Origin of the sequence: Herpetosiphon sp. (genome assembly GCF_003512625.1) — a bacterium.
Classification (GTDB): Bacteria; Chloroflexota; Chloroflexia; order Chloroflexales; family Herpetosiphonaceae; genus Herpetosiphon; species Herpetosiphon aurantiacus.
This window is the reverse complement of record NZ_DOPT01000029.1, coordinates 2,869-60,539: the sequence shown is the minus strand read 5'-3', so window position 1 is coordinate 60,539 and position 57,671 is coordinate 2,869. Positions and strand designations below refer to the sequence as shown.

45 protein-coding genes (1 of these 45 running past the window's edge) are annotated in these 57,671 nt (G+C 50.5%); 27 read left to right on the top strand and 18 right to left on the bottom strand.

The genetic code is table 11. From position 1 onward, the window contains the following. On the top strand, positions 1 to 967 hold the 3' portion of the coding sequence (gene dnaA / locus DEF47_RS06840; protein WP_012187561.1) for a chromosomal replication initiator protein DnaA. Its footprint begins 452 nt before the window's first position; only the last 967 of its 1,419 coding nucleotides appear in the window; its start codon lies beyond the left edge, outside the window; it ends in the stop codon at positions 965 to 967. 48 nt (positions 968 to 1,015) lie between these two features. Here dnaA and DEF47_RS06835 read toward each other — a convergent pair whose 3' ends face one another. From DEF47_RS06835 to DEF47_RS06825, 3 genes are all read right to left on the bottom strand, one after another. Beyond that, complete coding sequence (locus DEF47_RS06835) at positions 1,016 to 2,884, bottom strand: APC family permease (protein ID WP_012187562.1); 1,869 nt, start codon at positions 2,882 to 2,884, stop codon at positions 1,016 to 1,018. Positions 2,885 to 3,076: 192 nt separating this feature from the next. Next, entirely contained in the window at positions 3,077 to 4,036 is a 960-nt protein-coding gene (locus DEF47_RS06830) for a M28 family peptidase (RefSeq protein ID WP_012187563.1), read from the bottom strand. Continuing rightward, on the bottom strand, positions 4,033 to 5,232 hold the full coding sequence (locus DEF47_RS06825) for a M20 metallopeptidase family protein (protein ID WP_012187564.1): 1,200 nt from the start codon (positions 5,230 to 5,232) through the stop codon (positions 4,033 to 4,035). The genes DEF47_RS06830 and DEF47_RS06825 overlap by 4 nt, the downstream gene beginning before the upstream one ends. A 235-nt stretch (positions 5,233 to 5,467) precedes the next feature. On the opposite strand from DEF47_RS06825, the gene DEF47_RS06820 reads away from it, so the two are divergent. Next, entirely contained in the window at positions 5,468 to 6,916 is a 1,449-nt protein-coding gene (locus DEF47_RS06820) for a tetratricopeptide repeat protein (RefSeq protein WP_012187565.1), read from the top strand. A 135-nt stretch (positions 6,917 to 7,051) separates the two neighbouring features. Then, positions 7,052 to 7,741, top strand: coding sequence for a CvpA family protein (locus DEF47_RS06815; RefSeq protein ID WP_012187566.1), 690 nt, complete (start codon positions 7,052 to 7,054; stop codon positions 7,739 to 7,741). A gap of 51 nt (positions 7,742 to 7,792) precedes the next feature. On the opposite strand, the gene DEF47_RS06810 is transcribed toward DEF47_RS06815, so the two are convergent. The 6 genes from DEF47_RS06810 to DEF47_RS06785 form a co-directional block, all read right to left on the bottom strand. Then, the gene (locus DEF47_RS06810; RefSeq protein ID WP_012187567.1) at positions 7,793 to 9,232 is read right to left on the bottom strand and encodes a hypothetical protein; all 1,440 of its coding nucleotides are present in this window, start codon (positions 9,230 to 9,232) and stop codon (positions 7,793 to 7,795) included. Between the two features lie 146 nt (positions 9,233 to 9,378). Beyond that, positions 9,379 to 10,008 carry a macro domain-containing protein gene (locus DEF47_RS06805; RefSeq protein ID WP_012187568.1) on the bottom strand — a complete coding sequence of 210 codons (630 nt, stop codon included), beginning with the start codon at positions 10,006 to 10,008 and terminating at the stop codon, positions 9,379 to 9,381. 3 nt (positions 10,009 to 10,011) lie between these two features. After that, positions 10,012 to 10,497: a PaaI family thioesterase gene (locus DEF47_RS06800; protein WP_012187569.1), complete on the bottom strand. Its 486-nt coding sequence runs from the start codon at positions 10,495 to 10,497 to the stop codon at positions 10,012 to 10,014. Between the two features lie 86 nt (positions 10,498 to 10,583). After that, complete coding sequence (locus tag DEF47_RS06795) at positions 10,584 to 11,249, bottom strand: pyrimidine 5'-nucleotidase (protein ID WP_012187570.1); 666 nt, start codon at positions 11,247 to 11,249, stop codon at positions 10,584 to 10,586. Positions 11,250 to 11,462: 213 nt separating this feature from the next. Further along, a complete protein-coding gene (locus tag DEF47_RS06790) occupies positions 11,463 to 11,759 on the bottom strand; it encodes a hypothetical protein (protein WP_041303760.1) in 297 nt (98 codons plus the stop codon). A 416-nt stretch (positions 11,760 to 12,175) separates the two neighbouring features. Beyond that, positions 12,176 to 14,038: a beta-propeller domain-containing protein gene (locus tag DEF47_RS06785; RefSeq protein ID WP_012187572.1), complete on the bottom strand. Its 1,863-nt coding sequence runs from the start codon at positions 14,036 to 14,038 to the stop codon at positions 12,176 to 12,178. A gap of 178 nt (positions 14,039 to 14,216) precedes the next feature. Here DEF47_RS06785 and lysA point away from each other — a divergent pair, with 178 nt between their 5' ends. From lysA to DEF47_RS06765, 4 genes are all read left to right on the top strand, one after another. Next, positions 14,217 to 15,548, top strand: a complete 1,332-nt coding sequence (gene lysA / locus DEF47_RS06780) for a diaminopimelate decarboxylase (RefSeq protein ID WP_012187573.1) — start codon at positions 14,217 to 14,219, stop codon at positions 15,546 to 15,548. 136 nt (positions 15,549 to 15,684) lie between these two features. After that, positions 15,685 to 17,622, top strand: a complete 1,938-nt coding sequence (gene dnaG, locus DEF47_RS06775) for a DNA primase (protein WP_012187574.1) — start codon at positions 15,685 to 15,687, stop codon at positions 17,620 to 17,622. 15 nt (positions 17,623 to 17,637) lie between these two features. Further along, the gene (gene rpoD, locus DEF47_RS06770) at positions 17,638 to 18,840 is read left to right on the top strand and encodes an RNA polymerase sigma factor RpoD (protein ID WP_012187575.1); all 1,203 of its coding nucleotides are present in this window, start codon (positions 17,638 to 17,640) and stop codon (positions 18,838 to 18,840) included. Positions 18,841 to 19,277: 437 nt separating this feature from the next. Continuing rightward, entirely contained in the window at positions 19,278 to 20,264 is a 987-nt protein-coding gene (locus tag DEF47_RS06765; protein ID WP_012187576.1) for a TerC family protein, read from the top strand. 54 nt (positions 20,265 to 20,318) lie between these two features. Here DEF47_RS06765 and DEF47_RS06760 read toward each other — a convergent pair whose 3' ends face one another. Together DEF47_RS06760 and DEF47_RS06755 are read right to left on the bottom strand one after the other, a co-directional pair. Continuing rightward, on the bottom strand, positions 20,319 to 21,443 hold the full coding sequence (locus tag DEF47_RS06760; RefSeq protein ID WP_012187577.1) for a DUF418 domain-containing protein: 1,125 nt from the start codon (positions 21,441 to 21,443) through the stop codon (positions 20,319 to 20,321). 32 nt (positions 21,444 to 21,475) lie between these two features. After that, positions 21,476 to 22,066: a TetR/AcrR family transcriptional regulator gene (locus DEF47_RS06755; protein WP_012187578.1), complete on the bottom strand. Its 591-nt coding sequence runs from the start codon at positions 22,064 to 22,066 to the stop codon at positions 21,476 to 21,478. Between the two features lie 387 nt (positions 22,067 to 22,453). Between DEF47_RS06755 and DEF47_RS06750 the strand changes: the two genes are divergently transcribed. Continuing rightward, positions 22,454 to 23,779: an alpha-L-fucosidase gene (locus DEF47_RS06750; protein WP_012187579.1), complete on the top strand. Its 1,326-nt coding sequence runs from the start codon at positions 22,454 to 22,456 to the stop codon at positions 23,777 to 23,779. 182 nt (positions 23,780 to 23,961) lie between these two features. Here DEF47_RS06750 and xseB read toward each other — a convergent pair whose 3' ends face one another. After that, entirely contained in the window at positions 23,962 to 24,168 is a 207-nt protein-coding gene (xseB, locus tag DEF47_RS06745; RefSeq protein ID WP_012187580.1) for an exodeoxyribonuclease VII small subunit, read from the bottom strand. Positions 24,169 to 24,179: 11 nt separating this feature from the next. Then, entirely contained in the window at positions 24,180 to 25,244 is a 1,065-nt protein-coding gene (locus DEF47_RS06740) for a type III polyketide synthase (protein WP_012187581.1), read from the bottom strand. Between the two features lie 390 nt (positions 25,245 to 25,634). Here DEF47_RS06740 and DEF47_RS06735 point away from each other — a divergent pair, with 390 nt between their 5' ends. From DEF47_RS06735 to DEF47_RS06710, 6 genes are all read left to right on the top strand, one after another. Beyond that, positions 25,635 to 28,034, top strand: coding sequence for a hypothetical protein (locus DEF47_RS06735; protein WP_012187582.1), 2,400 nt, complete (start codon positions 25,635 to 25,637; stop codon positions 28,032 to 28,034). 387 nt (positions 28,035 to 28,421) lie between these two features. Then, a complete protein-coding gene (locus DEF47_RS06730) occupies positions 28,422 to 30,662 on the top strand; it encodes a protein kinase domain-containing protein (RefSeq protein ID WP_012187583.1) in 2,241 nt (746 codons plus the stop codon). A 61-nt stretch (positions 30,663 to 30,723) separates the two neighbouring features. Further along, a complete protein-coding gene (locus tag DEF47_RS06725) occupies positions 30,724 to 31,623 on the top strand; it encodes an amidohydrolase family protein (RefSeq protein WP_012187584.1) in 900 nt (299 codons plus the stop codon). 234 nt (positions 31,624 to 31,857) lie between these two features. Further along, a complete protein-coding gene (gene trxA / locus DEF47_RS06720; RefSeq protein ID WP_012187585.1) occupies positions 31,858 to 32,574 on the top strand; it encodes a thioredoxin in 717 nt (238 codons plus the stop codon). 159 nt (positions 32,575 to 32,733) lie between these two features. Beyond that, a complete protein-coding gene (locus DEF47_RS06715) occupies positions 32,734 to 32,961 on the top strand; it encodes an MbtH family protein (protein ID WP_012187586.1) in 228 nt (75 codons plus the stop codon). 80 nt (positions 32,962 to 33,041) lie between these two features. After that, entirely contained in the window at positions 33,042 to 33,896 is an 855-nt protein-coding gene (locus DEF47_RS06710; protein WP_012187587.1) for a hypothetical protein, read from the top strand. A gap of 54 nt (positions 33,897 to 33,950) precedes the next feature. On the opposite strand, the gene DEF47_RS06705 is transcribed toward DEF47_RS06710, so the two are convergent. Together DEF47_RS06705 and DEF47_RS06700 are read right to left on the bottom strand one after the other, a co-directional pair. Beyond that, on the bottom strand, positions 33,951 to 36,419 hold the full coding sequence (locus DEF47_RS06705) for an ATP-dependent Clp protease ATP-binding subunit (RefSeq protein WP_012187588.1): 2,469 nt from the start codon (positions 36,417 to 36,419) through the stop codon (positions 33,951 to 33,953). Positions 36,420 to 36,498: 79 nt separating this feature from the next. Continuing rightward, positions 36,499 to 37,503: a DnaJ C-terminal domain-containing protein gene (locus DEF47_RS06700; RefSeq protein WP_012187589.1), complete on the bottom strand. Its 1,005-nt coding sequence runs from the start codon at positions 37,501 to 37,503 to the stop codon at positions 36,499 to 36,501. 305 nt (positions 37,504 to 37,808) lie between these two features. Between DEF47_RS06700 and DEF47_RS06695 the strand changes: the two genes are divergently transcribed. After that, complete coding sequence (locus DEF47_RS06695) at positions 37,809 to 38,270, top strand: ABA4-like family protein (RefSeq protein ID WP_012187590.1); 462 nt, start codon at positions 37,809 to 37,811, stop codon at positions 38,268 to 38,270. A 10-nt stretch (positions 38,271 to 38,280) separates the two neighbouring features. Beyond that, positions 38,281 to 39,285, top strand: coding sequence for a hypothetical protein (locus DEF47_RS06690; protein WP_012187591.1), 1,005 nt, complete (start codon positions 38,281 to 38,283; stop codon positions 39,283 to 39,285). A gap of 405 nt (positions 39,286 to 39,690) precedes the next feature. On the opposite strand, the gene DEF47_RS06685 is transcribed toward DEF47_RS06690, so the two are convergent. Further along, complete coding sequence (locus tag DEF47_RS06685) at positions 39,691 to 41,148, bottom strand: catalase (protein ID WP_012187592.1); 1,458 nt, start codon at positions 41,146 to 41,148, stop codon at positions 39,691 to 39,693. A gap of 180 nt (positions 41,149 to 41,328) precedes the next feature. On the opposite strand from DEF47_RS06685, the gene DEF47_RS06680 reads away from it, so the two are divergent. The 9 genes from DEF47_RS06680 to DEF47_RS06640 all read left to right on the top strand — a co-directional run bounded on the left by DEF47_RS06680 (position 41,329) and on the right by DEF47_RS06640 (position 51,092). Beyond that, positions 41,329 to 42,237, top strand: a complete 909-nt coding sequence (locus tag DEF47_RS06680) for a LysR family transcriptional regulator (RefSeq protein WP_012187593.1) — start codon at positions 41,329 to 41,331, stop codon at positions 42,235 to 42,237. Between the two features lie 193 nt (positions 42,238 to 42,430). Then, complete coding sequence (locus DEF47_RS06675) at positions 42,431 to 43,096, top strand: SIMPL domain-containing protein (RefSeq protein WP_012187594.1); 666 nt, start codon at positions 42,431 to 42,433, stop codon at positions 43,094 to 43,096. A gap of 101 nt (positions 43,097 to 43,197) precedes the next feature. Beyond that, on the top strand, positions 43,198 to 43,614 hold the full coding sequence (locus DEF47_RS06670) for a CBS domain-containing protein (RefSeq protein WP_012187595.1): 417 nt from the start codon (positions 43,198 to 43,200) through the stop codon (positions 43,612 to 43,614). 259 nt (positions 43,615 to 43,873) lie between these two features. After that, a complete protein-coding gene (locus DEF47_RS06665) occupies positions 43,874 to 44,437 on the top strand; it encodes a Uma2 family endonuclease (RefSeq protein WP_041303764.1) in 564 nt (187 codons plus the stop codon). A 706-nt stretch (positions 44,438 to 45,143) separates the two neighbouring features. After that, positions 45,144 to 46,979, top strand: coding sequence for a 2-oxoacid:acceptor oxidoreductase subunit alpha (locus DEF47_RS06660; RefSeq protein ID WP_012187597.1), 1,836 nt, complete (start codon positions 45,144 to 45,146; stop codon positions 46,977 to 46,979). A 3-nt stretch (positions 46,980 to 46,982) separates the two neighbouring features. Beyond that, positions 46,983 to 48,029 (top strand): 2-oxoacid:ferredoxin oxidoreductase subunit beta, encoded by a 1,047-nt coding sequence (locus DEF47_RS06655; RefSeq protein WP_012187598.1) that lies wholly within the window; start codon positions 46,983 to 46,985, stop codon positions 48,027 to 48,029. 474 nt (positions 48,030 to 48,503) lie between these two features. Beyond that, positions 48,504 to 49,028 carry a VTT domain-containing protein gene (locus tag DEF47_RS06650; RefSeq protein ID WP_287045036.1) on the top strand — a complete coding sequence of 175 codons (525 nt, stop codon included), beginning with the start codon at positions 48,504 to 48,506 and terminating at the stop codon, positions 49,026 to 49,028. Positions 49,029 to 49,061: 33 nt separating this feature from the next. Beyond that, on the top strand, positions 49,062 to 50,477 hold the full coding sequence (locus DEF47_RS06645) for a hypothetical protein (protein WP_012187600.1): 1,416 nt from the start codon (positions 49,062 to 49,064) through the stop codon (positions 50,475 to 50,477). A 21-nt stretch (positions 50,478 to 50,498) separates the two neighbouring features. Beyond that, positions 50,499 to 51,092, top strand: coding sequence for a histidine phosphatase family protein (locus DEF47_RS06640; RefSeq protein WP_012187601.1), 594 nt, complete (start codon positions 50,499 to 50,501; stop codon positions 51,090 to 51,092). Here the strand turns inward: DEF47_RS06640 and DEF47_RS06635 are convergent. Next, entirely contained in the window at positions 51,078 to 52,178 is a 1,101-nt protein-coding gene (locus DEF47_RS06635) for a glycosyltransferase family 4 protein (protein WP_012187602.1), read from the bottom strand. The two genes, DEF47_RS06640 and DEF47_RS06635, sit on opposite strands and share 15 nt — an antisense overlap. Next, positions 52,175 to 53,023, bottom strand: coding sequence for a glycosyltransferase family 2 protein (locus DEF47_RS06630; protein ID WP_012187603.1), 849 nt, complete (start codon positions 53,021 to 53,023; stop codon positions 52,175 to 52,177). Before DEF47_RS06630 ends, DEF47_RS06635 begins: the two co-directional genes overlap by 4 nt. 150 nt (positions 53,024 to 53,173) lie before the next feature. Here DEF47_RS06630 and DEF47_RS06625 point away from each other — a divergent pair, with 150 nt between their 5' ends. Both DEF47_RS06625 and DEF47_RS06620 read left to right on the top strand, forming a co-directional pair. Continuing rightward, a complete protein-coding gene (locus DEF47_RS06625) occupies positions 53,174 to 57,256 on the top strand; it encodes a tetratricopeptide repeat protein (protein ID WP_012187604.1) in 4,083 nt (1,360 codons plus the stop codon). A gap of 26 nt (positions 57,257 to 57,282) precedes the next feature. Then, positions 57,283 to 57,671: hypothetical protein (locus DEF47_RS06620; RefSeq protein ID WP_287045035.1), on the top strand; the 389-nt coding region annotated here is incomplete at its 3' end.

Genomic DNA, 57,671 nt, shown 5'->3' with positions numbered 1-57,671 from the left:
TGCTGCCTGTATGGCAGTAGCCGAACACCCTGCCCAAGCCTATAATCCGCTCTTTTTATATGGTGGAGTGGGGCTGGGCAAAACCCACTTGTTGCAGGCGATTGGCAACTATGCGCTTGATCGAAATCCTGAAGTGAATGTGCTCTATGTGTCGTCGGAGAAATTCACCAACGATTTGATCAACGCCATCCGTCGCCAACAAACCGAAGAATTTCGCATTCGCTACCGCAATATTGATATTTTGCTGATCGACGATATTCAGTTTATCGCGGGCAAAGAAGGTACGCAGGAAGAATTTTTCCATACCTTCAATACCTTGCATGGCGCGGGCAAACAAATTGTGCTCAGCTCAGATCGCCCGCCAAAAGCGATTTTGACCCTTGAGGAGCGTTTACGTTCACGCTTTGAATGGGGCTTGATTGTCGATGTGCAAAACCCAGATCTCGAAACCCGCACGGCGATTTTGCGAGCCAAAGGCGAGACCTTACAAGTGCCTGTTTCCTCAGAGGTGATCGACTTCTTGGCTCAACGAATTCAAAGCAATATTCGCGAACTTGAGGGCTGTTTGAATCGGGTGATCGCTTATGCTAATCTCAATCGCACGCCAGTTACGGTTGAAGTTGCTTCGGCAGCCTTGGCCGATTTGCTCGATACCAGTCGGCGCAAACGGGTAACGGCTGATGATATTTTTCGCGAAGTTTCACAACATTATGGCATCGATCAACGGGCAATTCGGGGGCGAGGCCGTTCGCGCAATGTGGTGTTGCCGCGCCAAGTGGTGATGTATTTGCTGCGCGAAGAGACCGATGCCTCGCTGGTTGAAATTGGCGAGTTGCTTGGTGGCCGCGACCATACCACCGTCATGCATGGTTACAACAAAATTACCGATGACCTCACCAGCGATGCCCGTTTGCGCAACGATATTACCTCGCTGCGCCAACGGCTCTACGGCGAAAACGCCCGTTGAGCTTATAACGGCCTCGCTTTACAACTATGGGCTAGGCCGTTATTGTGATTAATGTTCCAAATACCAAGGAACATTAATCACAATAATTTGGGCATTACCGCCAAAAAACAAACGGGCTTTTAAAACCATTCCCCGTTGTTTATGCAGTAAATAGTAATACCAGCGATTTTCAGCTAGTTCTGAGATAATTACAGCAATTTGGCGGTTAGGGTTGGCCTCACGTAAATCAAGAATAAAGCGCATTAATGGCCCGAACAACTGCCGATATGGCGATTCGATTAATTCAAAATGTGGTTGAGCCAACCCTGCCTCCTGAATTGGCTTAAGTACAATTTGTTCCCATTGTTCTCGTTTCGTTGCTGCTTCTTCAGCAGTACTTATCTGAACAGCATAGATATCAGGTGATATTTTTAATGCAAAGCGTAGTGCCTTATGGGCCATTTTATTCCAACCACCAAACGGAATAACCACAATCGGGGCGGTTAAATTGCTGGTATCTAAGGCAATATTCAGCTGTACTTGTTGGGCTACTTGCTGATAGTGTCGTCGTACCGCGAGAAATAAACCAACTAATGCTGGCAAGATGACTAAGGTAATCCATGCACCAGTCGCAAATTTTGCGACTAAAATAACGATCAAGGTTATGCCGGTTGAGACTGCACCGACTCCATTAATCAACATATTGCGTCGGGCGTTGAGGCCACCATGCTTAAACCAGTGCAGCACCATTCCGGTTTGGGAAAGCGTGAATGCTAAAAAGGCTCCCACCGCAAATAATGGAATCAAATGGTCAGTAATCCCCCCAAAGATGATCAAGATAATCCCAGCAAAACTCGCTAGGACTATAATCCCGATGCTATAAACTAAACGTCGTCCGCGTGAGGCAAAAGCATGGGGTAGAAAATGATCGTGGGCAAGAATCCGACAGAGCCGTGGGAAATCGGCAAACCCTGTATTGGCTGACAAAGCGAGGACTGCTAAAGTAGAGCCAATTGTTAGAGTATAGAGGATGCCTTGCCCGCTCACGGCAGCGACAAGTTGCGATAAAACGCTCTGATAGCCAGCCTTGCCTGGTTCGGTCGCCCCAATTTGATACGATTTAGCCAGCCAAGCAATGCCTGCAAGCATCACCATCAATGTTCCAATGATAATTGTTAAGGTGCGGCGAGCATAATGGGTCGCTGGTTGACGGAAGGCACTTACCCCATTACTTACCGCTTCAACCCCGGTCATGGCAGTACAACCACTAGCAAAGGCTTGAATTAGGAGCCACCAGCTCAAGGTTGTCATGGTTGATGGTTGTGGCGCAGGAGCAATTTTAGCGATTGGCTTACCGCCACTCATGATTACAAAATAAGCTCCCATGGCTAAGATAATCAACATACAAGCAATGAATAGATAGGTAGGGATCACAAATGCTAGCCCTGATTCACGAACACCTCGCAGGTTGACAATCGTTATTAACCCTAAAATTAATAAACAGAGTGGGAGCATATAGGGTTGTAGTTTTGGAATTGCCGAAACGAGTGCACCTACGCCAGCCGAAATACCAACTGCTACAACAAGAATATAATCGAGTAAAAGCGCGGCGGCGGCGATGAGGCCAGGAATAACTCCTAAATTTTCATGGGCAACCGTATAGGAGCCGCCACCATTTGGATAGGCTGTGATTGTTTGGCGATAGGATAGAAAAACGATTCCCAGTAATACGATGATAATTGCAACGAGCGGCGTTATGGCATTAATGCCCAGCAAACCCAATGGTAGTAAGATCGTTAAAGCTGCCTCAGGGCCATAGGCTGCCGAGGCTAGCGCATCTAACCCTAACATGGGAATCCCTGCTACAACACCAACTCGTTGATGTTCCTCATCCTCATTTGCCAGTGGCCGCCCAAAAAGTAGATCCAAAACGCTCATAGTAAGAACCCTTATATTGAAATGAGTTATAGCCAATTTGAAACTCGTCTGTTAGCTTAGCATAGGTATCTATAAGCGTAGATCAAGAAAACATCAAGATTAATCGAGGAGTTGCAGCGATGCGTGTTATGAGGTTAGGGAAGGTTTACGTGTCAGCACCGATCATTCATTGATGCTGACACGCGAGATGGTTTACTGCTTGGTGAGCCACTCTTCGAGCGTGCGACCGACTGCTTCTAGTGCCGAGGCACTGAGCTTATCGATCGTATCGCTGGTGGTGTGCCAATGCGGGTAATCGAAGTCGATTAGGTCGGCGGCGCTAAAGCCGCGTTGCAAGAAGGCGGTATGATCATCAAGAATATGGTGTTTGGTTTCCGAAATGAAGGTGGTATAACCCAAATCGGCGGCTTGTTGCCAAATTTCGGCCCGTAAAGCCGGCGTTGAGCTTTGCTCCAGGTAGACCTGTTGATCAGCATCGCCAATCATATCGACGATCACCACAGCTTTGGGCGTGGTTTCGAGCTTGGGAGCTAGGTCGATTGAGCCAAGCGTCCAGTTCCATGTGCCAATCCCACCATTATCCTCGGCATCGAAAAACACCAACCAAACTTCCTCGTTGAGCCGTTCGGGCTTGAGTACCCGCGCCAATTCCAGCAGCACCGCAACGCCGCTGGCTCCATCGTTGGCAGCTGGTACGGGCTGCATCCGCTTGGTTGGGTCGGGATCATTATCTGCGTAACGGCGAGCATCGTAGTGCGCCCCAAGCAAGACCAATGGTCCAGTGCCACGGCGGGCGATAATATTGCGGCCTTTTTTATTTTCGGGCACGTTGAAAAATTGTTCTTCAACATCCCAGCCATATTCCAACAAAGTCTGTACAATCCAATCGCCGTTAGCTTGCCAGCCTGGTGTGCCCGTATCGCGCGGAATCCATTGCATTTGAACTTTGGCAAATTCCATGGCGTTGGCCCCGTTGAATTGGGGGCTTTCGGTTAGGCTAGGCTTGGGCAAGGGCACAATCGTCGGCGCACTCGTGGCGGCAACTGTTTGAACTGGATTGGCAACAGGTGTTCCAGTCGTTGCACCACAGCCAGTTAGGCTGATGATCAGGCCAAGTTGCAGCAAGCGTTGGAACCAAAGGCGTTGGATCATTCGTTGCTCCCGTTGAGATAGCGGGTTGCGGCTTCACATAAAATGGCAACGCCCAAGGGCAATACGCCTTCATCGAAGCTAAATGCTGGGTGATGATGCGGATGTGCGCCCAACTCGCGCTCAAGGGTTTGCCCGCCCAAGAAGAAATAGCAGCCAGGCACTTCATTCAACAGCACCGACATATCTTCTGAACCCATGGTGCGCACGCTGTCATCGACGTTCTCCGCGCCCAAAATCGCTTCAGCTGCACCACGTACCAAGGCGGTTGCCGCAGGGTCGCAGATGGTTGCTGGGCACATTTCATCGTATTTGAGGGTAGCGGTTGCGCCAAAGGTTGCCGCCACGCCTTGCACTACTTCATGCACTCGTTGTTTCAAGCGCTCGCGAGCTTCGGGGTCATAGCTGCGAATTGTGCCAGTTAGAGTGGCGTTGTGGGCGATGATATTATGAGCTGTGCCAGCTTGTACCGAACCAACCGAAAGCACTGCGGGCTGTTCAGGGTGAACGTTGCGGCTAACGATTGAATGCAACGCAACGACCATATGTGAAGCCACCAAAACCGAATCGACGGTAGTTTCAGGCTGAGCGCCGTGGCCACCTTTGCCAGTAATTTCCACGATAAAGGTATCGGCAGAAGCCATAATTGGCCCTGAACGCACATTGGCTTTACCCAAGGGCATGGGTGCCCAAATATGCAAACCAAGCGAAATATCAGGCCGTGGATTTTGCATCGCGCCTGCTTCGACCATCTTTTGAGCGCCGCCGCCGCCTTCTTCGGCAGGCTGGAATAGCAATTTAATCCCACCTGTGCCAAGCGCTTCGCGATTTTGCATCAGGGCTGCGGCCACGCCTAAGCCGATCGCAACATGGCCATCATGGCCACAAGCATGCATTTTGCCGTCGATGGTTGAGCGGTAATCGACATCGTTTTGCTCGTGGATTGGCAAGGCATCCATGTCGAAGCGCAACATGGCAACTTTGCCGCCTGGCTGAGCCGGAATATGGCCTAAAACGCCGGTGGTGGCAACCCCCTCGGTAACCTCGTAGCCTAACTCACGCAAACGATCAGCCACAATTTTGGCGGTACGAAACTCCTCGAAGCCAAGTTCAGGATGCTGGTGTAAATCGCGGCGATCAGTGATCAATTGCTCGACCAACGTGTGAGCAACATACCGAAAATCTGGACGACTAGCCATAGACAACTCCTTTAATTGTGAGCTTGCGCCGAAAAGACCACTACTGTCATGCTACACAGATTTTGATCTTTGACAAAAGCTGAGATTGGCAAAAAATCACCCCTAACTCTTAACAATAGGCTTTGCCCGCATCTAAGGCGTGTGATACAATAACGCCCAATACCGTTGTATCCCTCTCTTATGGCACAAATTGTGCGCTAGTGCCTGGAACAATACGTGCAGGCAAGGAGACCGCATGGCAGACAAAGAGAGCATCCTGCAGCTCGGTATCGAAGCTGCGCGTGCGGGTGACAAAGAAGAGGCGCGGAAGCTTTTCCGTTTGCTGACCCGCGAAACACCCTACGACCCTCAAGCATGGTTGTGGTTGGCTGGTGTTGCCGAGGATCGCGAAGAAAAGCGTGCTGCGCTGGAGAAAGTCACCGAACTTGATCCGTCGAATGAATTGGCTCGTCAAGGTTTAGATGCGTTGGGTGGTCCTGCGGCTAAGTCTGCTGCTCCAACCCCACCGCCTGCTCCAGAACCTGCACCAGTTTTTGTGGAGCCAGCAACCACTACCGCATTTGATGATTTTGATGTCGATTGGGGTCAACCAAGCCCCCGCAACGTTGAGCCAACTCCTGCGCCTGCTGCCAAAAAAGCGGAGCCTGCGCGTACCCGCGAACTAACGCCAGACGAAGAATTTGCCATGTCGTTGGATTCACTGGGTAGCTATTCTAATGCGATGAGTGATCGCCAAAAGAGTAGCGGCGGCGATTCATCGGTCGATTTCGATATTCCCGATTTTGGCGATGACTTGGATCTCGATGCTTACATGAATCGTGAACGCGTCGATATTTCGACTATCGAAGTTAAGCCCGAAGAAGCCAAAAAACCAGTGCGCCGCTCGCCAACCTTGTCGGCAGCAACCGCTGAAAGCAATAATGTTACGCCCAAAGGTGGCAAGCGCAAGACGACCGAAGGTTCGGCTACCTTGAAACGCGCCTTGATTGGGATCTTCATTATGGTGGTGTTTGTCTTTATTTTGTGGCAAGTCTTTGGCTCGAAAGGCGATCAAGGTCCAGTTGCGGGGCGTAGTACCGCCGAGCCAACCGTTATAGGTGGCCCAACTAGCCCGATCTCGCCAACAGTTGATTTGGCGTTGGCAACCCCGATTGTCGAGCCAACCATCGACCCGAATGCACCACCACCAATCGAGGTTGTGCCAACGGTTGATCCAAATGCCTTCCCAGTTGATCAACAATTGGGTAGTGCTCAACCAGCCTTCTTGCCTTCGGATGGTACGATTCCTTTGAATATTGATGGCTGGTTCTTCAACTATGCTGGTGGTAATTTGATTGCCGATGGCAATGCGATTAATCTCCAGCCTCAAGGGCGCTGGGTGGCAGTACGCTTGTTGATGGCCGATACCTTCGGCGGTCGCACGATTCCTGCCGATTTGGTGGTCTTGAAGGATGCCCAAGGGCGGGTTTATCGCGCCAATCTTGATGCTTCCGAAGCGGTTACCAATGTCTATCCCGATTTTGTCAACCGTGGTTTCCCCTACATCAACCAAAAACAAACCGCACCTGGTGGCAACTTCACCATTGCCTTGGTGTTTGATGTAGCACCTGATGCCACCGATTTGGTGTTGTTTAGCCCGCAATACCTCGACCAAGGCTACTACGTTCGCGGCAACTCACAATAACCAAATATCCAATCAAATTGGTTGTTTGCAAGCGATCTTTCGAGTTTCGAAAGGTCGCTTGTTAGTTGTGCGGATCAAGCAAGGGCTGTGCTATCATAGCTCGTAGCAAAACCATCAGCACAAAGGAAGGTTGTTGTGGGTCTAGTCTTCAATGTATTGTTGCTGGGTATCCCGCTGGGCTTAACTGTTTTGGGCGCGAGCCGTGGAATTCAGCGCGAGGCCATGACATTAATTGGCATTTTGTTGGGAGCCTTGTTGGCCGAATTGTGGGGGCCAATTTGGGGGCCGAATAATGCAACCCGCTTTAATCAAGATATTGCCAATACTACCGCTTGGATTTCGATTATTCTCTTGCTGGTTTGTACGATTTTCATTGGCTATGGCGGAGCATTGCTGCTGCCTTCGCGCAAGCAACTGGCCCAAGGCCGCTCACGCTGGTTTGGTGCTGGTGCTGGCTTGTTCAATGGGGTCTTGCTGCTCAGCCTGATTTTGCGCTATGGCAATGTTTACAACAATGACCTTCGGATTAGTGACTGGGTTGCGAGTAGCCGTGTAGCCATGCTGTTTATTGAGCGCTTCCCAACGATGTTGCTGATTGGGATTGTGACGATTGCCTTGCTGGTAAATCTGCGTTTATTGCAGCGCTTAATCTATAAAATTCATGGTAAGGATACTAAACCAGAAGAAAAGAAGAAGGCCGAGGAAAAACCTGCTGCCCCACCCCCACCACCAGAGCCAAAGCCCCCAGCTCCCGATACGGTCAACAACCCGATTTTGCGCGATTTGATTTTGGCTGAGATTAAAAAAGATAAACCACCAGCCTAAAAAGACAACAATGGCCGAAGTAACTTCGGCCATTATTGGTTAACCTGAAAGTTAGTAGTTGTTCATAGCGGCTGGCAAGAAGACCTGTTGGGTGTAGAGGAAGTCGATCTTCGCACCACACAAGGCATATTCACTGCTTGCCGACGACGCATCCCACACCAAGGCAAAGCCTTTTTCGGCGTTTTCAATTGGATAATTGATGTTGACGGCGTTCTGAGTACCCGTTCCCATCACTGGTACACTGGTGATTGACGTAAAATCGCCGCTGCCAACAAAGCTGTAGAGGTTGAGGGTTGGGCCTGCCGCAGCATTCTTGTAGTAGAAGGTGACGCGGGCAGCCTTGGCTCCTTCGGGCGCAGTTACATTGGTGGTCAAATCTTCAACTTCGTTGCTTACATTGACACAACCATTGGCATCGCTCGTGTAGCTGACATTCGAGCGGCGGGGCACGAAGGTGCTCCCAGTGATGAAGCGGCTATCTTGGGTTGGCTTAGCGCTGGGGTTGGTATATTGGAAACGCACCCCACACAAGCGAATTTGGTTGCTCAACACCCCACCAAAATCGGCCAAAACGCTCAACGATTCGCTGCTTTCGTTAACCGTGTAATTCAACGATTGATCAGCATTCACCACCGCTGTATTCGACACCGGGCTGGTGAGGGTGGCCAGAGTATTGGTCACGCCTTGGCCATTTGAGGCAATTAATTTGACCGTGAGATCAGCGTTATTGACATCGCGGAAATAGCTGCGTACCGCCGTTAGTTGGCTGCCTTGAGGCAAATCCACATCGGCATTGAGCGTGCGCCCGTTGATTTTGACAAAGGTACAGCCAGCCCCAGCATAGCCGTGTTCGGTGCTAGAGTTGGTGTTGACCAAGGTGCTGCCAACGATAAACAGATAATCAGTCGATGGACGTGGTTCGGCTGGCGCGGTGTAGGCGATCCGCACACCACATAATTGCATGGCCGCATTGGTTACGCGGGGAAACCACTCTAAGAACAAGCCACGGGTTTGCATATTGACCACATACGGGGCATAGAGTGCACCCATTGGGGCGTAGGTGTTGGTCAGGCCTACCGAGCTTGAAATTTCGACCGTGATCAATTCGCGGGGAGTAACCATATCGCTGTCGTTGAGGGTCAACTCAGCTTTGGTTTGCGTCGTGCTGGTATCATAGAGATAGTAATCCAAGCCCAAGATCGTTGCGCCATTGGGCACGGCAACTGGGGCGGTAAACTCGCCACTGCTGGTGGCATAAATACAACCAGTTGGTTGATTATTAACGTTACGAGTGGTTTCAAACGCCGTGGTTGAGTCGCGGGTTTGAAACGAACTGCCGGCAATCCATAGATACTGAGTATCGTTGGGAGTGGCAGGAGCTTGGGTTTGGGCTGGGCTAACGTGTGCCCGAGCTACAAAAACGGGGCCAACGAGGAACAACATTGCCAATAGAACAATGGCGAGACGGAATGAAGCGCGGATTCGCGACATTGCTACTTCCTTTCCAAGAACTACGAATAGCGGTCGTAAAGATTAGCCCTATGCTAGCATAAAGAGATTAAAAAAGAAAACTTTTGAGGGAACCCGCATGGGTGTTTTTTCGGGTGATTTGCGCTCATCCTTGGTGAGGATTCAGCTTATTCTGCGCGTTGTAAATCGCGTGGATCAGCCCCATACAGCCATTGATGCTGGGCTTGGGCTTCCCACCAACTGCTCGGAAATGTTGAGTTTGTCCCATTAACGGCTTCAATCGCGGCGCGAATTTGGCGGGCACAAATTGCTGGCTCAACCCGCCCAACTCCAGTGCCCAAGCCTGGAATCGCCACGGTTTTAACCACATCAGCAATTGCTTGGCCATCAGCTAAACGTCCATGCTTGATCAGCAGCAAAACTGCACGGCAGGCCAAATAGGGATTGACTGTGCCACGCAAAATCATGGGCACACGCATGGTTGGGGCGGCAATCACATAGGGAATTTTGGCATGATCGGTTGGCACAAGCGCTGCATTGCCAATCAACAACTCACCAAAATGGGCTTGTTGAATAATTGTTTGCAAACGTTCTTGCACATGCCAGCCAAAAAAACGACTATAGAGCATATCGATGCCGCCATCCATAAAACCAAAACTGTTGGCGGGGCTAACCACGGCATCAGTCGCGCAATCGAGAATTGAGCCATGCTGAATGCTGACATTCGGCAAATCGCCACAAATGTGCTGCCATGCGGCGACCATGGCTGGTTGAACATCGGCCAGAATGATCTGCATTGCTCACTCCTTGGGATAATTGATAATCGCAAATGTGCCTTGACCTAAAGCCAATAATTCGCCAGCTTCGTTGACCACCCGCCCGGTCAAAATGCCAAACCGCGTGGTGCGTTCGACCAATTCGGCGGTAGCGATGATTGTGCCAGCAACGATTGGCCGCAAGTAGTTAATTTTCAATTCGAGCGTGGCGCAACCCAACGGGCGTTCGAGCGCAGTCCAAAATGCGCCACCCATGGCGGTATCTAGTAGGCTATAGGCTACGCCGCCGTGAGCGATACCAGCCGGATTGTAATGGCCTGGGTCGATCTGCAATGAGCAACGCGAGAAGCCAGGCTGAACATCCTCATACACCACGCCTAAACTCCAAGTAAAGCCGGCTCCATGGGCTTGGTGCTTGCCGATGCGCTTGATTAACGTCAGGGCCAATTGCTGTTCGCGCTCGTCCATGCGGGCCAAAAGTTGTTGGGTTTGCTCCAAAAGTGTGGTCATGGCAACACCTTAAAAAAAGCCTATGGCAAATCCATAGGCTTATGATTGAAGGACATTTGTTGATTAATGTAGCACAGAATAATGCGTTAGGCCGCCAAATCCAGCGGCACACCACAGCGTTCATGGATGGCCAAGGTGCCAGCCAGGACATTCGGCACAATAATATCAGCAAAGGGATGTTGGGTGTCAGCGGGTGCAATCAGCACTGTGGTCATACCCAAGCTCTTAGCGGGAGCCAAATTGGCCATGGTATCTTCAAATAACACACATTCATGGCCTTGAGCGTTCAGCGCAGTCAAAACCGTGTGGTAAGCACTAAAATCGGGCTTGGCCAAAAATTCAAAGGCCCGAATATCAAAAATTTGGGCAAAATGGTCGTGCAAGCCCAGCCGATTGAGCACGCGCACCGCATGTTCACGCGGCGAGTTGGTGAAAATCACTTTTTGTAAGGGCAAGGCTTGGAGCGCAACATGCAACGTGCCATCATCAGGCAACAGCACATCAAGGGTTAATTGATGAATAAATGCCAAATATTCTTCAGTTTCGACAACGCCATGGTGTTTTTGTAAGCCCGCCAAGGTTGTGCCATATTGCTCATAATAATGTTGGCGCAAGCGTTGGGCTTCCTCGCCGGCTAAATGTAAATGCTCTTGAAAAAACAACCCAATCCGATCATTAATCTGTTCCATCAGCCCCGATGAGTCAGCGTAAAGGGTGTTATCTAAATCGTACAAAGCAAAACGAAGCGTCATTGGAGCCTCCTTCGACAACATCAGTGCTGGTTGCAATACCTCAACAAATCAAGCGATCAGCCAAAACCTCAAATTGAGGGTTTTTCTAGTCTATCACGCAGATCAAGAGGCCTGTGTAAATGGCATGTTAAGAAATGGGCTTAGTTTGGCTAAACCTTTAGCTGTTGCGAGGAGTTGCGCCGTTGCACATTGGACTTTCTCGATAACGCTAGATTAGGCGATACAGTCTCGTTCGCCAAATAAATCGTGGAGTGATTGAGGGTCGTTGGCGCAGGGATGAGGGTGTTTGGCAAGATAACAATCGGGCATCAGCCATGGTGGCAACAATTGCGGTGGCGCTAATTCGGCGTTCCAGCCTGCCGTATAGAGCGCATCGAGGGTTTCGTGATAGGCTTCGACCAACATTGGGCGACGAGCCGTGTTGGCAAAGCGCCACCAGTTCGCTAGCTCGGCCAAATGCTCAAGCAGCTCGTGTTGGCGTTGATAGCTTAAATCGTATTCTTGCATCATGGGGTTGCTCCTTTGTGCTGGCCTCTCGCAACGAGAGGGGCTAGCGGTCAGGCTGAAAATCAAGCCACCGCCGATCATCAAATATCTACCTCCGCATGGTTGAGGGTGAACTATGGGGTGCAAACAAGGGTTGTATTGGGTATAGTACCCTACTTTTTAGCCAAACGACAACCTGATCAAAGCTGAATTCTTGGTTCACTCTCTGCTCCGATCGCTGATTGTCCCTACCAATTCCCCAACTTCGTGCTCTTCGTATTCTTCGCGGTTGCCATTCGTTTGTCGCCTGACCTCTCTACTCGATAGCAAGTGCTATTCCGCCAGCGGTTTTCCAGGGTTCTGCGCATGCGTCGGCAGTAATCTAAAAAGCCCCACGTCTAGGCAACTAGACGTGGGGCTGAGGAGTGGGAGTTTTGAGCTTATTGGCCCCAAACATTCCAGCGATCATCAGCGCTGTTGTTGGTCAATTGTGCTTGACCAGTGCCATCGGTGTTCATCACATACACATTCCAGTTGCCATCGCGGTTGCTATCGAAAGCGATTTTGGTCCCGTCGAGTTTCCACGAAGGAGCACCATCTTCGGCGCTGCTGTTGGTCAAACGGGTTTGGTTCGTGCCATCAGCATTCATCAAATAGACTTCGCTGTTGCCATCACGGTTTGAAGTAAAGACGATTTTGGTGCCGTCGGGCGAAACCCGTGGGAAGCCATTATCGCTGGTTGTGCTGTTGGTCAAATTGACCTTGTTGCGCAATTCCAATGAAAGATATGGATAGTCATTACTTGGTTGATCAGCCAACCAGTTCAGTTCGGCGCGATAAATATTGTATTTGGCGTTCGTGCCACAGTTCGAGGCCCAGTAGAGATAGCGACCATCAGCACTCCAGCTGGGGGTTTGATGGTCACAATCATCAAGCGTTACTTGAGTTTGGCTGGCCCCGTTGGTATAGCTCACAAAGATTTGCGGCTTACCCGAACGATCTGAGACAAAGGCCATTTTGCTGCCGTCGGGCGAAACTGAAGCATTGAAATCGTTCGATGGAGTGCCAACATAGCCTTGGTAAGGCACACCTGGAGGGGTGGGCGTACCGTCGGTGTAGGTCACACGGGTCATCGTACCATCAGCGCCGACCGTCCAAATTTGGCGATTGCTGCCATTGCCACGGCGCGAATCGACGAACAATTTAACTTTGCTTGGGTCCCACGAACGTACCCATGAGTATGGCACGGTTTCTTTGCTATCGTTGCTAGCATACAACAATTGGCTGCTGCCATCGCCGTTCATGGCGTAGGTATCCCATTCGGCTCCACCATCGCGCTTTGAACCAAAAGCAATTGGCAAGCTCGGTTCTGAGCTATTCCATGGTGTTCCCAAATGGCCGTAGCGCCATTGGAAGTAGTGCTGACCGACGTTGCCCATTTCGACTTGATAGGCGGCATCGTTGGTTGGGGTATAGGTCAAAATCCGTCGTTCAAACAATTGCACCAACAGATCTTTTTGCACGCCGCCAACTGTGGCTTTGACCCAGTAGGGATCACTAATTGGCAAGCCCATGGCGCTGGTCCAATCGACGATTGAGCCATTGGTGCGCTGACCATTGACGATAATTGGGCCAGTGCGATTCAAGAAATCCCAAAATACTTGCGGAATATTATGGCCAGTTGTCGCGTTGTAAACGACAATTTTGGTTTGATCTTTGTAGGCATCGCGTAAATCGTTGCGGGTTGATTTATTGCCCGATTTATCGATCGCATCGGCAATTGATTGATCGCGGCGATCTGGATCACGGTAGCCGTTGTTGTTGTAGGTTGAAACCGCTGCGAACGAGGCATAGGTTGGCGAATTGCTGTTAGTTTGATAGCCATCGCCAGCAACTGGCACACGGTCGGCAGCAGGGCGAATAGCGTTATCATAGGCGTTATCACCAGTTTTCAATTGGCCTGATACTAATTCAACCACCAACAAACCATTGGTTACATCGGTGTTACCGTTGATTCCATTGATTTCCATGCGAGCTTTATCGAAGTATTGCACGCGGCGTAGGCCATTTGGCGATTCACGGTAATATTCGTTATAATCAAACCACGGCCCAAAACCCCAATACAACGAGCGCCCATCACGAACCCGTGGATCATCCGACCGTCGCCAGACTTCTTCGAACTTGGGTGAGACAAAGGCTGAACGATTGGCCCATGGAGCAGCGTTGGCATGGCCATTGAACAACGTACCAACCATAACTAAAGCGCTAAGTAGACCAGTTAAGCGAACCTTCAATCGAGACATTGCGACTTCCTCCTAAGCAAAAGAACCAGTTTCTCGATCCGTCATCTACGGCATCTGGGTCTTACTATACAATGGTCATGGTGCAAACCATATTGTACAGATCTGAGATATCTGTCATAAAAGCTTGTTAAACCTGATAAACCTATTTTTCATCTAGCCAAGCCACGAGGATGAGCCAATGGAACACGCCGAAGTTCGTCGCATGCCTAATGCCCATGTTTGGCCAATCAGTGCCAGTGTTGTTCATGAGCGCTTGCAGATTGCTAGTTGCGATCTGGCGGCGCTAGCGGCTGAATATGGAACCCCGCTCTATCTGCTGGATGCTGAGACGATTCGCACGATTGCAATGCGCTATAGTGCCGCATTACGCCATGCCTATGGCAGCAATGTCAGCATTCACTATGCCAGCAAAGCCTTGTTAAATGTAGGCGTGGCGCGATTAGTGCATTCCTTGGGCTTGGGGTTGGATGTGGTGTCAGGTGGCGAATTGGCAATTGCCCAACGTGCTGGAATGCCGCTCGACCATGTTCATTTGCACGGCAATGGTACACCACCAGCCGAATTAGCTCAAGCGGTCGAGGCGGGAATTGGCCGAATTGTGGTCGATAATCTTGATCAGCTTAAATGGTTGGCCGATTATTGCGCCAAACGCCCAACACCCCAAACGATTCTCTTGCGCATCGCTCCCGATGTAACGGCGGGAGCACACGCCCATATTCGCACTGGAGCCGCCAGCGCTAAGTTTGGCATGCCGCTTGATGATGGCACTGCTGCCGAGGCTGTGCGCTTAGCATTACAAGCACCAGGCTTGAATTTGGTTGGTTTACACGCCCATATTGGCTCGCAAATGCGCGATTGGGCCGCCCTGCGCGAGATGATTGGGCGTTTGTTGGCCTTTGCCGATCAGCAACGCCGTGAGCGAAGTTGGCTTTTAACTGAATTCAGCCCGGGTGGTGGTTTGGCGGTGGCTTACATGCCCAACGAGCAAGCTGGCGATATCGAAACCTACGCCAATACGATTGCCAATGCTGTGCGTTTAGGCTGCGAACGCTACCAAATTCCGCTGCCACGCTTGATTATTGAGCCTGGCCGATCATTGGTGGCGCGGGCTGGCGTGGCTCTGTATAGCGTAACTGGGCACAAAACGGTGGTCGGTGGTAGCGATTATTTGCATATTGATGGTGGAATGGGCGATAATTTGCGGCCTTCGTTGTACAATGCTCAGTATACCGCTGCGTTAGTTGCTCGTCCCTGTGCTCCGCCGATTGCGCCCGTTCAATTGGCCGGAAGGTTTTGTGAGTCAGGCGATGTCTTAATTCGTGAAGTAGCGTTGCCTGCTGCCGAAGTTGGTGAGCTTGTGGCAGTGCCTGTCGCGGGAGCCTATACACTCAGTATGGCCAGCGCGTATAATGGCGTGCCACGCCCAGCCTTGGTTCTGTTAGATCGAGGTCAGGCGATGCTCATTCAACGCCGCGAAACCTACGCCGATTTGATGGCGCGGGATATTTAGCGTAAAGGGATCAGGGGCTAGGGGTCAGGGATCAGGGACTAGCTTTAAATGCTGGTTTTGTGCTCTTCGTGGTTAAAAAAGGAGCCAATGATAGGTATAGCGCCGAACATACCTATGTTCTATGCTCTAAACAATTATGAACTCAGTTATCGACGATATTAAAGAACGCATTGACATTGTGTCGTTCATTAGCGATTATGTGCCGCTGCGTAAGGCGGGGCGCAATTGGGTGGGCTTTTGCCCATTCCATTCGAATACCCGCACGCCAGCTTTTACGGTGTTTGCCGATAGTAATAGCTACCACTGTTTTGGCTGCAAAGCCAGCGGCACAATTTTTGATTTTCTGATGCAGCGCGAGGGCATCGACTTCCCTGAGGCACTGAATCAACTTGCGGCCCGCGCAGGAGTGCAATTACGCCAGCGTACCGCCCAAGATGACCAAGAAGATGTGCTGCGTTCGCGCATGCTGGAGTTGAACGCCGCCGCTGCCCGTTTTTGGAGTCATCAATTATTACAATCGCCCAAAGCGGCTCATGTGCGTAGCTACATCGAGCAACGTGGGCTTACCCCGCAAACTGTTGAGCAATTTCAGTTGGGCTATGCTAGCGAAGATTGGTCAAGTTTGCTGGGTTACTTGCACGACCGCCACGGAGCCAATCCGAGTGAAGTGGCCGAGGTTGGCTTAGCCTTGGAACGTGAACAGGGCGGCTATTATGATCGCTTTCGTGGGCGTTTGATGTTTCCAATTCATAATGCCAAGGGCCAGATTGTAGGCTTTGGTGGGCGGATTTTGGGCGATGGCCACCCCAAATATATCAACTCGCCGCAAACCTTGCTGTTTGATAAAAGTAGCCTGTTGTATGGGCTATTTCAAGCCCGCGAGACGATTCGCAGCACTGATAGCGTGGTGGTGGTTGAGGGCTATGTTGATGTGATTATGGCCCATCAAGCGGGCTTTCGCAATGTGCTAGCGCCGATGGGCACAGCCTTGACCGATGTGCATGCCGGCCAACTCAACAAAATGACCAAGCGCATCACATTGGCAATGGATGGCGATGCTGCTGGCCAGTCGGCGGCCTTGCGTGGCTTGGAAACCTTGCGTGAAACGCTCGATACTCATGTGCGGCCTGTGCCAACTGCTTCGGGCATGTTGCGCTGGGAGCGCGAGCTTGATGCCACCATCAAGATTGCCCTGCTGCCTGATGGGCGTGACCCTGATGATATTGTGCGCAACAACCCTGAGGAATGGCGCTCGCTGATTGCCAATGCTCAGCCGTTGATGGATTTTTATCTGGCAACTTTGACGAGAGGCTTGGATTTGAATAGTGCCAAAGGCAAATCGACAGCAGTCGAGCGCCTTACGCCTTTGCTCAATCAAATTGCCGATCCAGTTGAAAAAGCCCATTATATTCAGCGGCTTGCCAACCAGATCAAGATCGATCAGCGATTAATTGAAGGATCAATTGGTGGCGACCAACCAGAGCGTCAGCGCAAACCCAACCATCGTCAAAGCCGCCCCGCTGCACCACCACCAGTTTTTTCAATCTTAGAGCAGGAGGCACGGCGCGAAGATTTTCTTTTATCGTTATTAATTCGCTTTCCCCAAGTGCAAGCAGTGGTTAGCGAACAACTACGTGATGATTTAGCCGCAGCGCCAACCCTGCGCGAGTTGTGGAGTGGCGATGTGAGCGAACTTTTTGAACGAGTCGAAAATCGTGTATTATGGGATCTGTGGCGCTCAGCCCAGGCGATGGCTACTCCCAATCCAATTGAATGGCTTGAAACGGTACCTGCCGAATTGCAAGCCCATGGCGAACGCCTACTTAATTGGGATCATGCTCCACCAACCCGTAGTTTCCGTGTGACTCGTGAGGCCGAGGAATGTTTGCGCCCGTTGCGCCACCGTTTAGGCAAGCGCTGGAGCGACCGCCTTGGTCAGATAATTGCCGCCGCCGAACCTGATCAACAGGAACGATTGCTGGAGCAAGCCATGGCCATACAACATTATTTGCGTGCGACTTCGGAACCGCGTCGCAGCAGCTATTTTCTTGATACCCGTGATTCGCTCAAATAATTAGAGGAGGAACAGATGGCTCTTGACGATGAAATCCTCGACTCTGAGCTTGCGGGTGATGAAACTGACGATTTTCCCGCTTTACGCACACTCAGCGATCTTTTAGCCACTGGCAAAAAACGGGGCTATGTTACGCCTGGCGAAATTCAGCAAATTATCGATTCGCAGCGTGACGAGGATAAACAACTCGAAGAAATTCGCGATACCTTGCAAAAGGCCAATATTCGAGTCGAGGAAACTGGCGACGACGACGATGAAATTACGGTCAGCGAAAACCCTGAAGCCGATTTTTCCAATGAGGGCATCAGTGTCAACGACACCGTGCGCTTATATTTGCGCGAAATCGGCTTAGTGCCTTTGCTCAAAGGCGAGCAAGAGGTTGAGCTAGCCCGTGCTATGGAAGATGGCGATAAAGCCCAACAAGAGTTGATCGAGAACGATCATACGCTTTCGGATGTTGAACGCCTAGCCTTGCGCCGCCGCATCGACCGTGGCGAGCAAGCTCGTGAACACTTGACCACCGCCAACTTACGTTTGGTGGTCAGTGTGGCCAAAAAATACATTGGCCGTGGGCTTTCGTTACTCGATTTGATTCAAGAAGGCAATGTTGGCTTGATTCGCGCGGTCGAGAAATTCAACTACACCAAAGGCTTTAAGTTCTCTACCTACGCCACTTGGTGGATTCGCCAAGCAATCACGCGGGCAATCGCCGACCAAGCCCGTACCATTCGGATTCCGGTGCACATGGTCGAAACGATCAACCGTATGATGCGCACAGCACGGCGTTTAACCCAAGAGAATGGCCGCGAACCTAGCGATGAAGAACTGGCCCAGGCACTCGATCTGACGGTCGAGAAAGTGCGATCAATTCGCAAAACCTCGATGGAGCCAGTGTCGCTCGAAACCCCAGTTGGTCAAGAAGAAGATAGCCAACTTGGCGACTTCTTGCCCGATGAAAAACTTGAAGCGCCTTCCGATGCAGCTTCGCATCAGATGTTGCGCGAACAAGTTGCTCAGGTACTCGATCAACTGACCGAGCGTGAAAAGCGCGTGTTGAAGCTACGCTTTGGGCTAGAAGATGGAACCCAACGCACACTCGAAGAAGTTGGCAAAGAATTTGGAGTAACTCGCGAACGAATTCGCCAGATCGAGGTGAAGGCGCTGCGCAAACTGCGTCACCCGCGCTTTGGCAAAAAACTCCGCGATTATCTGGAATAAATCGATTTAATATTAACCACGAAGGACACGAAGAAACACGAAGATAGGTACTTCGCGATCTTCACGTTCTTCGTGGTTACAAACCTTGCTTCTCACTCGGATTCCCCGACCCCTGACCCCTAAACCCTTACGCTCTATGTTCTATGTTCTATTCATGGCACGCCGCTTGCAAAAACCTATTTGACATCAAACCCAACTCAATGTAGAGTTGATGGGTAGCAAAATACGAACTGCATGGGGAGTAGCCACCCGCCTTTCGGGGCAAATAGTCGTCAGTACGGAGTTAATTGCTCCCGGCTATTTGCACGTGATCAATGAATGTTCACGTCGGCAAGACCATCACGACACGTTTCTTTCTTATTCGTGCCGTGTGGTCTTGCGCGGCGTTTTTTTATGCCTCGCACCACTGGCCAAAACAAGTAGCGGAGGCGCATTCGATGGATATTGGAATTTGGCCGTGGGTTGGGTTTACGATCTTTGTATTTGCGATGCTGGCGCTCGACTTGGGCGTGTTCCATCGCAACTCGCACGAAGTTTCTGTCAAAGAAGCAGCAATTTGGAGCGTCGTCTGGATTTCGCTGGCGTTAACCTTTAACGTTGGTTTGTATTTCTGGCAAGGCGGTGATGTTGCGCTCAAATTCTTGACGGGCTATCTGATTGAGAAATCGCTGAGCGTTGATAATATCTTCGTGTTTGTGCTGATCTTCTCGTATTTCCAAGTGCCAGCCAAATATCAACACCGCGTTTTGTTCTGGGGTGTGTTTGGGGCGCTCGTGATGCGGGCCATCCTAATTTTTGTCGGGGCCGCCTTGATCGAACGCTTTGAATGGATTATCTATGTCTTCGGGGCGTTCTTGATTTACACTGGGCTTAAAATGTTTCGCCAAGGTGAAACCCATCTTGATCCCGATAACAATCCAGTCGTTAAATTAGTACGCAAAGTGTTACCTGTTACCTCAGAGTACCACGGTGAGCATTTCTTTACCCGCCATGCTGGTAAATTAATGGCCACGCCATTATTCTTGGTCTTGGTTTTGGTTGAAGCCAGCGACTTGATTTTTGCGGTTGACTCGATTCCAGCGATCTTTGCCGTGACCACTGATACCTTCCTGGTCTATACCTCGAATGTATTTGCGATTCTTGGCTTGCGTTCACTCTACTTCGTTTTGGCTGGGGTGGTCGATAAATTCTACTATCTCAAGTATGGTTTGGCCGTGATTTTGACCTTCGTTGGTAGCAAGATGTTGATCATCGCGTTAGGTTATCACGTTCCAACTCCTGTTTCGTTGGCGGTAATTATTGGTGTGTTGGCAGTTGCGGTAATTGCTTCGCTGCGCCGTGCCAAACGCCTCGAAGGTGTTGATACACCGTTAGATAACCCAGTTACCAATAAGCCTGTGATCAAACCCGATAGCCAAGTCTAATCCAAGTTGATGCAACGCCCCCAATCTTGCAATAGATCGGGGGCGTTGTTGATTTTAGCTGGTGGCCCAACGCAGCACTGTTTCCAATGGGCCATTATTGAAGCGTTTTTTCCACCAAACCGAGCAGCCAACCGCTAATCCAAAGAAGCCTAAGGCCAACCAGAGCGACGTTGCAAGGCTCTGATTCTGATAAAAACCAAGGCTGGTCAACACACCCAAGCCAATTACCACATGGCCGATATACCAGGTCAGCGCCAATTGGCCAGTTGCCGCCAAACCATGAATGATGCGGCTAGCACCAAATAATTGACTTAGCTGTACACAACTCATGATGATTGCCAAGGCCACACCACCAGCCGAGAGCAAAAATAAGGGCATTGGTGGAATTGAGCCAGTGCTAAACAACAATTCGGCATCTGCCTGACCCAATATTGGCCAAACGTTGCTAAAAACGTAGGTTAATCCAATCGATCCAATTTGTACGCCCAGCGCCACACTTAGCCCAATCCAAAATAAGCGCCAACGCACGTGCGCAGCTTGCACGTTTTGGCGGCCAAGCCAGATACCAAAGAAAATCAGGCTAGTCCAAGGGAACACACTGCGGAAGCCATCAAAAAATAGATTGCGCAATCCGCCTTTGATCGTCCATAAATTAGTGTATTCGAGGGTTGTCCAATCCCAGTTTTGGTTGAAATTGAAGCGCAACATCAGGCCAACAAAGGCCAGCATAAAGCCTAAGGCCAAGCCCAAAATTCGCCGATTTGAGCTTTGAAACAGCCAAGCAATCAGCAAAAAAGAAACCCCATACACCCGCAAAATATCGCCTGGCCAGATTGTTAGGTTGAGCAAGCCCAAGCCAAGCAGAAATAAGCCACGTTTGGTCAACGTCCAGCGTTTGGCTTGAATTGCCTCAGAGCTAGGATTAGCTTGGGTACGGGCGATCAAACTCAAGCCAACCCCTGCCAAAACGACAAACAAGGCCGCCGCGCGACCCTCGCAAAACTGCACAATCAAGCTAAGCAGGCCATTGGTTGTGGGTTGTTCGATGTTGACGAAGGTTAATGCGAAGTGCACAATCACCATCGCTAAAATTGCCAAGGCTCGTGCTACGTCATAACCAACAATCCGTTGCGAATCTTTGACCACATTTGTGGTCTTGGAACGGGATACAATTGCCATAATACCTCTCCAAGTGCCATGAATTCCCGCAATTAAAATCGAGTGCCAGACAACAGATATTTAATCGTGTGTTTGAGGCCAGCGGCATATAGGGTTAAATCATGTTCCGGATACAAACCCTTGCGCCAAGTTAGTCCATCGATCAGCATAATGATTAAATCGGCGATCTGCGGCAAATCTAAATCGGTTGGTAATTGCCCACGCTGTTGCGCCAGACTGAATAATTCAATCAATGCTTGATGATTGGCCTGATCGCTCTGCCGAACCAAGCTGGCAATCCGTGGATTATGTATGGTTTCCGAGCCAATTTCGGCGCTAAGCTCAGCATACAGCGGTGAATTAATGGCTGCCACCAACTGATCAACCAGCCAATCCAGCCCTTGCCATAAATTTGGCAGAGCACCAACTTGACGCAACAAGTCGCTCATATCGCGGCTATCGTCTTCGACAAAAGCCGCGATAATTTCATCTTTGCTGCGATAGTAGCGATAGACCGAGCCTGGGCTAAGCTGAACTTCGCGACAAATATCGTCCATGGTGGTCTGATGAAAGCCGCGCCGTGCAAAACAGATCGCTGCTGCATCCAAGATTTGGCGCTGGCGAGCTTGGGCTTTGTTGCTCATAGCCAAATTAAACTCCTAGCTAGGAAAATGCGAATGAACGTTCATTCGCATTTTATAAGAAAGAAGCTATTTTGTCTAGAGTGATCAACGAAGGAATCAAAACCGCGAAGAACGCGAAGTTAAGCTTTTAGCCACGAATTGCACGAAGGATGAGGGGTTAGGGATCAGCGGTTAGGGATCAGGTTCATGTAACGTGTTTCAAGCTGCTGACCCCTGACCCCTGAATCCTAATCCCTACTATTTGCCTTCTGCCTTCTGCCTTTTGATTTCTGCCTTCTGCCTTCTGGCTTTATCAAGAATTTCTGCGTGTTTTGGGCTAGGCGCAGGGCCAAAAATCGCTATGATAACGCTATCACACGAATAAGTTTAGCAAAGGAATCAATCGTGATGACCCATGAACATCCGCTTATTACGGCGCGAAATCAGCGCACTGAATGGTTTTTGGCAGCACGCTTTGGCATGTTTATCCACTGGGGGTTATATGCCATTCCGGCACGCGGCGAGTGGGTACGCAGCCTAGAGAAAATCAGCAACGAAGCCTATCAACCCTACTTTGAGCAATTTAACCCAACCGAGTATCAGCCACGCGAATGGGCCAAGCTGGCCAAGGCGGCTGGTATGCGCTATGCAGTGCTGACTGCCAAGCATCACGATGGCTTTTGCCTTTTCGATAGCCAACTAACCGACTATAAATCGACGAATACTCCAGCCGGACGCGATTTGGTGCGCGAGTATGTTGCGGCCTTTCGGGCTGAGGGTTTGCAGGTTGGCTTATATTATTCGCTGCTCGATTGGCATCACCCCGATTATCCTGCCTTCGACGACGAATATCATCCGATGCGTGGCAACGAGGCCTATCGTGATCAGCCGCGTGATTTTCAGCGCTACCTCGATTACATGCATGGCCAAATTGCCGAATTGCTGACCAACTATGGCAAAATTGATATTATGTGGTTCGATTTTTCGTATGGTGATCTGCATGGTGAGGCTTGGCGAGCCAGCGAGTTGATCAACAAAGCTCGTTCGTTGCAGCCAGATTTAATTATTGATAATCGTTTGGCGGCGAGTGGCGAGGGCAATAATAGCTTTGGCACGCCAAATCCCGAAATCTATGCTGGCGATTTTGCCTGCCCTGAACAGTTGATTCCGCCAACTGGTTTGGTTGACCAGTTTGGGCGTTCAGTGCCGTGGGAAGCCTGTATCACGCTCAATCAGCATTGGGGTTATTCGGCCAGCGATCGCGATTTCAAATCGTCGCGCCAAGTCGTGCATGGCTTAATTGAATGCGTCAGCAAAAATGGTAATTTGCTGCTGAATGTTGGGCCAGATGCCAAGGGCCGCATTCCGGCTGAGTGCCAGCTGATTTTGCAAGAAGTTGGGGTATGGATGGCCGAGCATAGCGAAAGTATTTATGGTTGTGGTCGGAGCCAACTGGAAAAACCTGAGTGGGGACGCTATACCCAACATGGCTCCACCATCTATGCCCACATTTACGAGCGCGGGATTGGCCCGATTAATTTTCGCGGCTTGAATGGCAAGGTCAAACGTGCTCGCCTGATCGCCGATAACTCCGAGGTTAAGCTTGAATTGCCGTGGATTGCCAAGGACTACGCTGCCGATTTGTTTTTGAACTGGCCCTCGGCTCAATTGCCCAACCAAACCGCGACCGTTGTGGCGTTGGAGTTAGACGAGGGGCCAGAGGCTAGGGGCTAGGGGCTAGGGGCTAGGAATCAGGCATTTAACGCAGAAGGTTGAGGGGTTAGGGATCAGGGGCTAGGGGTTCGCAACTTGAAACAAGCTGCATTAACTGATCCCTGACCCCTGATCCCTCGTCCTTCGTGCCCTTCGTGTTCTTCGTGGTTAAAAACTGATCCCTGAGCACTAACACCTAGAGCCTATTCAGTGGAAATCAACTGCCCATTGATAATTTGCTGCACGCGCAGCTCGGCGTTTTGCAACAATTGATTGCATTGGGCCGCCAGAACCATCCCACGTTCATAATGACTCAAGGCTTGTTCCAATGGTAAATCGCCTGCTTCGAGCGCATGAACCGTTTGTTCCAACTCATGAAAGACCGTTTCATACGATAGATTGTTTGACATAATAAATCTCCTTATTCGCCGCGAATTAATCCCAATTCGGCACTAAAACCAGGCCCGAACACCGCCAATAAGCCATATTCATCCTTGGCTAGAGGTTGGGCGGCTAAGGCTTGCTGCATTACAAAGAAAATGGTAGCCGACGACATGTTGCCATATTCGCGCAAGACTGCTCGCGAAACCGCCAAATCGGCATCGGCGAGATGCAACGATTCTTGGTAGGCTTGCACGACTTTTGCCCCACCAGGATGCAATAAATAGCGCCCAAGATCGGCTTGACTCAGGCCATGTTGGGCCAAAAATTGTTCCAACAAAGGGCGAAATTCTTCGCGCACAATCGAGGGAATCCGCGAAGAGAATACGACCTCAAACCCTGAATTAACCACATTCCAGCCCATAATTTCAGCGCTGTCGGGATAAAGATGACTCAGTGTGCCAACAATCTGGCCCAAGCCCGACCCACGCGGAGCCACCTGATCGCCTTCGAGCAGCACGGCGGTCACTCCATCCCCAAACAGTGAAGTGGCAATCAAGTTGCGTTTGGAAAAATCATCGGCGAGATAGGTCAGCGAGCAAAATTCAACATTTATTAACAAGACCCGCTGATTTGGCTCAGCGCGGAGATAATCGAAGGCCGTGTTGAGACCGCCCAAACCGCCAGCGCAGCCCAAGCCCCAAATTGGCGTGCGGCGCGTTTGAGGTTGCATGCCAAGCCGCTGCATCAAACGCGCATCAAGGCTGGGCGCGGCCAAACCAGTTGTGGTCACCACCACCAAATGATCAATATCGTTGGGCGTGAGATCAAGTGGTTGTAAACAGGCCTCAATCGCTTGGCAACTCAAGTTGAGGGCTTCTTCGATAAAAATAGCATTGCATTCAGCAAAACTGCGCGGTTCATGCCACCACTCCAAGGGCCGTACCAAGTAGCGTGTATCGATTTGGGCATGGCGAAAAATCGTCAGATAGCGCTGAATTTCGGGAAACGCTGGAGCAAAGCGCTGGGCCACCAACTCTTGCACCGCCCGCTGTGGTACGCAATACTGGGGCACACCTAGCCCAATTGCTTGGATTCGTGGCATCATCGTTCCTATCTACTAGAGGCTGCTTACCCGCTGAAGCAGTTGGCGGTTTAACTATAGCATGGGCTGAATCAGAACATAGAGCGTAGAGCATAGAACATAGCGATTATGGATCAGTTATTGGAGACTATAAGTTATTGACCCACGAAGGACACGAAGAGCAGGAAGTAATTAACCTTCGTGGTGCTTTGTGCCCTTCGTGGATCATTCTGGCTTTTGACTTTTGACTTTACCTGCTTCTTTCAAAAAACGATAAAATATAGTAGGATTAGCACAACAGCGCAGCGCGTCAAAACAGGCCCATTTTAATATTTTGACAGGCTGCCCACGCTCCTCTATCATGAGGTCATTAATTTTTCGCTATCGAGCATGTGGTGTGGATGGGGTATCATGGATTCGCAGCAACAGTTCACCGCTGCCTCGCATTTGACTGCCGATAATTTGCGTAGTATTGCGCATTCGATCTCGATCAGTCAGGTGTCGCGGTTGTCGTTGCCGGAGATCGATGCCGTTGTTGACCAAATCTCGCGGGTCGTGCCTGCTGGTAATGTCCCCGGGGTGATTTTAAGTGGCTTGGCGAAGTTGACGGGCCGTCGTCCAGCAGGCAATGTCATTAAGCGCGATGTAAATTTGCTGTTTCGTGGGGTTGAGCAAGCCCTCGATAAAGCGGTGTTTAGCACGTTCTTTGCTGGGCCGGCTGCGGTTATTTGGGGTTACCAAAAACTGCTCGAATTGGCTGGCAAAGATCCGCAAGATGCGTTTCCGGAAGGCACATGGCAGTTTTATGTGGGCTATGCCTTGCGCGAAGATACTGCCCGCCATGCCAACGAAACGATTGGCTTCGATGAAACCCTGAACGATCATAAAATTAATTTGCCACCAATCGACCGCATGACCGCTTGGGTTATGGCGGCGATTCATATTCTGCATAGTTACCCCGATTTGCTCGAAAACGAATGGCGTGAGCGCGTTTCGTTGGCCTTGCTGCGCGATCTGACCAAGGTTAATCCTGAAACTCGTCAGTTTGCCGATTTATATAATCAATGGGAGCGCCAACGCCCTTATGGCCGTGGCCCCGATGTTCAATCGCAAGAAAATTATGCGCTGTATCGCAAACGCAAATTCGATGAATTTATGGCCGAATCTACCCGCGATTTGCCCAAAGAAATTCGCGAACGTTGGGGCAAACAGTTTCAGCGTGCTCGCGAAATCGCCTTGCCAGCCTATCAACGCCAAATGGCCCTGGCAGCCTACCTTGATCCCACACCCTACAACGAAAATATGGTAGCTTTGCCACGCCAAAGTTGGCATATTGGCTTAATTTGGCGCGGCCATTATTATTTGATTCCTGCTTGTGCGCCCAATAGCACTCGACCCAATGATGTAAGCAGTGTGCGCAGCCAAATTGCTGCCTTGTTAGCCAGCCCAGCCAACCATGCCCCAACTTCATTAATTCCTTTGGCAACCACCAAACGCACAATCTTGCCCAGCATTTTGGGTAAGTTGCGGCCTGAAACCAGCCAACAACTTGAGGCCTTGCGTTGTGCACCAATTTGGTTTAATGCTGATGGCCGACCGCGCCATTTGCCCTTAGCCGAGTTGCGCCTGACCGAACGTGGACTAGGCGACCACGGCCTGACCTTGATCGATACTGGCTCAAGTATGGTCTTTGATCAATCGCATATTTTCTTCGATGGCGCTTGGGGTTCAGCCGTCGCCGAAATTATGACCCTCGAAGCCTTGGCTTGGGCGGTCTATTTGCGTGGCCAACCAGCGCCAGTCGCGGGTACGGTACGCCCCTATGCACCCAATATTGAACTCAACGACGAAGAAAAACAGATTCTCGCTGATAGCCCCAAGATTGTGGCTGAAGCCAGCGCCGAATCAATCGGGGTTGATCTGAAGAAGATTTTGGAATTGCGCAAGTTGTTCAAGCAGCGTAACGACCAAATTCGAATTACAGTTAACGATATTTTGGTGCTCTATCGGGCAATTCATGCGGTTTCCTACAAGCCTAATCCAGAGTTGCAAGCGTCATTGCAAGAAGCCTCCAACGATGCCAATCTCAAAGCAGCGGTCGAAGCAACGATCACGGCGTTCGAGGAATCGCTGGCTAATCCGGCAATTCTCATTCCGGTTGATGGCAGCATTCCCAATCCCAGCGATCGACTGCACCCCATGACCTTCGAGGTTCCGCTGGAAGAGCTGGAAATTAGCAAATTGCATGAACGCGCATTAAGTTTGCTCGATCAAGCGCGGCAAGAGTGGCGAGCGGAAGTCTGGGATACCTTTGAGGCAACCCAAAAGCATTATTTGGCGACGATTGCTGGCTTTGGCGAGGTTTCAGCCCGCGCCAAAGATATTGCCCAATCGGGCGAAAGCACTTCGTCAGGAGCCTTGCGCTTGTTGGCCCACGTACCGATGGCTTTGCAACGCTTGCTCGATGCGATTCCTGGTAAGTTCGATGTGCTCAACGATTTGATCAAAGGCCGCGAGGTGCTTTCAAATGTGGGCGCGGTGGCCGATACCAGCTCATTAACCCGTTTTATCACTGCCAAAGACGATAACGAGAAAAAAACCTTGGCTTGGGGTGTTATCACCGATGCCAATGGGGTAATGCACGTTTCGCTACGCGACTTTCGCCCACATGTTGGCTTGTTTGTGGCTGCTGGACGACGCGATTTGGCCCGCCGGATCGCCAACGATTATCTTGAAAGCTATGTTAATGGTCTCAATCGCTTTATCAGTGAATTGACCAAAATTACCCAAGGCCGCCATAGTCGCCAATAACCAAGGAAGAACTTAGAATATAGATATAATGGTTCATGGATTAGCAATCAGTTTTCGTTCCCTCACCCCAACCCTCGCCCACTGCGGCGGGCGAGGGGAGCACTCGAGCGGTTCCCCCTCGCCTCGCGTGCGGGAGAGGGGGTCAGGGGCTAGGGATCAGGCGATTGGTATAAGATGATAATCAAACAAATCTGTACCAATCTGTGGCTAAAATAAATCGTCGTGGATCGATTCTTTAACGCAGAGGCACAGCGGGAATTATGAAGAATGAGGGATGGAGGATGAGCAGCTTATTCATGTAATTCGTGCAATTCGTGGCTAGACATATCATTCGTGCTTTTCGCGGTTTCAGCCTTTTTTACTTTTTGAATTTAAGTTTGGCACATTATGACTGATGATCTGATTGGGAAACAACTCGCCAACTTCCGCATCGACCGCGTTCTAGGCCGTGGTGGCATGGGCTTGATTTACGTTGGCCACGATATCAAGCTTGATCGGCCTGTGGCAATCAAGGTGATCGATGGTCGTTATCGTCAAGTGCCAAGCTATGCCGAGCGTTTTGTGCGCGAAGCCCGCGCTATTGCCACGTGGCGGCACGAAAATATTGTGCAGATCTACTACGCCGACGATACTGACAACCTCTATTATTTTGTCATGGAATATATCGATGGCGTTGATCTCTCGAAAGTTTTAGCCCAATATACCAGCACCAACAGCCTCTTGCCTCATAGCGCCGTGATGCACATTGCCCGTAGTTTGGCCAGTGCGCTCGATTATGCCCATAAAAAGGGCGTAATTCACCGCGATATCAAGCCATCGAATGTGATGGTGGCCCATGATCAGCGGGTCGTGTTGATGGATTTTGGCTTGGCGCTCGATACTCAGCTTGGCTCGCAGGGCGAAGTTTTTGGCACGGCCCACTATATCGCCCCGGAGCAAGCACGGCGTTCGGCTGATGCCATCCCCCAATCAGATTTATATGCCTTGGGCGTGATGTTGTATGAATTGTTGACTGGCTCGGTGCCATTCGATGATCCTTCGGCAACCAGCGTAGCCTTGCAACATCTTACTCAGCCGCCGCCACCGCCCCAAGAGAAAAACCCCAAGCTGAATAATGCTACAGCAGCAGTGTTGCTCCAAGCTTTAGCTAAAGCCCCAGCCGAGCGCTTTCAAACGGGCGCAGAGCTGATCGCAGCCCTAGAACAGGCTTTGGGGATCACAGGCAGTCATCAACTTGCGGCCAATGCCAATGCTGCGCCTGGAGTGCGACCACCTTCGCAACCAGGAGCCTTGGGCTTTGCCACTTTCGACCCCGAAAAACCTTTGGAAGGCCAATATCTCGATGGCTATCGGGTTGAAGCCTTGCTGGGTCGTGGTGGCATGGCCAATATCTTTCGAGGGGTTGATGTGCGGCTCAATCGCACCGTCGCGATCAAAGTGATCGACACGCCCTTCCGCAACGATCAAAGCTATGCCGAGCGTTTCAATCGTGAAGCCCAAGCGATTGCCCAACTTGAGCATCCCAACATTGTGCGGCTCTATCACTATGGCGATTCATATGGCCTGTTGTATATGGTGATGGAGTATATCGAGGGCGATAATCTGCACAAGGTGATCGAGCAAGTGCGGACTAGCGCCCAAGAATGGACTCCACGCACACTCTGCCGCATGATTCGTGAAGTTTGTGCTGCTTTGGATTATGCCCATAGCAAAGGCGTTATCCATCGTGATGTCAAACCATCGAATATTATGATCAACAAAGATGGACGGGCGATTTTGGCCGACTTTGGCTTGGCTTTGCTGACCGAAGTTGGCACACGCGGTGAGATTTTCGGTTCACCACACTATGTCGCGCCTGAACAAGCGATTTCTTCGGCCAAAGTTGTGGCTCAAACTGACCTCTACAGCTTGGGCGTAATTTTGTATGAGCTTTGGACGGGCCAAGTACCATTTGACGACGCTGATCCATTGGCGATTGCGATGTTGCATATGGCCGAGCCACCCAAAGCCCCGCGCTCGATCAATCCGGCGATTTCGGCCCAACTTGAGGCGGTGATTCTCAAAATGTTGGCCAAAGATCCGGCTGAGCGCTTCCCAACTGGTTTGGATTTAGCCGAAGCGCTCGAAGCAGCCTTGGGCATTTCATCGACTGGCACTGGCGAATATGTGCGCAGCCAAATCACGCCGGTGCTGGATCAAGCGGTCAATGCCCCCAGCACCCCGGCAATTTCAAACCCAACGCCGCCAGTGGTCGCCAGCGAGCCAAAAACTCCAACCACTCCGACTGCGCCTAAAACGGCCAGCCAACCGATTCCCAACGTCATTCCTGCAGAGTCGGTGCCAACGCCGCCAACCCCCGCGACCAAATATGAAAAAGCGTCTTCTGAGCCAACTAAACGGCGGGTACAGCCATTGCCGCCAACCCCAGCCGCCGTGGCCAAAGCCCCAGAGCCAACCAGTGCGCCAACCATGCCCATGCCACCCGCCGATAACACCATTCGCGAAGCACCAGCGCCGCGTTTGTATACCAATCGTCAACAACGCAGTAATCTGCTGATTATGGCGATTGGGGTGATTGTGCTGATTACGTTCATTGTGATTATGTGGCAGTTGATGAGTATGATCTAGCAGGTTGGATATGGGCATTAGTGCTACTATTTGAGCAGAATCGCCTTAGTAGGAGTGCTCAATGTATACCAATGCCCATACTCACTTAGAACTTAGCGCCTTGGCCGAGGTTTGTCCCACTGGCCAAGAATTCGGCTCATGGCTACAAACCATGCTTGCGCGGCGCATGCAGCTTGATAACGCTACCCTCGAACGTGGTATCCACAAGGCTATCGAACAACTCCAGCAAAACCAAACCACCACAGTTGGCGATATTTCAGCCACCCGATTAAGCATCGAACCCTTGCTCAGCAGCGGCTTGGCGGGCGTGGTCTATCTCGAAGTGCTGGGCTTTGATCCAACGGTGGCGCTGGAGCGATTGAGCGCCGCCCAACGCGAAATCGACACATGGCGCAAACGGGAAACCGCCATGAAAATTGGCTTGAGCATTCATGCACCCTATAGTTGTGCGCCAAGTTTGTTCGAAGCTGCGGCGCGTTGGTGTCGAGCTGAAGCTGTGCCTTGGGCCATCCACATTGCCGAATCGCCTGCCGAAGTAGCTTTTTTGCAACAAGGCATTGGCTCATTACGTGAACTCAACCGCCGCATAACCCCCCATATCGAATGGCAAGCTCCGCAATGTTCGCCAATCGCCTATCTCGAACGCTTGGGCGTGCTCGAAGCCCAGCCTGTGTTAGTGCATGCCGTCCAAGTCGATGCCCATGATCTGGCGTTAATTGCTCAATATGATTGTGCTGTCGTGCATTGCCCGCGCTCTAACCACAACCTCTTATGTGGGCGCATGCCGCTTGAACAGATGCTGGCCCAAGGCATTCGGGTTGGCTTAGGCACTGATAGCCTGACCTCCGCCCAATCGCTGGACATGCGCGATGAAATTAGCTTTGCTCAGCAACTTCATGCCTACAAAGTTGCGCCAAACATCATTGAACAATTAGCAACTCAACCGAGCATTTTGGGCTAGCTAAAACAAAAATTTACCAGAATCCATGCTCTGCTGCACACTATAAATTGTCCTTTAGGGGGTGCAGGGGGATGAAAACACCCTGCGTTCCCCGCCTTGAGGCAGGGCGGAGGGGTGGTGATCACAATCAATTAAATTTAATTCAATAAAAAAGAATAAACATTGACAGATTGCTAATGCAACGAGCTGTGGCAGCGTGTTACACTCAAACCAGTAACACCAAGGAGGTCAGCGATGACATTCTCAACCCCAATTCATACCAACGATCAAAGTTTCGAGCGCGTGCTCAATACTGGGTATCCCTTGATGGTCGTGTGGAGCAGCAAAACCGATCCTCAGAGCCAAGCCTTCGATAAAGTGCTGAATCTTTTGGCGATTCAATTTGAAGGTCGGGCCTTGATCGTCAAAGTCAATCCTGAAGAAAACCCGAAGCTTACCAAGGATTATGCAATTAGCGCAATTCCAAGTGCTGTCTTTATTCGCCAAGGCGAGGTACAAGGCCGTTGTGTTGGCGGATTGAGCAAAGAGCAATTGCAGCCTGTACTTGAGGCCTTAGTCAATGGCCAAGCCTTGGGTAATCTGCCGAATGCGGCTAGCACACCGCTAACACCAGCAGCAGCGGTTGCAGGCGGCTCAACCCCATTGACGCTGACTGATGCCAATTTTGAGCAAACCATTCGTAGCGGCCAAACTGTACTGGTCGATTTTTGGGCGGCTTGGTGTGGGCCGTGTCGGGCGATTGCGCCTTCGATCGAAAGCTTAGCCAAAGAATTTGCTGGGCGAGCAGTCGTAGCCAAATTGAATGTTGATGAAAACCCACGCATCGCCCAACGCTTCAATATCCAAGGCATTCCAGCCTTGTTGGTGTTCAAGGGTGGCAAAGTGGTCGAACAAGTCACTGGAGCACAGCCCTTGCCTGCATTGCGCCAAGTCCTAGCCCGTCACGCCTAAATTTGGCTATTGCTAGGCCATGAAGGCATGCGGTAAAATAAAGCCACGTTGCAGCACAAGCATTTGTGGTGCAAGCCGCATCCTCGCAATCGCCCTAGCTGCTGCAATTATCAAAATTTACCAACAGCGATGTTGGCCTATGATGGAGGGTTCTTGACCATGGGTTGGAACGAAGAAGAAGATACCACTATCTACAAAGTTGTCGTGAATCATGAAGAGCAATATTCGATTTGGCCAGCCGATCGTGAAAATCCACTTGGCTGGAATGATGAAGGTAAAGTTGGCCCAAAAGCTGAATGTTTAGAGCATATCAAACAAATTTGGACGGATATGCGCCCCTTGAGTTTGCGCAAAAAAATGGAAGAACTGGCTCGCGAAGGCCAATAATTGGTTTGTAAAGGTCAATCCCTGACACACCCAACGACTATCCTACAAGGGTAGTCGTTTTTTCGTGCAAGGAGCCTGCTATGAGCCACATTTTGCCCGCTTGGCACCGCGAATTGCGGCGCAACCAGACGCTTAATCAATGGGGCTTTCGTTGGCATTCACAACGCCGATTAAGCCGCACGCCAGCCCGTGCCGATGGCTTGATCAGCTTGGGTTCTTGCCCTTCAGTCACCACCCGCCATACCCGAGCCAGTATTTTGCTTGATCCGAGCCAACCACAGCAGCTTTGGCTGGATTTTTGTGGCGAGCCAGACGCACCACGCTTAAGCTGTGAACCAAGTTTCGACGCGCTCAGTCTGGTCTATCAACGCTATTTTCAGCGCTTCAATGGGCGGCCTCAATCCCGCGGAATCAATCTGTTGCGTCAGGTGGTGCAATTGCGCTCCCAGCCAGCCCCGTTTGATCTGGCAACATTTTTGGGCGATGGCTATCATCAATTTCATCTGTTTTTGGGCTTGATCGATGATCAAACGATTATCGAGTTGGAAAATTCAATGGTGTTTAACCCATGGCTGAGCTTGCAGGCCTTGGCCTTGGATTCAGGCAGTGGTTGCGGCTATTCGCAATACCGCACCGCCTTCTCTGGCTCGATTTTGACCATGGAATTTAATCGTCAATTCGTAACCAAAGATGCAGCCTGTATTGCGCGAATCGCTTATCACCCAGTACCTGTGGCCGAGCAAGCTAGCGTGCAACGCTGGCAAATGCAAAACCCCGCCAATGTTGTAGCAACCCTGCCGCAAGCTGTGCCATTTGATGTGTTGGGGTTGTATCATCATCTCGATTGGCAATGGTGGCAAACTGCCGAACATGCGCAATCGATGGCTGCTGAAGGCGATAAGCATGCGGCGATTGTGGTGCGTTTGTTGACTTAAACCATTCAGCGGTCGGGAAGCAACTTCCCGACCGCTGTTTCGATACAAGTTTGGTTAGGCTGAAAGTGGCTCAACTGGCTTGCTACTGGTAATTTGCAAGCGTTCGCCTTTGTTGAAAATAATCACACCATTTTCAACATCGACTTCGACCACATCGCCAGCGCTGAATTCGCCTTTAAGCAAGGCGCGTGAGAGCGGCGTTTCGACCAAGCGTTGCAAGGTGCGGCGCAATGGACGTGCCCCATACACTGGGTTGTAGCCTTCTTGCACCAACAATTCCTTGGCAGCGCGGGTCAGATGCAAGGTAATTTGCAACTCGCCCAAACGGCCTGCAACTTCAGAGGCCAAGATATCGATAATTCCAGTCAATTCGGCCATTTCCAATGGCTTGAACAGAATAATTTCATCGATGCGGTTTAAGAACTCAGGTCGGAAGGTGCGTTTCATGGCATCGTCAACCCGCTTGCGCACTTCACCCATATCAATTTTGTTCTCGCGGCGGAAGCCAATCGAGCCAGCCCGAATCTCATCAGTGCCCACATTCGAGGTCATAATGATCACGGTGTTGCGGAAATCGACGGTGCGGCCTTGAGCATCGGTCAAGCGGCCATCATCAAGCACTTGCAACAACGAATTGAAGACATCGCCATGGGCTTTTTCAATTTCATCGAACAAAATTACTTGATATGGGCGGCGACGAATTGATTCGGTTAATTGACCGCCTTCGTCGTAGCCAACATAGCCTGGAGGTGCGCCAACCAAGCGCGAAACCGTGTGACGTTCTTGGTATTCCGACATATCGACGCGGGTCATGGCATCTTCGTCGTCGAACAAGAAGGCTGCCAAGGCTTTAGCCAATTCGGTTTTACCAACCCCAGTTGGCCCCACAAAAATGAATGAGCCAATTGGTCGGCGTGGGTCTTTGAGGCCAGATCGAGCACGGCGAATCGCATCGGCAACGGCGGTTACGGCTTCGTGTTGACCAACAACGCGAGCATGCAAACGTTCTTCCATCTCGACCAACTTGAGTTTTTCGGTTTCGAGCATACGCTGCACCGGAATCCCCGTCCAGTTGGCAACGATCGTGGCCACATCTTCTTCATCGACCACATCATCGAGCTGATTGGTTTCAAGCCATTGCTGGCGCTCAAGCTGAAATTCGCTCTCCAAGGCCAAGGCTTCGGCTTTGAGAATCGCCGCGCGTTCGTAATCGCGTTGATTGCCAGCATCTTCCTCGCCACGATGCAAATCACGAATTGCTTGTTGCTTTTCGCGCAACTCCTTGGGCATCGAATAAATATCAATTCGCAGTTTGGCCGAAGCTTCGTCGATCAAGTCGATGGCTTTATCGGGCAAGAAACGATCGTTGATATAGCGATGCGAGAGGTTGGCGGCGGCTTTCAAAGCAGCATCACTAATCGTCAAATTGTGATGTTCTTCGTAGCGACGGCGTAAACCACGCAGCATTTCGATCGTGGTTTCAACATCTGGCTCTTCAACATAGACTGGGGAGAAACGGCGTTCCAAGGCTGCATCTTTTTCGATGTGCTTGCGATATTCGTCGGTGGTAGTCGCGCCAACTGCCTGCATTTCACCGCGTGCCAAGGCTGGTTTGAGCATATTCGAGGCATCGATTGAGCCAGCCGCTGAGCCAGCCCCAACCACGGTGTGTAATTCATCGATAAAGACAATCACTTTGCCTTTGGCCGAGCGCACCTCATCCATCACTGCTTTGAGTCGTTCTTCAAACTCGCCACGGAATTTAGAGCCGGCGACCATGCCTGCCAAATCGAGCGCCAGCACCCGCCGATTGCGCAACAACTCGGGCACATCGCCATTGGCAATGCGTTGGGCTAAGCCTTCAGCAATGGCAGTTTTACCAACGCCAGTTTCGCCTACCAACACCGGGTTATTTTTGCTGCGTCGGCTCAAAATCCGAATCACGCGGGTAATTTCGCTATCGCGGCCAACTACTGGGTCAAGCAAGCCTTGAGAGGCCAGGGCGGTTAGATCGGTGCTATATTTTTCCAGCACTTCATAACGGCTCTCGGCAGTTGGATCATCGGCGCGTTGCGAGCCACGAATCTCCATCAAAATTGAAAGCAAGCGCTCGGTGTCGATGCCAAAACTGGCCAGAATACGAGCGGAAGCACCTTCGCGTTCGCCAGCAATTGCAATCAACAAATGCTCAGTTGAGACATATTGATCGCCCATGCGCTCAGCTTCTTGCTCGGCGCGTTTGACCAATCGTTGCGTGCGCGGCGTTACATAGACGCTTTGCTGCGGATAGCCATAGTTATAAACTTTGGGTGATTTATCAAGCTCGCGTTCGACGCGGGCAATTACTGATTCAACATTGACACTGAGGCGACCCAAAACCCGCCCGGCAATCCCATCCGATTGGCGCAACAACGCCAAGAAGATATGCTCAACATCGAGCTGCGAGTGATGCTGTTCGTGCATCAACTCTTGGGCATGTTGAAACGCTTCTTGCGCTTTTTCGGTAAATCGTTCTAACTTCATATAAAAACCCTTTGTCAAAATCAAAAGTCAAAAGGCAGAAGTCAAAACCCTTTTGCCTTTTGATTTTTGCCTTCTGACATTATTCGCTGTCCCGTAGAGCCATTACCAATTCGCGCTGTTTGGGAGTCAGGCTGGTTGGTAGCACTGCCTGAACTTTGACCAACAAATCGCCGCGAGTGTTCTGATCGCGCAGGCTGGGCACGCCCTGGCCGCGCAAACGAAACACTTTAGCATTTTGGGTCTGTTCAGGCACCGTTAAGGTTAATTGCTTGCCATCAGGCAATGGAACTTTTATTTTGCCGCCAAGGATGAGGGTATGCCAATCGACTGCGAGATCGGTATGTAAATCGTTGCCTTTGCGCTCGAAGCGACTATCGGGCACGAGATTGACCACCAACATCAAATCGCCACGTTTGCCTTGGTCGATGCCAGGGCTGCCTTCGCCAGCAACGCGAATGCGTGAGCCTTGATCGACTCCGGCAGGAATGCGCACATTGATCGTGCGAGTGCTTGTGCCGCTCACACCAGTACCGCCACAGGTTGGGCAAATACTACCACGGCTGGCCCCACTGCCACCACAATTGCTACACATTTCGGGTGCTTGCAATTGCAGCGTGCGTTGGGTACCACTGAGCACTTCAGCTAAAGTAACATCAATGGCTTGCTCAACATTTTGGCCGCGTTGTGGTCGGCGATTGCCATAGACCCCGCTGGTTTGGCGGCGGCTGGCATTGCCAAACAACATTTCGAAAAAATCGGAGAACTCACCGTTGGCGAAATCGCCGCCAAAGTTGCTACCAAAACCACCTGGTTGCGAGGCGTATTGACTCCAATTAAACCCCGAACCTGTACTTTGGGCGCGTCCCCAATCGGCACCGAAGCGATCGTACTTCTCTCGCTTGTCTTTGTCCGACACTACCTCATAGGCTTCGTTGATTTCTTTAAATTTACGTTCAGCTTCAGAATCGCCGGGATTGAGGTCTGGGTGATATTGACGCGCCAATTTCCGATAGGCTTTTTTGATTTCAGCTTCGGTTGCAGTTTTTGTTACTCCAAGAATTGTGTAGTAATCCTTGTAATCCATTACAACCCCTTCTAGTGCGAACTTCTGAACGTGATTTGATCATACGTCGCTCACCATGGCATGTCAAGATAATGCAACGTTAACGGCTAATTTCTAACATGCTGTTAGCAGTTAGGTTCAAAAGCGCCCGCCTATCACCCACTCCAATAGTACCAAGCGGAGCAATGATTCGTCTAGCGTTTTCAGCCTAGGATCGCTCTAGTTCTTTCGGTATAACGCACCTAGCCCCAAATAGCCATCACAAGCCCTATTTCACGCTCTAGAATAACAGCAGTTTGATTGAACCTTGCAATGCGGGAGGCATTATGGTGGCTCAATTATTTTCGCTTAGCAGTTTGTTTGTCATGCCATTTTGGTTTCTGATGGTGGTGTTGCCGTTTTGGAAATGGACTCAGCGGATTATCCAATCGCCATGGATTATTCTTGGCCCAGCGCTGATTTATGCGATTGTCTTGTTGCCAATTTTTGCCACCGTTTGGGCTGACGTGAGCAACCCAACTTTGCCTGGCGTGATTGAATTGATTGGTAATGAGAGCGGTGCCACACTCAGTTGGGTGCACTTTTTGGCCTTTGATCTCTTTGTGGCTCGCTGGATCTATTTAGATAGCCGTGAACGCAACATTTTTGCCCTAATCATCAGTCCTATCCTTGTCAGCGTACTTATGGTCGGACCCGTCGGATTTTTGATCTATATGGTCGTGCGCACGATCCACGGTCTTGTTCGTTCACCCAACCTTACAACCATTGCTCAACCTGTAACTAAATAAAGGAACAGCCATGACAACGACTGCTCAATTCCCAGAGGCTCGGCGTACTACGTCGGGAGCCGGAGCTATTTTGCGCCAATTTTGGGCCACCAGCAAAGGCATGACGATCTTTTTCCTGCTTAGTTGCTTTTTCTTGGTGCTCGCAATCGCCGGGGTGACTGTTGACCCGCGTGAGGTGCTTGGCCAACCAGTTTGGATGAAAAGCCTAAAATTTGCGGTTTCGTTTGTGGTCTATGCGCCAACCGTTTTGTGGATGTTTAGCTATGTTAAGTTGCGGCCTCGTTTGATGCGTTTTGTGATGGATGCCTGTGCTGCTGCGCTTTCAATCGAAATTGTGTTATTTATTACCCAAGCTGTGCGCGGCCAACCAATGCACTTCAACGTCGCAACTCCCATTGATGAAACCTTATGGAGCATCATGGGCACGACGATCACAGTCTTCTATCTGATTAATATTGTTGGATTTGTGGTTTTCCTGCGCCAAAAGCCAATTGCTGATCGCGTTTTTATGCTCAGTTTGAAGTTGGGAATGGGCTTGATGCTGCTTGGCTTTGGGCTTGGCTTTTTGATGACCAACCCCAGCCCTGCCCAAATGGAAGTGTTGCAAGCTGGCGGTTCGGTTCCCGCAATTGGTGCGCATACCGTCGGCGCTGCTGATGGCGGTCGTGGCATCGCGATTTTGGGCTGGAGCAGCGAGCATGGCGATTTACGGATCGCCCACTTTGTTGGCATTCACGGGGCACAAGTGCTGGCTTTGATTGGCTGGTTGCTCTATAACGCCAAACAACGTTTCAACGATAAGCAACGTTTGGCCTTGACCTGGGGCGCAGCGGTCGCCTATCTCGGCCTCGTCGCCAGCGTGACGGTGCAAGCATTGCGTGGTCAAGCCCTGTTGCAACCTGATGCAACCACTTGGATCTCGTGGATTGGTTTGGTAGTTGGCAGTGTGTTGTTTACGAGTGTCGTTGTAAATCAGGGGTCAGTGGCGAGGGTTCAGGGTTCAGGTAGTTTTTAACGCAGAGGACGAAGGGCTATGGGCTATATATAATGGTTCATTGGGTTGGTAATGATGACTATCCCTCACCCCCTAGCCCCCTCTCCCGCCCGCGAGGCGAGGGGGAATCGCGCTGACAAGCCTCCCCTCGCTCGCCGCAGTGGGAGAGGGGTCGGGGGTGAGGGGACATTGACGGTTGTTATCCTCGTAAACCATTAAAGCTATCGGAACGTTTTTGGGAAATTGCGATGATTTCAAGAGCCCAAAGCCTATAGCCTATAGCGTCATCTTCGTAGATCAATAAAAAGGCTCTTGGCTTGGTAGATATTGGCATCTACTTCAGCCAAGAGCCTAAGCTTTAATCCACTGCATTACAAAGGCGCTAGATTTTCATCCCTCATAATTCAGCCTTCATCCTTAATAAAACTAGGCTTCGAGGCTGCTGATATCGAGGCCCAGGGCGGCGGCAACTCCGCGACCATAAGCAGGATCTGCTTTCAAGAAGTGGCCGATTTGGCGCAATTGGATAAATTCAGGCACGCCTTGCATCGCCGCTGCAATGTTGTTGAATAACTGTTGTTGTTGATCAGCATTCATCAAGCGGAACAAATTGCCTGGTTGGGTGTAATCGTCGTTGCCATCGCGATGATTGTAGCGATCGGCATCGCCGCTGATTTTGAGGGCTGGTTCAGCGTAGCGTTCGTTTTGCACCGGGCCGCCAAAGCTGTTTGGCTCGTAGTTAACCGAGCCACCACCATTACCATCGAAACGCATTTGGCCATCGCGATGATAGGTGTTGACTGGTGAATGCGGTTTGTTGACTGGTAGTGCAGCATAATTTACGCCAATGCGATAGCGGTGGGCATCAGCATACGACATAATCCGCGCTTGCAACATCTTATCAGGCGAGAAGCCAATGCCTGGCACAATGTTTGATGGTTCAAATGCAGCTTGCTCGATTTCAGCAAAATAGTTTTCGGGGTTACGATTCAACTCCATCGTGCCAACTTCGATCAACGGATAATCGCCGTGTGGCCATACTTTGGTCAAATCGAATGGGTTGAGGTGGTAGGTTTCAGCATCAGCTTCGGGCATCACTTGGACGCAAAGCTTCCAGCTTGGATATTCGCCGCGTTCGATTGCATCGAACAAATCGCGTTGTGAGCTTTCGCGATCAACCCCAACCACTTCGGCGGCTTCGGCATTCGTCCAGTTCTTGATGCCTTGTTGGCAGCGGAAGTGGAACTTGATCCAGAAGCGTTCGCCTTGAGCGTTGATAAAGCTATAGGTGTGGCTGCCAAAGCCATGCACAAACCGATAGCTAATTGGCAAACCGCGATCGCTGAACAAGATCGTTACTTGGTGTAAGCTTTCGGGTGAGAGCGACCAGAAATCCCACATGGCTTGGGGCGAGCGCATGTTGGTTTTGGGGTCACGCTTTTGGGTATGAATAAAATCGCTGAATTTGTAGGGATCGCGCACAAAAAAGACTGGCGTATTATTCCCGACCAAATCCCAGTTGCCTTCATCGGTATAGAATTTGACGGCAAAACCGCGCACATCGCGTTCGGCATCGGCAGCGCCGTGCTCGCCAGCAACGGTTGAGAAGCGCAATAACATTGGAGTTTGCTTGCCAACTGCTCCAAAGATAGAAGCCTTGGTATAGGCCGTTACATCATTGGTAACGGTAAACGTCCCAAATGCCCCTGAGCCTTTGGCATGGACGACCCGTTCTGGCACCCGTTCGCGATTGAAGGTCGCCATTTTTTCCAACAGTTGATAATCTTGCATCAACAGTGGGCCACGGGGGCCAGCCGTCAACGAGTTTTGATTGTCGGCAATTGGCGCACCATGGGCGGTCGTCAGTTGTTCTTGCTCATCCATCGAACAAATCTCCTAAGGTAAACTGAGAAAACGGGAGGATGCTCAGCGTTCTGTTGGCACAAGCTGAGCAGAGTAATCGTTACAGGCGTTGGTGTGCAGACCATGCCTACAACTATACTGTATGCTATTATATCCATAGTTGCAACATCTTATTAACTATACAATCTATAGGCAACAACTATGGAAATTCATCAATTGCTCTATTTTGTGGCGGTCGCTGAAACTGGTGGTTTTAGTCGGGCTGCCCAACGTTGCGCCGTTAGCCAACCTTCGCTCAGCCAACAAATTATTAAATTGGAGCATGAACTCGGTCAAGCGCTGTTTGAACGTTTGGGTCGCACGATTCGCTTAACCACCGCGGGCCAAGCACTTTTGCCGCAAGCGCAGCAATTGCTCACCCAATGGCGTTCGATCAAACAACATGTTAGTGATAGTGTCGAGCAGCACGCTTGTCGTTTGGCAATTGGAATTATTCCGACGTTGGCTCCACGCTTTTTTCCGAACGTCAGCCAAGCCTTTCAACACCATTTTCCCCGAACAACATTAAGCATAGTTGAACATACGACGAGCCAATTATTAATTCAACTAATCGAATATAGCCTCGATTTGCTAATTGCCAGCGGGCCGATTGAGCATCCGTTGATCCAGATTGAGCCTTTATTTGATGAAGTGTTGCTGGTAGCATTACCACACGATCATCAATATGCTCAGCGTTCGGTTTTGCAATTAAATGATTTATATCACATGCCGCTGCTGGCGTTACACGATGACCATTGTTTGAGCCAACAAGTTGATGCCTTTTGCTACGAACAATATTTGGAGCCGCAAGTGGTTGGGCGAGTCACCAATTTAACCACGATTCAACGCTGTGTAGCCGCAGGCTTGGGCATGGCGTTTGTACCACAATCACTCACCCAAGCCGAGCCGCATCCCAATGTGGTCTATCGGCGTTTGCTCGATGCCCAGCCACAACGCAAGATCATCGCCGCATGGCATCATCAACGCCCACCAAGCAGCAGTGTGCTCGATTTATTGCGCACAAACCTTGGAGCAAGTCAAAAGGCAGAAGTCAAAAGGCAAAAGAGTTAAAGGGTGAGAGGGGTCAGGGGCTAGGGGTCAGGAGTAAGCATAGAACAGAGTGAATGCTGTGGCGGGTTGGAAATAGCAAAAGAATAATTCGTGCAATCCGTGCAATCTGTGGCTAAATATACCCTTCGCGTGCTTCGCGGTTTCAACCCTTCGTGTCCTTCGTGTCCTTCGTGGATCAATCAAGGAGCCGTTTATGGAACCAAACCTCTTAAATGTGAGCAGCAGTTATCGCCAGCTGATTGACGCTAATCGAGCGGAAATAACCGTGCGGATCAAAGGCTCGTCGGTGATTAGCAACAATACCGCCTTGGAAAAAGCCAAGGAAGTGCGCCAGTTGGTCGAAGCCTTGACCAGCTATGGCTTGGACAAGACGGCCATCCAACTCCAAAGCGTGGTGGCTGAGGTGAATAATGGCGTGTTGCTGCGCAGTTCGAGTGCCACCTATAGCCTCTTAATTCGCTGCACCGATTTAGAGCAACTGCCCGATGTGCTTGGCATTATCACCAGCCAAAAACAAGCCAATCTCGAACATGTTACGTGGGGCTTTCCCGATGATCCAGCAATCTTGAATGGATGGCTACAAGCTGCCTTAGAATTAGCCAAAGCCAAGGCCAAAGCAATGGCGCAAACTCTTGGCGTGCGGATTATCGGCGTGCATCGGGTTGATGATCAATATGGCAGTGAACACCATCCGTATGCCCAAGATGGCGAGTTTCGTAAATCGGCTAGCTTCATGCGCAGTGGCGGTAGCGGAATTAGCAAAGACGATTTGGGCCTTGCCATGATCCATCGCAAACAGATCGAAGTCAATGTCCAGGTTGCTTTTATCATCAGCCCAGATGAGAATTTTACGATCTAGCGAAAATTCGCTAAAAAAGTACTTGATAATGCAATGCGTCATGCTATAATAGCCAACAATCGAACCTCGGCCAAACCTCAGAAATGCAAAGGAGCATGGCAATGACTGCTCAGTTAACCGTTGGCGATACCATGAACGCAGAAGTAATCTCCTGTCGAACCGAAACCAGCCTCCGCGAGGCAATCACGCTCCTACAAGGCAACCGCATTCAAGCCTTGGTGGTGGTTGATGGCCCTGGTTCTTTAGCGGGCGTTTTTTCGCAAACCGATGCCCTTGGTGCTTGGAGTCGTGGCCTCGATTATGAGCGCTCGATGGACAGCCCAGTTGGCGAGTTTATGACCCGCGATGTTATTACCTGTATGCCCCATGTTGATCTGAGCCGTGCCGCGAATCTGCTGACCAGCAACCGAATTCATCGCTTGGTCGTGGTTGAGGAGCGCAACGATGGCCGCGTTTGGCCGATCGGCGTGCTCTCACAAACCGATATTGTGCGCAAATTGGGTGAAGAAGGCCACTAAACTAGGTCAAAAGTCAAAAGTCAAAAGTCAGAACATTAGACGAGAGGCATGCAGGAGAGATTAGGAACCACATTTTTAACCGCAAAGAGCACGAAGGATCGCTAAGATCAGTTCCTTCGTGCTCTTCGCGTCCTTCGCGGTTTAAACCTTCGTGTAACTTCGTGTTCTTCGTGGATCAAGCCTTCCGCTCCCCAGCAACCAACCCTCAAAGCCATGTGCTATGATGCAAGGGCGATTGAATTTAGTGGATGGCGAGTGTATGAGTGCCGAATCAATTAGCCCAATGACAATTGAGGAATATTTGGCTGGTGAGCGAACCAGCCCTGCTAAACATGAATTTCTGAATGGGCAGGTTTATGCCTTGGCTGGCGCGAGTCGCAACCATAATTTGATTGTGGCCAATTTGATTGCCGAATTGCATAGCCAGTTAAAGCAGCGTTCTTGCACAGTTTTCCCCAGCGATCTCCGCATCAAAATTTCGGCTACAGGCTTGTATACCTATCCTGATGTCTCGGTTGTGCATGGCGAAACCTGGTTTGACGATAGCCATCAAGATACCTTGCTTAACCCCACGCTGATTATTGAAGTGCTTTCGCCCTCAACCGAGCACTACGATCGTGGGGGGAAATTTCAGCATTATCGTCAAATTCCCTCGCTGCGTGAATACCTGTTAGTTGCCCAAGATCCCTACCATATTGAGCACTACAGTCGTCAGGCAGCCAATCAATGGCTCTTAAGCGAAATCGATGATCCACAAGTAGTGCTGGAGTTACGCTCAATTCAGTGTAGACTGACGGTTCAAGAAGTTTATGCCAAAATATAGTGTAAAGTCAGAAGGCAAAAGTCAAAAATCAAAAGAGTCAAGGATATTTCAGGGGTCAGGTTTGTAAAGCAGAGGCACAGAGAAACTATGGCTATTGGCTGAGGGCTATGGTCTATCGGAACAATTGGTAGTATTTCAAACCAAGCTCCAATAGCCAAAAGCCTAGAGCCGCACTTCTGGTTCTTCGTGGTTTCAACAAGATTCAATTTTTTGCTTTTTGACTTCTGACTTTTGCCTTTATTTGCTACTTGACAAACTATCCAACCTTGAGTACACTACGCCCATCAATAAAAACTGATTTATCCGATAAAACAGTTTTTATTATGACGCAGTTCTGAAGCACTGGACATGCATTCATCGGCAAAGCGTCAGCATTGATACGAGGGCGTAGCGGCAACTGCGCATCTCGGTGCTCCTCTCTCCCCTCTCCAGTTGGCACGCCAGCCGCTCATGGCACAGAGCGGCTGGTTCTTCTTTTAGCCCTAGAATAGCAAATCGCCCCTAAAACTGGTGAAAACTGCTGTTCTCATAGATTCTGTCTATGGATATAATAGATATAATACATCGCAGCTAAAGCAATCACGGCGTACAATTATGGTTTAGATAACCGCAAAAACCAGCGTTTTGTTGGTTGACGAACCATTGTGTTCGCAGTATCTTTAGAGGCTATAACCTGGCAAAGAAGCCAATTAAGGAGAATACGTTCATGGCAGTCGTAGATTATCAGACGGAGCAACAGCCCGCTGAAATCGCCCGTGAGGACGTGAATATTAACGACTTCGCGATTATTGTGGCTACTCCCAATGGTTCTGGGAGCCAAACCGCCAATAATACCATCCTCCGTGCATGTTTCAACATGGGTATTCCGGTCACAGGCAAGAACCTGTTTCCTTCAAACATCAAGGGTTTACCCACATGGTATTCAATTCGCTTGAGCAAGGATGGCTATCAAGCTCGTCGCCACAAACGCGATGTCTTGGTGGCAATGAATCCAGCTAGCTTTGGCGATGACCTTCAATCGCTTGAGCCAGGTGGGATTTGTCTGTATCCTGATGATTCACGCCAAGAGCTTTCACGTAGCGACGTGACCTACTTCCCCATGCCTGTCAAGGAATTGGTGAAGAATTCAGGGGTCGATGCGAGCTTGCGTGATTATATTGCCAACATGGTTTATGTTGGAGTTTTGGCGCACTTGGTCGGCATTGAAGTTGCCGAAATCGAAAGCGCCTTGAATAAACACTTCAAAGGCAAGCAAAAAGCCATTGCCTCGAACATGAATGTGGTGAATGCTGCGGTAGCCTGGGCTGCTGCTAATATCTCCACTCCATCGCCATTCCGCGTCGAGCGCATGGACAAAACCAAGGGCATGATTATGCTCGATGGTAATACATCTGGCGCACTTGGCTCGGTATTTGGCGGCGTTTCATTCGTCGCTTGGTATCCAATTACCCCTTCAACCAGCTTGGTCGATGCGCTCAACGACTACTTGCCAGAATTACGGATCGATAAAGAAACTGGTAAACCAACCTATGCCGTAGTCCAAGCCGAAGATGAGTTGGCAGCGATCGGGATGATTATCGGGGCTGGTTGGGCTGGCGCTCGCTCAATGACCGCTACCTCTGGCCCTGGGATTTCGTTGATGGCTGAGTTTACTGGCTTGGCTTATTTCACCGAAGTGCCATGTGTGGTTTGGGATGTGATGCGCATGGGCCCAAGTACGGGTATGCCAACCCGCACCGGCCAAGGCGATTTGCTCTCAGCCTATTTCTTGAGCCACGGCGATACCCAACATGTTTGTTTGTTGCCTGCAAGCGTCAAGGAATGTTTTGAGTTTGGCTGGCGCTCATTCGATTTGGCCGAACGCTTGCAAACGATTGTGTTTGTACTCAGCGACCTCGACTTGGGCATGAACCAATGGATGTCAGAGCCATTCGAGTATCCAACCGAGCCAATGGATCGTGGTAAGGTGCTTGATGCTGAAGCTTTGACCGCTGTGGGCGATTGGGGCCGCTATCGCGACGTTGATGGCGACGGAATTCCCTTCCGCACGTTGCCTGGCACCAACCACCCCAAAGCCGCCTTCTTCACCCGTGGTTCAGGCCACAACCAAGATGCCAAGTATACCGAACGCTCAGACGAGTGGGTCGCTAACATGGATCGCTTGGCCCGCAAGTTTGAAACCGCTCGAACGATCGTTCCAGCACCAATCATGGTCAACGAAGAAAACGCCACAATCGGGATTCTCTCGTATGGCTCGAACGACCCAGCAATTATCGAAGCCTTGGATCGTTTGCGCGAACTCAACATCAACGCCGCTTATCAACGGGTGCGGGCATTGCCATTCACCAAAGAAGTTGGCGAATTTGTGGCCAAGTACGAACGCATTTACGTGGTTGACAACAACTACAACGGCCAAATGGCACAACTGTTGCGGATGGAATACCCAGAATTAGCTGGCCGGATTATTGCTGTTGCAAGCTGCGATGGCTTGCCATTAACCGCCCGCTGGGTGACTGAATCAGTACAAAAAGGGGAAGCATAGGCCATGGCAACGACCAAAGCGACTCCCAAGCCAAAAATTAACCTGCTTGGGTTTGAACAAGGTGAATACAAAGGCGCACCTTCGACGCTGTGTCCCGGGTGTGGCCACGACTCAATCTCATCACGGATTGTTTCGGTTTGTTTCGAATTAGGTGTCCAGCCCTATCAAGTTGCTAAATTTAGCGGCATCGGCTGTTCATCAAAAACTCCGGCTTATTTCTTGGGCCGCTCGCACGGTTTCAATAGCGTTCACGGACGCATGCCTTCAGTTGCCACTGGCGCAATCGTCACCAACCGCAACTTGATCGGCTTGGCAGTGAGTGGCGACGGCGATACTGGCTCAATCGGCATGGGCCAATTCAAGCATTTGGTGCGCCGTAACGTACCAATGGTCTATATCGTCGAAAACAACGGCGTGTATGGCTTGACCAAAGGCCAATTCTCAGCAACCGCCGATATTGGCCAAAAGCTGAAATACGCAGGCTTGAATGAACTCCCCCCAATTGATCTCTGTGCAGAAGCGATTATTGGTGGCGCAACTTTTGTTGCTCGTTCGTTCGCTGGCGACCCACGCCAAGTTGAAGCCTTGTTGAAAGCTGCTTTGAGCCACCGTGGTTTGGCGATTCTCGATATCATCAGCCCATGTGTGACCTTCAACAACCATGAAGATTCAACCAAGAGCTACGCTTACGGCAAGGAACACGAAGAACGTCTGCACGACATGACCTTCATCCGCGCTCAAGAAGAAATCACGGTTGATTACGAAGAAGGCGAAGCAATTCCCGTCAAGATGCACGACGGCTCAACGATTGTGCTCAAAAAACTTGAGAACGAGTACGATCCCACTAACCGCGTTGCTGCTTTGGCTCGCTTGGATGCCGCTCGCGAAAACCAAGAGTTTATCACTGGCTTGATCTATGTGAATCAAAACAACAATCGTACTATCCACGATTTGTTGCACATGGACGAACAGCCCTTGAGCCAACTCTCAGCCGAACAACTGCGCCCAAGCAAAGAAGCCCTCGAATCAGTCTTGGCTGATTTGTACTAATTCTGGTTTTGGCCTACCACCCCAGTTCTGGCGTTTGCTCAGGGCTGGGGTGGTTTTGATTTAAGGATGAAATATGAGGGATGAGGGATGAAAGCCAAAACATAGAGCATAACGTTGTGATTGGAGATTTAAGTTTTTTGATCCACGAAGGACACGAAGATCACGAAGGAGCGCTTGGTTATAACCCATAACGTTCCGATAGCCTATCGCCCAAAGCCAGTAACTATAGGTTCCCTGCATTAAATCTGCCACCGATCCCCAATCTCTATTCTATGTTCTATGTTCTTTGCTCTATGTTCTCATGTTGGCGTACAATCAGCCACGCTGGTCTTGATCCTGCGATAGCTATGCTTTAAGTTTGGGCCAAACCAGTACATGCGCAGCGATTTTTCGCCCCTAAGAACTAGCAACTGATCAAAGGATAGTACTATGCGCAACAGTTGCAATGAATGCTAGAATTGAAAGAGCCAGTTGATGACAACGCCAGCTATGCCACAACCCAACCGCTTACGGGCAATCCTGACTATTGGGTGTATGATCGTGATCAGCCTTGGCTTGTTGCTGATCGATTTTCGCCATTTTGGTCAATATGGCTATGTTGGGGTGTTTGTGCTGGTGCTGTTGGGCAATGCAACGGTCGTGGTTCCTGCGCCAGCCTTTATGACCGCCCTCGCCGCTGGCCGCACCCTCAATCCCTGGTTGGTAGGCGTTATCAGTGGATTAGGGGCGGGCATTGGTGAACTAACTGGCTATATTGCTGGGCGGGCAGGTCGCAGCGCATTTGATCAACAACGCTTTACACGGATTCAGGGCTACGTTGAACGTTGGGGAGCATTTGCAATTTTTGGCTTAGCAGCCCTACCGAATCCACTGATGGATCTTGCAGGCATAGCCGCAGGGATTGCACGGATGCCATGGTACAAATTTTTGGTGGCATGTTGTGCTGGTAAAATTGTGCGCTTTACCATCCTTGCGCTGATCGGTCAATCTACAACGTGATGCCAGGTCATCTTTTTTGGAAGGGAGGAACATGTGCATCATTTGCCAACGTTTCGTACATTAGGATTGCTTGGTTTGTTGGGGTTATTGTTGGTTGCCATACAACCGAGCCAAGCCCAACAACCACTATCACCAAAAATTAGGCCCGAGCCTAGCCTGAGCAATCGGCAGCCATTGCTTAGTGCAGCCCCGCAAGGTGGCAGTGAATGGCTGGTTCCTTGTGCTGCCAACGCTGAAAATTGGCAAAGTAGTGTGCGTGAAGATACAGCTGCGCTCAATTGCGAAATTTATGTGCCCGAATCGGCCATGATTTTTGTGATGGCGACCGGCAGTTTTAGCATGCAAACCAATGCTGTAACCAATACCTACGAAGGCCGAATTGGCCTAACCCTGGATGGAGTTTTGCGCGAGAGTAGCAATCGTTGGGGCAATGTTTATGCTTTAGGTCAACTCAATACTGGCGAAACCAGCATTTTTGCCAGCACCACGGTCTTTACGGCCAGTGCCGGGGTGCACACAGTGAGTTTAGTTGGGGGCTTTGTTGGTTATGGCCCGCTGACCTTGAACAACGCTCAACTAAGTGTTTTGGCCTTCCCAACCAACTCGGCTAATATTCGGGTTTGCGCCACCGATACGGGCTTAGGGGTCTGGCGAGCAACGCCAACCATGAGCACCATTCGTTCGTGCAGCTTCAACTTGCCAAGTAATAGCACGGTATTTGTCAGCGCCGATGGTTCAGCTTTGCCAATTCCTGGCAACGAGGTAGCCTTGCAATTTCGCTTGGGCGTTGATGAGGCTACCACTGGCGATGTACGAACTGATCGCTATGTTGATGTTGATAGCTTAGAACCAAATAATGAGCAAATCGATGGCAATGATATTTCGACTTCGATTGCCGCTAGCTTCAACCTAACTGCTGGCAACCACACCATTAATTTCTTGGGAAATGGCAGTGGCAGCAATCAGGCCTATCTGTCGCGCTCAAGTTTGGCAGTGTTGGCCTTCCCGAGTGGTAGCCCATTCCGTACCTGCACCAGCATGAACGATACTAGTACCTTTTTCAGCAATAGCGAATTTAGCTCATGGGCCAATTGTCTGTTGACCGTCTCTGGTGCTCATCGCGGGATTATCGTGGGCAATGTGACAGTTGGTCAGCAAAATGGCGAGCCGCAAGTCCGCACCCGTCTGCGAGCCAATACCGAGGTTGTGCTGGGTAGCACGCGCACCAGCGATTTGACGATCTTCCGTATGGTTGGCGGTCAAGGCGATGACAAGACTATGACTTCGGTTGGCATGAGCGAATTGGCTGGCGGCCTGAATATCTTCAATTTTGATGGCTATCCATCCAACAGCAGCACCGTGCGCATGATCGATCCTAACATTCATGTACTAGCATTTCCCGACCCATTCAGGTATAAACAATACACGCCATTAGCGCTTGGCGAATAAGTGTTAGCCTGTGGGGGATTCATGCGGGTCTATTTGATACGGCATGGTCAATCGGAAGAAAATGCCGCTGATTTAAAACGCTTAATTGGACTAGAAGATTTTCGGCAGTTATTGGAGCATGCTCAGCATTCGCCATTAACTGCCTTGGGCCGTGAACAGGCGGCGACTGTTGCCGAGGAAATAGCCGCATTCAAGCCAACCCATTTGTATAGCAGCCCTTATATCCGTGCCTTCGATACGGCCCAAATTATCGCAGCACGGGTTGGGCTGCCAATTCAAACGATCAACGAATTGCATGAAATTAGTGCGATTGTGCCATTTTTGATGCGCCGCGAACGCCATCGAGCCTTGCGCACAATGTATATTCGCGGTTATCTCTCACAATTAATTCCTCATCGCCCATTGTGGGGCGAAACTTGGTGGGTCGCTCAACGCCGCGTGATCAAAGCTTGGAATACCATGCTTGAGCAATGGTCGCCTAGTACTCGCGCCGTGGTTGTGGCCCATCGCGCTTTTATTTGGATGACCCTACGCTATTTGCAACGCCATGGTGGCTGGCGAATCATTCGGCGCAGCACCGACAATACTGGAATTTCTGAATTAGAGAGTATTTAGCTGCTGCTCCAATCGTTCAGCAACCTGTTGCCAGCTAAATTTGGCCGCCTGAGCGCTGGTTTGAGCGGCCAAGCTTTCGCGCCATGTCGAATCATGACACATGCGCTCTAGGGCTTTAATCCATGTTGCTTGCTCATTGGGCAACAAACACCCTGCCGCCCCAACCGCCTCAGGCAACGACGAGCTGTTTTGGGCCAAAACTGGTGTGCCACAGGCAATCGCTTCAAGCGCTGGCAACCCAAAGCCTTCATATAACGAAGGAAATGCCAGCGCTAACGCTCCGCTATACAACGCAGCGAGTTCATCCTCAGGCACATCGGCAATGCGCCACACTCGCCCGTGAAGTTTGGGATGCTCTAGTAATTGCTCGCTCGTAGGGTTGCGCCACCGCCCGCCTAGCACCAAGCCAACCTCAGCAGTTTGGGCAGCTTGCCAAGCATCCAGCAAAAAGTCGATTTGCTTATGCGGTTTATCCGAGGCTACATAGACGATATAACGCTCTGGTAAGCCGTATTTTGCCCGTAGCGCTGCAATTGTAGTAGCAGGCTGGGGCTGAAATTGGGCTGAAATACCAACCCCTAAATAGGCCAAACGCTGTGGATTCACCCCATAAAACTGGGCAATATCGCTAGCTGCTGAATGCGAAATAGTGCCAATCGCCGCCGATTGCTGAATCGCCACATGATGCAAGGCCGCGATTTGCCAACGTTTGCGGCGGCTAAATGTCGCTGGCACGCGCCACGAAATTGTGTCGTAAATTAATGTCAGGCTGGGGCAGGGCTGGAACAATGGGCGAATATAGTAGGGGAAAATCGCCAGATCAGCCTGAATCTCACTCAGCAAGCTGCGCCATTCGCGATGCTGACCGACGCTAAACAAGCTATGGGAAACCCGCGAGACTTTTGGGTGTTGCAGTAACGGCCTGAGATCAAATTGGGTACGCGGTTGCTGCGGCAAGATGAGATGCAATTGTTCAGCGATTGGCGTTTGCAATAAAGCTAAACTTAATTCATAGCAAAAGCGCCCAATTCCCGGAAAGTGGTCGTCGAGCACACGTAAATCGAGGGCAATTGTGGCTTGTTTCATACCTGATACCAACCCCAAATATAGCCCAAGGCTCCAACATAACTGGTTAATGCCTTCAAGGGCTTGAAGCTGGGCCGCCACGATGGCGCAGCAAACGAGTAGGGCAGAAAAATATTAATCGGCAAAATTAGCGTGCGCAGCAGCCAATAGGCCAAGGCATGCAACGGCGTTTTGAGCACGCGCCCTCGCCCACGCGCCGAATCTCGCCGCACCTCTTGGGCATGACCAACTCCATACAACCAGTGTTTGCGCAACAGTGCCCACAAATTGGCCGGAGCCGGATGCCACGTCCACGTATTGGGGACTAAAATAAAGCGATAGCCCGCCCGCCGAATCCGCGTAAAAAACTCAGTATCAACCCCGCGAATCAATTCGTTGTTGAAACCAGCAACTTCATCGTACACTTCACGCCGCATCGCGCAACAGGTCGTGGTCAATTCGCAATAAAACGAAGGCGGATCAGGATTGCTTTCGAGTGGCGTTGGCACGATCGCATGTTCAATGCGCGGAACTTCGCGGGCAACCCAACGCTGAAAAGTCGAAGCATCGGGCGGCAAGAGTTTCGATGCTCCCGTTACGCCAATCGTTGGATCGGTGAGCAAAGGCTTGACCAGTTGTTCAATCGCATCGTCGTTGGCTAAAATCGCATCATCATCAATAAAAACGAGGTAAGGCGCAGTTGTGCGCACGGTGGCAGTATTACGGGCTTTGCCATTGGGCCGCACGCCGACCGCAACCTCAATTTGGCAGGGCTGCCAAGTTTGGCGGGCAATCGAGGCCCGCAAGGCCGTAATCTCGCCATTCAAGGCCGGAATAACCACAGCAATTTGGGGAATTTCTGTCACAACCAATCCATTCAGCTAAACCAGCAATGTTGCGGTTAATATACCATGGTGATAAGAAATACCTGCTAGAGTCCCGTTGTTTTGTTGCCAGAACCCTCTATAATGCATTTGACAGTGATTGATGCTTGATACTTTGCTAAGGTTTATACCATGTCGATTCAGCCCCCATCGTCAGAATTTGCCTCATTGTTGCGTCAAGTTCAACAGGCCGAGGTAATGCCCACCCAAACGCAGCTCGATGATGTGTATCGTCAGCTTGACCAACGGATTCAGCAATTGCAGCGCTACGTGCCCGACCCAATTGTGCAGCGCTTAAAACACGGCGAGTTGCCCATTCCCTATGGCGAACGTTGGTTAGGCTCGTTGCTCTTTGCCGATCTTTCGGGCTTTACTGCGCTTTCCGAGAGCCTAACCCGTTTGGGCAAAGAGGGAGCCGAGCAAGTAACCAGCATTATCAACCGCTTGTTTAATCAGTTGGTAGCTGATATCGAGGCTCATGGCGGTGCATTAATCAAATTTGGCGGCGATGCAGTCACCGCCTTTTTTGATCAAACCAAACTTGGCGAGCAGCATGCCTTGTATGCCGCCCACGCTGCCCAAGCTATGCAAACATCAATGGCAACCTTAGGCAAAATCCAGATTCGGGCTGGTCAATTTAATCTCACTTTGCGCATTGGCGTGCATAGCGGCGAGGCTTTTGCTGCTTTGCTGGGCGATCAACAGCATGCCGAGTTGATGCTGACTGGCATTGCGGTTAACTTGGTGGCGCGTGCTCAAGAGTTGGCGCGACCTGGCGAGGTGGTTTGTTCCAAAGAAACCATGCGGTTGCTAGGCTTGCCGACCGATCCCATGAATCCATTTACGGCCTTAACTACTGCGCTTGAACATCCGCCCTATCAATCAACCAGTCAAGCGCCAAGTATCCCGCAAACTATCACTTTAGCCGATGTTCAAGCCCTTGCCAGCATCTATGCAGGCATTCAGCGTTTGCTGCCCCAACGCATGAGCGAAGAACAACTGCTCAGCAACGCCGCCAGCAGAACTGGTGAAATTCGGCTGGTCACAATTGTTTTTGCCCATATTGCTCCCTTCAGCACGATTGTTGAATTGTGCAATGATGCTAGCGCAACTCAATTGCTCAACCACTACTACCAACGCATGCAGCAAATCGTCAATCACTATGGCGGGGTGGTCAATAAGCTCGATATGGCTGCCGATGGCGATAAATTGCTGGCGATCTTTGGCGCACCGATTGCCAACGAAAATGATACTGAGTTGGCAGTACGAACTGGCCTTGATATGCAATCGGCCATGAACGAAATTAATGCCTTGATTCAGCAGCACGACCCACGTTTGCCCTTGCTTGACCAACAAATTGGAATCAATCAAGGCCATGTGTTTGCGGGCATTGTCGGCAGCGAAACCCGTCGCGAATATACCGTGATGGGTGATCCAGTCAATACTGCTGTGCGTTTGATGAGCGTTTGTCGCTATGGCGAAGTGCTGGCCAGCCCCACGATCAAGCGGCTTACCAGTCATGCCTTTGCCTACGAAACCCTGCCAGCCTTACCACTCAAAGGCAAAAGCCAACCAATCGAGCCAGCGCGGGTCGATCGGGCCTACAATGTGCGCCGCGAAACCATGCGAGCCGATTTGGTTGGGCGGGTGCAAGAACTCGAACAATTAGCCACAATCAGCATTCAAGCGCTGCAAGGCCAAGGCCAAATTATCAATATCTTCGGTGAGGCCGGCATTGGCAAATCGCGCTTGCTCGAAGAGTTGCTCAGCCGTTTGTCGTTGGCTTCGTTCGACCCAAACTTGAACGTGCCCGAATTTATGCCAATTACGATTGAATGCCAGTTGTATGAGCAAACGACTCCATTTGCTTCAGCCAGCGAAGTCTTGCGCCAAGTATTGCGCTTGAGCAGCAGCCTGAATGGCGAACGCTTGGTGCAAGTCATCAGCCAACGAGTCAATCGGCTTGTGCCCGAGCTAGAGCGCTTTTTGCCCTTGCTCAGCGATATTTTGCATGTAAGTTTGGATGAAAACGAACTAACCCAAGCCCTAGCGCCCGAACAACGCCATGATCAAACGATTGAATTGGTAGTAGCCTTGATGTTAGCCACTGCCAACACCACGCCACTGGTGATTTTATGGGATGATGCCCACTGGATCGATGCCTCATCGCGCCAATTGCTTGAACGTTTGGCCAAGCATGCGGATCAGGCCGCGATCGCCTTACTGATTGGTTCGCGCACCAAGGGCTTAAGTGCCATGACGTGGCCTGAGCAAACAGTGCATCTTGAGTTAAGCGAATTGAGCATGCCCGAAAGCGAAGCCCTTGCCAGCGCGATTATTGGCCATGCACCGTTGCCAGCAGCCTTGCTCGAACGCTGGCGACGCAGCGACGAACGCTTTTTCAACCCACAGGGCAATCCATTTTTTATCGAAGAAATGATGCGTAGCTTGATTCAACAAGGTGTGATTGTTGAAACTGCGGCGGGCTGGGATTTACGTGGCGAACTCGATAGCTTGCCAACCACGATTGAAGGCGTGATCACCGCACGCTTGGATCGGCTGGATAATCGGATTCGCGAAACGGTGCAAGTTGCTTCAGTGGTTGGGCGACGCTTTGAACTGAATATTTTGCGGGGCATTACCAACGACGACGATTTAGTTAATCAAATGGATCGCTTGACCAATGCTGATGTGGTGTTGCCCGACCATATTGCTGCCGAACTAGCTTATTTATTCAAACATACATTAACTCGCGATGTGGCCTACGAAGGCATTTTGTATGCCCGCCGCCGTGAGTTACATCGACGCGTAGCTGCGCGGATTCAAGAAGTGCATCGCCAAAATCTAGTTGATGTTCTGCCGATTTTGGCTCGCCACTATGCCCGTGCAGAGGATTGGCACGAAGCAGTACGCTATTATCGCGAAGCTGGCATCGCCTCGCAAAAACGTTATTACAATGCCGAAGCCTGCGCCCATTATCGTGATGCCCTTGAGCTATTGCCAAATCTGAGCGCCTTTGATCGCTCGTTGGAGCAAGAACTAACTGAACGCTTGGGCTATGTAATGATGCAAGCTGGTGATTATGCTGAAGCCCTGCCAATTCTCGCTCAAGCCCAAATTCAATTACGCCAAAGCAGCGTTTATAGCAGTAGCCGCGAAGCACGGATTTTGCGCCATATCACCACAATTTACGAGCGGCGCGGCGAATACGAACCAGCCTTCGAGCATCTGCAACAAGCACTCAATTTGTTAGGCGAAAGTCAATCGGCGGAGCGAGTACGGGCCTTGTTGCTTGGCTCAGGGCTGCATCAACGCCAAGGTCGTTATCATGAAACAATTACCTGGGCCGAGCAAGCCTTAGCCATTGCCGAACAATTAAATGCCCAACCAGAACAAGCCCGTGCCTATTTGCTAATTGGCGGAACCCATCGCGTGCTTGGCTCGCGTGAGCAGGCCGTCGGCTATTTGGCCAAATCGATCGAGCTGTATCAGGCGGTCAACGACATTTCGCGTTTGGCCGATGCCTACAACAATGCCGCGATCAACTTTAGCGATCTTGAACAATGGGAGGAATCAATCGCCTTATATCAGGCTGCCTTGAACATCAAAAAGACCATCAACGATAGTTATGGTCAAGCGCTCGTTAGCCTCAACCTTGGTGAGTTATATCGCAAGACTCAGCAATTTGACCAAGCTTTAGAGACCTTCAACCAAAGTTTACAGCTTTGGAACAAGCTTAACTCCAAACTTGGAGCCGCCGTCACCCAGATGAATATGGGCAACACGCTGTTTGCTCAAGGCCAAAGCGCCACCGCTGAATCCATGCTCGATCGCAGCCGCGCTATTTTTGATGAAATCCATGTCGATTCATTTTTACCCGAGCTGTATCGGATTTATGCTGAACTTTTTTATAGCCGCCACAACTATGCCAAAGCTTTAGATTATTGTGATTTTGCCTTGGAACAGGCTCGCCAACATTCAGCCAAAGCCGATGAAGGCCTCGCCCAACTGACTCAAAGTAAGATTCTGCTGGCCTTAGACCATTATGATCCAGCTCTACATGCTGCGGAACAAGCACTCAAGTTGTTGCAAGAATGCGATAACCAAGCTGATGTTGAACGCTGTTTGGAGCAACTGATCGCTCTGACCCAGACTAACGATCCGCAACGCATGGCTGATTATCAGAATCAACTAGACCAGTTAACCAAGGCTTAGCAACAGATTTTCGCGATGGAGGGTTTATGCGTCGTTTCAGTAAAGTCCGCTTACTGGGAATATGTGTTTTGCTGCTAAGTTTGACGGCTTATCAGCGAACTCCCAATAGTTCGGCTCAAGTGCTTCGCAGCCTTGTGCCAGTGCCCGAAGTCGAATCAAACGATACATGGCAAAATGCCCATGATCTGACCAGCAGTTGTTTATGGCCGAGCATTACAATTTGTGATGTAACGGGCGAGCTTGATGATGGCGAGGATTTAGATTGGTACAAAATTACGGTGCGGCCTGCAACCACCTTGTCAATTAGCCTCACCGATACCTTTGGTGATTATCAAGTTGCTTTATTTTATGATTTAGCCAAGCCAATCACCCAAACTGGCCATGTGTCGCTGGGCAACCTGAACGCGATTGGCAA

Coding starts and splice junctions, on each gene's coding strand:
- DEF47_RS06690 (WP_012187591.1), top strand. CDS start 38,281: ATGACAACGACTGCTCAATTCCCAGAGGCTCGGCGTACTACGTCGGGA.
- trxA (WP_012187585.1), top strand. CDS start 31,858: ATGACATTCTCAACCCCAATTCATACCAACGATCAAAGTTTCGAGCGC.
- DEF47_RS06790 (WP_041303760.1), bottom strand. CDS start 11,759: ATGATGCAAGAATACGATTTAAGCTATCAACGCCAACACGAGCTGCTT.
- DEF47_RS06710 (WP_012187587.1), top strand. CDS start 33,042: ATGAGCCACATTTTGCCCGCTTGGCACCGCGAATTGCGGCGCAACCAG.
- DEF47_RS06625 (WP_012187604.1), top strand. CDS start 53,174: ATGTCGATTCAGCCCCCATCGTCAGAATTTGCCTCATTGTTGCGTCAA.
- DEF47_RS06755 (WP_012187578.1), bottom strand. CDS start 22,066: ATGAGCAACAAAGCCCAAGCTCGCCAGCGCCAAATCTTGGATGCAGCA.
- DEF47_RS06760 (WP_012187577.1), bottom strand. CDS start 21,443: ATGGCAATTGTATCCCGTTCCAAGACCACAAATGTGGTCAAAGATTCG.
- DEF47_RS06700 (WP_012187589.1), bottom strand. CDS start 37,503: ATGGATTACAAGGATTACTACACAATTCTTGGAGTAACAAAAACTGCA.
- xseB (WP_012187580.1), bottom strand. CDS start 24,168: ATGTCAAACAATCTATCGTATGAAACGGTCTTTCATGAGTTGGAACAA.
- DEF47_RS06655 (WP_012187598.1), top strand. CDS start 46,983: ATGGCAACGACCAAAGCGACTCCCAAGCCAAAAATTAACCTGCTTGGG.
- DEF47_RS06805 (WP_012187568.1), bottom strand. CDS start 10,008: ATGCAGATCATTCTGGCCGATGTTCAACCAGCCATGGTCGCCGCATGG.
- DEF47_RS06725 (WP_012187584.1), top strand. CDS start 30,724: ATGTATACCAATGCCCATACTCACTTAGAACTTAGCGCCTTGGCCGAG.
- DEF47_RS06810 (WP_012187567.1), bottom strand. CDS start 9,232: ATGTCGCGAATCCGCGCTTCATTCCGTCTCGCCATTGTTCTATTGGCA.
- rpoD (WP_012187575.1), top strand. CDS start 17,638: ATGGCTCTTGACGATGAAATCCTCGACTCTGAGCTTGCGGGTGATGAA.
- DEF47_RS06750 (WP_012187579.1), top strand. CDS start 22,454: ATGACCCATGAACATCCGCTTATTACGGCGCGAAATCAGCGCACTGAA.
- DEF47_RS06715 (WP_012187586.1), top strand. CDS start 32,734: ATGGGTTGGAACGAAGAAGAAGATACCACTATCTACAAAGTTGTCGTG.
- DEF47_RS06835 (WP_012187562.1), bottom strand. CDS start 2,884: ATGAGCGTTTTGGATCTACTTTTTGGGCGGCCACTGGCAAATGAGGAT.
- DEF47_RS06675 (WP_012187594.1), top strand. CDS start 42,431: ATGGAACCAAACCTCTTAAATGTGAGCAGCAGTTATCGCCAGCTGATT.
- lysA (WP_012187573.1), top strand. CDS start 14,217: ATGGAACACGCCGAAGTTCGTCGCATGCCTAATGCCCATGTTTGGCCA.
- DEF47_RS06830 (WP_012187563.1), bottom strand. CDS start 4,036: ATGATCCAACGCCTTTGGTTCCAACGCTTGCTGCAACTTGGCCTGATC.
- DEF47_RS06730 (WP_012187583.1), top strand. CDS start 28,422: ATGACTGATGATCTGATTGGGAAACAACTCGCCAACTTCCGCATCGAC.
- DEF47_RS06825 (WP_012187564.1), bottom strand. CDS start 5,232: ATGGCTAGTCGTCCAGATTTTCGGTATGTTGCTCACACGTTGGTCGAG.
- DEF47_RS06695 (WP_012187590.1), top strand. CDS start 37,809: ATGGTGGCTCAATTATTTTCGCTTAGCAGTTTGTTTGTCATGCCATTT.
- DEF47_RS06765 (WP_012187576.1), top strand. CDS start 19,278: ATGGATATTGGAATTTGGCCGTGGGTTGGGTTTACGATCTTTGTATTT.
- DEF47_RS06680 (WP_012187593.1), top strand. CDS start 41,329: ATGGAAATTCATCAATTGCTCTATTTTGTGGCGGTCGCTGAAACTGGT.
- DEF47_RS06705 (WP_012187588.1), bottom strand. CDS start 36,419: ATGAAGTTAGAACGATTTACCGAAAAAGCGCAAGAAGCGTTTCAACAT.
- dnaG (WP_012187574.1), top strand. CDS start 15,685: ATGAACTCAGTTATCGACGATATTAAAGAACGCATTGACATTGTGTCG.
- DEF47_RS06795 (WP_012187570.1), bottom strand. CDS start 11,249: ATGACGCTTCGTTTTGCTTTGTACGATTTAGATAACACCCTTTACGCT.
- DEF47_RS06785 (WP_012187572.1), bottom strand. CDS start 14,038: ATGTCTCGATTGAAGGTTCGCTTAACTGGTCTACTTAGCGCTTTAGTT.
- DEF47_RS06800 (WP_012187569.1), bottom strand. CDS start 10,497: ATGACCACACTTTTGGAGCAAACCCAACAACTTTTGGCCCGCATGGAC.
- DEF47_RS06650 (WP_287045036.1), top strand. CDS start 48,504: ATGACAACGCCAGCTATGCCACAACCCAACCGCTTACGGGCAATCCTG.
- DEF47_RS06670 (WP_012187595.1), top strand. CDS start 43,198: ATGACTGCTCAGTTAACCGTTGGCGATACCATGAACGCAGAAGTAATC.
- DEF47_RS06735 (WP_012187582.1), top strand. CDS start 25,635: ATGGATTCGCAGCAACAGTTCACCGCTGCCTCGCATTTGACTGCCGAT.
- DEF47_RS06820 (WP_012187565.1), top strand. CDS start 5,468: ATGGCAGACAAAGAGAGCATCCTGCAGCTCGGTATCGAAGCTGCGCGT.
- DEF47_RS06640 (WP_012187601.1), top strand. CDS start 50,499: ATGCGGGTCTATTTGATACGGCATGGTCAATCGGAAGAAAATGCCGCT.
- DEF47_RS06740 (WP_012187581.1), bottom strand. CDS start 25,244: ATGCCACGAATCCAAGCAATTGGGCTAGGTGTGCCCCAGTATTGCGTA.
- DEF47_RS06635 (WP_012187602.1), bottom strand. CDS start 52,178: ATGAAACAAGCCACAATTGCCCTCGATTTACGTGTGCTCGACGACCAC.
- DEF47_RS06660 (WP_012187597.1), top strand. CDS start 45,144: ATGGCAGTCGTAGATTATCAGACGGAGCAACAGCCCGCTGAAATCGCC.
- DEF47_RS06685 (WP_012187592.1), bottom strand. CDS start 41,148: ATGGATGAGCAAGAACAACTGACGACCGCCCATGGTGCGCCAATTGCC.
- DEF47_RS06665 (WP_041303764.1), top strand. CDS start 43,874: ATGAGTGCCGAATCAATTAGCCCAATGACAATTGAGGAATATTTGGCT.